The 54512-nt window shown below is 55.7% G+C and carries 61 protein-coding genes and 1 tRNA gene (1 of these 62 running past the window's edge); 36 read left to right on the plus strand and 26 right to left on the minus strand.

Annotation, left to right across the window (positions count from 1 at the left end; all coding sequences use genetic code 11):
- Window positions 1–207: 207 nt before the first annotated feature.
- From yghU to ACR6JA_RS07495, 6 genes are all read right to left on the minus strand, one after another.
- Window positions 208–1053 (minus strand): glutathione-dependent disulfide-bond oxidoreductase, encoded by an 846-nt coding sequence (gene yghU / locus ACR6JA_RS07470; RefSeq protein WP_494493818.1) that lies wholly within the window; start codon window positions 1051–1053, stop codon window positions 208–210.
- A 114-nt stretch (window positions 1054–1167) separates the two neighbouring features.
- The gene (locus ACR6JA_RS07475; protein WP_494493819.1) at window positions 1168–1791 is read right to left on the minus strand and encodes an SDR family oxidoreductase; all 624 of its coding nucleotides are present in this window, start codon (window positions 1789–1791) and stop codon (window positions 1168–1170) included.
- Window positions 1788–2285, minus strand: a complete 498-nt coding sequence (gene hutX, locus ACR6JA_RS07480) for a heme utilization cystosolic carrier protein HutX (protein WP_213714817.1) — start codon at window positions 2283–2285, stop codon at window positions 1788–1790. Before hutX ends, ACR6JA_RS07475 begins: the two co-directional genes overlap by 4 nt.
- Window positions 2282–3628, minus strand: a complete 1347-nt coding sequence (gene hutW / locus ACR6JA_RS07485) for a heme anaerobic degradation radical SAM methyltransferase ChuW/HutW (RefSeq protein WP_494493820.1) — start codon at window positions 3626–3628, stop codon at window positions 2282–2284. The genes hutX and hutW overlap by 4 nt, the downstream gene beginning before the upstream one ends.
- Before the next feature lie 29 nt (window positions 3629–3657).
- Window positions 3658–4500 (minus strand): heme/hemin ABC transporter substrate-binding protein, encoded by an 843-nt coding sequence (locus tag ACR6JA_RS07490; RefSeq protein ID WP_213714813.1) that lies wholly within the window; start codon window positions 4498–4500, stop codon window positions 3658–3660.
- Window positions 4500–6644 carry a TonB-dependent receptor plug domain-containing protein gene (locus tag ACR6JA_RS07495; protein ID WP_494493821.1) on the minus strand — a complete coding sequence of 715 codons (2145 nt, stop codon included), beginning with the start codon at window positions 6642–6644 and terminating at the stop codon, window positions 4500–4502. The genes ACR6JA_RS07490 and ACR6JA_RS07495 overlap by 1 nt, the downstream gene beginning before the upstream one ends.
- 389 nt (window positions 6645–7033) lie before the next feature.
- Here ACR6JA_RS07495 and ACR6JA_RS07500 point away from each other — a divergent pair, with 389 nt between their 5' ends.
- Window positions 7034–8713, plus strand: a complete 1680-nt coding sequence (locus ACR6JA_RS07500; protein WP_494493822.1) for an ArnT family glycosyltransferase — start codon at window positions 7034–7036, stop codon at window positions 8711–8713.
- 24 nt (window positions 8714–8737) lie between these two features.
- Here the strand turns inward: ACR6JA_RS07500 and ACR6JA_RS07505 are convergent, their stop codons facing one another.
- A complete protein-coding gene (locus tag ACR6JA_RS07505) occupies window positions 8738–9031 on the minus strand; it encodes a DUF1330 domain-containing protein (RefSeq protein ID WP_213714806.1) in 294 nt (97 codons plus the stop codon).
- Window positions 9032–9264: 233 nt separating this feature from the next.
- Between ACR6JA_RS07505 and asr the strand changes: the two genes are divergently transcribed.
- Window positions 9265–9744 (plus strand): acid resistance repetitive basic protein Asr, encoded by a 480-nt coding sequence (gene asr, locus ACR6JA_RS07510; protein ID WP_213714804.1) that lies wholly within the window; start codon window positions 9265–9267, stop codon window positions 9742–9744.
- Between the two features lie 81 nt (window positions 9745–9825).
- On the plus strand, window positions 9826–9909 hold the full coding sequence (gene ydgU / locus ACR6JA_RS07515) for a small membrane protein YdgU (RefSeq protein ID WP_456297838.1): 84 nt from the start codon (window positions 9826–9828) through the stop codon (window positions 9907–9909).
- Between the two features lie 473 nt (window positions 9910–10382).
- Here the strand turns inward: ydgU and ACR6JA_RS07520 are convergent.
- From ACR6JA_RS07520 to aspA, 6 genes are all read right to left on the minus strand, one after another.
- Window positions 10383–10458: transfer RNA gene (locus ACR6JA_RS07520), tRNA-Phe, on the minus strand.
- 114 nt (window positions 10459–10572) lie between these two features.
- Window positions 10573–11148 (minus strand): transcriptional regulator, encoded by a 576-nt coding sequence (locus ACR6JA_RS07525; RefSeq protein WP_494493823.1) that lies wholly within the window; start codon window positions 11146–11148, stop codon window positions 10573–10575.
- A gap of 38 nt (window positions 11149–11186) precedes the next feature.
- The gene (locus ACR6JA_RS07530; RefSeq protein WP_494493824.1) at window positions 11187–12917 is read right to left on the minus strand and encodes a protein-disulfide reductase DsbD; all 1731 of its coding nucleotides are present in this window, start codon (window positions 12915–12917) and stop codon (window positions 11187–11189) included.
- On the minus strand, window positions 12893–13216 hold the full coding sequence (cutA, locus tag ACR6JA_RS07535) for a divalent cation tolerance protein CutA (RefSeq protein WP_008453776.1): 324 nt from the start codon (window positions 13214–13216) through the stop codon (window positions 12893–12895). The genes ACR6JA_RS07530 and cutA overlap by 25 nt, the downstream gene beginning before the upstream one ends.
- A gap of 87 nt (window positions 13217–13303) precedes the next feature.
- Window positions 13304–14605, minus strand: a complete 1302-nt coding sequence (locus ACR6JA_RS07540) for an anaerobic C4-dicarboxylate transporter (protein WP_008453775.1) — start codon at window positions 14603–14605, stop codon at window positions 13304–13306.
- A gap of 115 nt (window positions 14606–14720) precedes the next feature.
- Window positions 14721–16157 (minus strand): aspartate ammonia-lyase, encoded by a 1437-nt coding sequence (aspA, locus tag ACR6JA_RS07545; protein WP_008453774.1) that lies wholly within the window; start codon window positions 16155–16157, stop codon window positions 14721–14723.
- Between the two features lie 344 nt (window positions 16158–16501).
- Between aspA and ACR6JA_RS07550 the strand changes: the two genes are divergently transcribed.
- From ACR6JA_RS07550 to ACR6JA_RS07565, 4 genes are all read left to right on the plus strand, one after another.
- Complete coding sequence (locus ACR6JA_RS07550) at window positions 16502–16978, plus strand: FxsA family protein (RefSeq protein WP_166993188.1); 477 nt, start codon at window positions 16502–16504, stop codon at window positions 16976–16978.
- A gap of 134 nt (window positions 16979–17112) precedes the next feature.
- Window positions 17113–17406: a co-chaperone GroES gene (locus tag ACR6JA_RS07555; RefSeq protein WP_008453772.1), complete on the plus strand. Its 294-nt coding sequence runs from the start codon at window positions 17113–17115 to the stop codon at window positions 17404–17406.
- A 40-nt stretch (window positions 17407–17446) separates the two neighbouring features.
- Entirely contained in the window at window positions 17447–19093 is a 1647-nt protein-coding gene (gene groL / locus ACR6JA_RS07560; protein ID WP_008453770.1) for a chaperonin GroEL, read from the plus strand.
- A 129-nt stretch (window positions 19094–19222) separates the two neighbouring features.
- Window positions 19223–19576, plus strand: coding sequence for a DUF4156 domain-containing protein (locus ACR6JA_RS07565; protein WP_166877417.1), 354 nt, complete (start codon window positions 19223–19225; stop codon window positions 19574–19576).
- 206 nt (window positions 19577–19782) lie between these two features.
- Here ACR6JA_RS07565 and epmB read toward each other — a convergent pair whose 3' ends face one another.
- Window positions 19783–20811 carry an EF-P beta-lysylation protein EpmB gene (gene epmB / locus ACR6JA_RS07570; protein ID WP_494493825.1) on the minus strand — a complete coding sequence of 343 codons (1029 nt, stop codon included), beginning with the start codon at window positions 20809–20811 and terminating at the stop codon, window positions 19783–19785.
- Window positions 20812–20852: 41 nt separating this feature from the next.
- Between epmB and efp the strand changes: the two genes are divergently transcribed.
- The 3 genes from efp (at window position 20853) to ecnB (ending at window position 21869) form a co-directional block, all read left to right on the plus strand.
- Window positions 20853–21419, plus strand: coding sequence for an elongation factor P (efp, locus tag ACR6JA_RS07575; RefSeq protein WP_008453764.1), 567 nt, complete (start codon window positions 20853–20855; stop codon window positions 21417–21419).
- Between the two features lie 64 nt (window positions 21420–21483).
- Entirely contained in the window at window positions 21484–21618 is a 135-nt protein-coding gene (locus ACR6JA_RS07580; protein WP_039289517.1) for an entericidin A/B family lipoprotein, read from the plus strand.
- 104 nt (window positions 21619–21722) lie between these two features.
- Window positions 21723–21869, plus strand: a complete 147-nt coding sequence (ecnB, locus tag ACR6JA_RS07585) for a lipoprotein toxin entericidin B (RefSeq protein WP_008453759.1) — start codon at window positions 21723–21725, stop codon at window positions 21867–21869.
- A 31-nt stretch (window positions 21870–21900) separates the two neighbouring features.
- Here the strand turns inward: ecnB and ACR6JA_RS07590 are convergent, their stop codons facing one another.
- The gene (locus ACR6JA_RS07590) at window positions 21901–22509 is read right to left on the minus strand and encodes a LuxR C-terminal-related transcriptional regulator (protein ID WP_008453758.1); all 609 of its coding nucleotides are present in this window, start codon (window positions 22507–22509) and stop codon (window positions 21901–21903) included.
- 288 nt (window positions 22510–22797) lie between these two features.
- Between ACR6JA_RS07590 and sugE the strand changes: the two genes are divergently transcribed.
- Window positions 22798–23115, plus strand: coding sequence for a quaternary ammonium compound efflux SMR transporter SugE (gene sugE, locus ACR6JA_RS07595; RefSeq protein ID WP_008453755.1), 318 nt, complete (start codon window positions 22798–22800; stop codon window positions 23113–23115).
- On the opposite strand, the gene blc is transcribed toward sugE, so the two are convergent.
- Window positions 23112–23645: an outer membrane lipoprotein Blc gene (blc, locus tag ACR6JA_RS07600; protein WP_494493826.1), complete on the minus strand. Its 534-nt coding sequence runs from the start codon at window positions 23643–23645 to the stop codon at window positions 23112–23114. The genes sugE and blc overlap by 4 nt on opposite strands.
- A 108-nt stretch (window positions 23646–23753) precedes the next feature.
- Window positions 23754–24905 carry a CMY2/MIR/ACT/EC family class C beta-lactamase gene (ampC, locus tag ACR6JA_RS07605; RefSeq protein ID WP_213714952.1) on the minus strand — a complete coding sequence of 384 codons (1152 nt, stop codon included), beginning with the start codon at window positions 24903–24905 and terminating at the stop codon, window positions 23754–23756.
- Window positions 24906–25033: 128 nt separating this feature from the next.
- Between ampC and ampR the strand changes: the two genes are divergently transcribed.
- Entirely contained in the window at window positions 25034–25912 is an 879-nt protein-coding gene (ampR, locus tag ACR6JA_RS07610; protein ID WP_213714796.1) for a LysR family transcriptional regulator AmpR, read from the plus strand.
- A 26-nt stretch (window positions 25913–25938) separates the two neighbouring features.
- Here the strand turns inward: ampR and rclA are convergent, their stop codons facing one another.
- The gene (gene rclA, locus ACR6JA_RS07615) at window positions 25939–27264 is read right to left on the minus strand and encodes a reactive chlorine resistance oxidoreductase RclA (RefSeq protein WP_213714794.1); all 1326 of its coding nucleotides are present in this window, start codon (window positions 27262–27264) and stop codon (window positions 25939–25941) included.
- A gap of 125 nt (window positions 27265–27389) precedes the next feature.
- Here rclA and rclR point away from each other — a divergent pair, with 125 nt between their 5' ends.
- Window positions 27390–28247: a reactive chlorine-specific transcriptional regulator RclR gene (gene rclR, locus ACR6JA_RS07620; RefSeq protein ID WP_213714792.1), complete on the plus strand. Its 858-nt coding sequence runs from the start codon at window positions 27390–27392 to the stop codon at window positions 28245–28247.
- 43 nt (window positions 28248–28290) lie between these two features.
- Here rclR and frdD read toward each other — a convergent pair whose 3' ends face one another.
- Genes frdD through frdA form a run of 4 tightly spaced genes read right to left on the minus strand, consistent with a single transcriptional unit; the run spans window position 28291 to window position 31587 of the window.
- On the minus strand, window positions 28291–28650 hold the full coding sequence (frdD, locus tag ACR6JA_RS07625; protein ID WP_008453743.1) for a fumarate reductase subunit FrdD: 360 nt from the start codon (window positions 28648–28650) through the stop codon (window positions 28291–28293).
- 10 nt (window positions 28651–28660) lie between these two features.
- Window positions 28661–29056: a fumarate reductase subunit FrdC gene (frdC, locus tag ACR6JA_RS07630; RefSeq protein WP_008453742.1), complete on the minus strand. Its 396-nt coding sequence runs from the start codon at window positions 29054–29056 to the stop codon at window positions 28661–28663.
- A 10-nt stretch (window positions 29057–29066) separates the two neighbouring features.
- A complete protein-coding gene (locus tag ACR6JA_RS07635; RefSeq protein WP_213714790.1) occupies window positions 29067–29801 on the minus strand; it encodes a succinate dehydrogenase/fumarate reductase iron-sulfur subunit in 735 nt (244 codons plus the stop codon).
- Window positions 29794–31587: a fumarate reductase (quinol) flavoprotein subunit gene (gene frdA / locus ACR6JA_RS07640; RefSeq protein ID WP_213714788.1), complete on the minus strand. Its 1794-nt coding sequence runs from the start codon at window positions 31585–31587 to the stop codon at window positions 29794–29796. The genes ACR6JA_RS07635 and frdA overlap by 8 nt, the downstream gene beginning before the upstream one ends.
- Window positions 31588–31919: 332 nt before the next feature.
- Between frdA and ACR6JA_RS07645 the strand changes: the two genes are divergently transcribed.
- The 3 genes from ACR6JA_RS07645 to epmA all read left to right on the plus strand — a co-directional run bounded on the left by ACR6JA_RS07645 (window position 31920) and on the right by epmA (window position 34808).
- Entirely contained in the window at window positions 31920–32693 is a 774-nt protein-coding gene (locus ACR6JA_RS07645; RefSeq protein WP_213714786.1) for an isocitrate lyase/PEP mutase family protein, read from the plus strand.
- Window positions 32680–33726 carry a bifunctional transcriptional activator/DNA repair enzyme AdaA gene (locus tag ACR6JA_RS07650; protein ID WP_213714784.1) on the plus strand — a complete coding sequence of 349 codons (1047 nt, stop codon included), beginning with the start codon at window positions 32680–32682 and terminating at the stop codon, window positions 33724–33726. The genes ACR6JA_RS07645 and ACR6JA_RS07650 overlap by 14 nt, the downstream gene beginning before the upstream one ends.
- 104 nt (window positions 33727–33830) lie before the next feature.
- The gene (gene epmA / locus ACR6JA_RS07655; protein WP_213714782.1) at window positions 33831–34808 is read left to right on the plus strand and encodes an elongation factor P--(R)-beta-lysine ligase; all 978 of its coding nucleotides are present in this window, start codon (window positions 33831–33833) and stop codon (window positions 34806–34808) included.
- Window positions 34809–34864: 56 nt separating this feature from the next.
- Here epmA and ACR6JA_RS07660 read toward each other — a convergent pair whose 3' ends face one another.
- Window positions 34865–35893: a threonine aldolase family protein gene (locus tag ACR6JA_RS07660; protein WP_494493827.1), complete on the minus strand. Its 1029-nt coding sequence runs from the start codon at window positions 35891–35893 to the stop codon at window positions 34865–34867.
- Window positions 35894–36086: 193 nt separating this feature from the next.
- Between ACR6JA_RS07660 and ACR6JA_RS07665 the strand changes: the two genes are divergently transcribed.
- Window positions 36087–36617: a GNAT family N-acetyltransferase gene (locus ACR6JA_RS07665; RefSeq protein ID WP_213714777.1), complete on the plus strand. Its 531-nt coding sequence runs from the start codon at window positions 36087–36089 to the stop codon at window positions 36615–36617.
- Window positions 36618–36691: 74 nt separating this feature from the next.
- On the plus strand, window positions 36692–37321 hold the full coding sequence (locus ACR6JA_RS07670) for a LysE family translocator (protein WP_008453726.1): 630 nt from the start codon (window positions 36692–36694) through the stop codon (window positions 37319–37321).
- A 57-nt stretch (window positions 37322–37378) separates the two neighbouring features.
- Here the strand turns inward: ACR6JA_RS07670 and yjgA are convergent, their stop codons facing one another.
- The gene (gene yjgA / locus ACR6JA_RS07675) at window positions 37379–37933 is read right to left on the minus strand and encodes a ribosome biogenesis factor YjgA (protein WP_008453724.1); all 555 of its coding nucleotides are present in this window, start codon (window positions 37931–37933) and stop codon (window positions 37379–37381) included.
- Window positions 37934–38032: 99 nt separating this feature from the next.
- Between yjgA and pmbA the strand changes: the two genes are divergently transcribed.
- Together pmbA and cybC are read left to right on the plus strand one after the other, a co-directional pair.
- The gene (gene pmbA, locus ACR6JA_RS07680; protein WP_494493961.1) at window positions 38033–39385 is read left to right on the plus strand and encodes a metalloprotease PmbA; all 1353 of its coding nucleotides are present in this window, start codon (window positions 38033–38035) and stop codon (window positions 39383–39385) included.
- Between the two features lie 64 nt (window positions 39386–39449).
- Entirely contained in the window at window positions 39450–39836 is a 387-nt protein-coding gene (gene cybC, locus ACR6JA_RS07685; protein WP_008453720.1) for a cytochrome b562, read from the plus strand.
- A gap of 37 nt (window positions 39837–39873) precedes the next feature.
- On the opposite strand, the gene ACR6JA_RS07690 is transcribed toward cybC, so the two are convergent.
- Entirely contained in the window at window positions 39874–40506 is a 633-nt protein-coding gene (locus ACR6JA_RS07690) for a CatB-related O-acetyltransferase (protein WP_213714775.1), read from the minus strand.
- A gap of 385 nt (window positions 40507–40891) precedes the next feature.
- On the opposite strand from ACR6JA_RS07690, the gene mdcA reads away from it, so the two are divergent.
- The 8 genes from mdcA to mdcH all read left to right on the plus strand — a co-directional run bounded on the left by mdcA (window position 40892) and on the right by mdcH (window position 47965).
- Entirely contained in the window at window positions 40892–42547 is a 1656-nt protein-coding gene (mdcA, locus tag ACR6JA_RS07695; RefSeq protein ID WP_494493828.1) for a malonate decarboxylase subunit alpha, read from the plus strand.
- Window positions 42547–43416 carry a triphosphoribosyl-dephospho-CoA synthase gene (locus tag ACR6JA_RS07700; RefSeq protein WP_166993218.1) on the plus strand — a complete coding sequence of 290 codons (870 nt, stop codon included), beginning with the start codon at window positions 42547–42549 and terminating at the stop codon, window positions 43414–43416. The genes mdcA and ACR6JA_RS07700 overlap by 1 nt, the downstream gene beginning before the upstream one ends.
- 10 nt (window positions 43417–43426) lie before the next feature.
- Entirely contained in the window at window positions 43427–43726 is a 300-nt protein-coding gene (gene mdcC, locus ACR6JA_RS07705) for a malonate decarboxylase acyl carrier protein (protein WP_494493829.1), read from the plus strand.
- On the plus strand, window positions 43719–44552 hold the full coding sequence (locus ACR6JA_RS07710; protein ID WP_213714769.1) for a biotin-independent malonate decarboxylase subunit beta: 834 nt from the start codon (window positions 43719–43721) through the stop codon (window positions 44550–44552). Before mdcC ends, ACR6JA_RS07710 begins: the two co-directional genes overlap by 8 nt.
- Window positions 44549–45349, plus strand: a complete 801-nt coding sequence (gene mdcE / locus ACR6JA_RS07715; RefSeq protein ID WP_008453709.1) for a biotin-independent malonate decarboxylase subunit gamma — start codon at window positions 44549–44551, stop codon at window positions 45347–45349. The genes ACR6JA_RS07710 and mdcE overlap by 4 nt, the downstream gene beginning before the upstream one ends.
- A 127-nt stretch (window positions 45350–45476) precedes the next feature.
- The gene (locus ACR6JA_RS07720; protein WP_166877368.1) at window positions 45477–46436 is read left to right on the plus strand and encodes an AEC family transporter; all 960 of its coding nucleotides are present in this window, start codon (window positions 45477–45479) and stop codon (window positions 46434–46436) included.
- Window positions 46437–46439: 3 nt separating this feature from the next.
- Window positions 46440–47060 (plus strand): malonate decarboxylase holo-ACP synthase, encoded by a 621-nt coding sequence (locus tag ACR6JA_RS07725; RefSeq protein ID WP_494493830.1) that lies wholly within the window; start codon window positions 46440–46442, stop codon window positions 47058–47060.
- Complete coding sequence (gene mdcH / locus ACR6JA_RS07730) at window positions 47057–47965, plus strand: malonate decarboxylase subunit epsilon (protein ID WP_494493831.1); 909 nt, start codon at window positions 47057–47059, stop codon at window positions 47963–47965. The genes ACR6JA_RS07725 and mdcH overlap by 4 nt, the downstream gene beginning before the upstream one ends.
- Here the strand turns inward: mdcH and ACR6JA_RS07735 are convergent.
- A complete protein-coding gene (locus ACR6JA_RS07735) occupies window positions 47949–48887 on the minus strand; it encodes a LysR family transcriptional regulator (protein WP_336818284.1) in 939 nt (312 codons plus the stop codon). The two genes, mdcH and ACR6JA_RS07735, sit on opposite strands and share 17 nt — an antisense overlap.
- Window positions 48888–49271: 384 nt before the next feature.
- Between ACR6JA_RS07735 and ACR6JA_RS07740 the strand changes: the two genes are divergently transcribed.
- The 8 genes in view from ACR6JA_RS07740 to dagF are tightly spaced (at most 55 nt apart) and all read left to right on the plus strand, a layout consistent with a single transcriptional unit that may run on beyond the window.
- Complete coding sequence (locus ACR6JA_RS07740) at window positions 49272–49592, plus strand: glycine dehydrogenase (RefSeq protein WP_419656866.1); 321 nt, start codon at window positions 49272–49274, stop codon at window positions 49590–49592.
- A 17-nt stretch (window positions 49593–49609) separates the two neighbouring features.
- Window positions 49610–49972: an SFCGS family glycine-rich protein gene (locus ACR6JA_RS07745; RefSeq protein WP_008453696.1), complete on the plus strand. Its 363-nt coding sequence runs from the start codon at window positions 49610–49612 to the stop codon at window positions 49970–49972.
- A 2-nt stretch (window positions 49973–49974) separates the two neighbouring features.
- Window positions 49975–50271 carry a DUF4312 family protein gene (locus ACR6JA_RS07750; RefSeq protein ID WP_008453694.1) on the plus strand — a complete coding sequence of 99 codons (297 nt, stop codon included), beginning with the start codon at window positions 49975–49977 and terminating at the stop codon, window positions 50269–50271.
- Between the two features lie 24 nt (window positions 50272–50295).
- Window positions 50296–51072: a DUF4311 domain-containing protein gene (locus ACR6JA_RS07755; RefSeq protein ID WP_008453692.1), complete on the plus strand. Its 777-nt coding sequence runs from the start codon at window positions 50296–50298 to the stop codon at window positions 51070–51072.
- 11 nt (window positions 51073–51083) lie between these two features.
- Window positions 51084–51725: a DUF4310 family protein gene (locus tag ACR6JA_RS07760; RefSeq protein ID WP_008453690.1), complete on the plus strand. Its 642-nt coding sequence runs from the start codon at window positions 51084–51086 to the stop codon at window positions 51723–51725.
- A gap of 55 nt (window positions 51726–51780) precedes the next feature.
- Window positions 51781–52914 carry an amidohydrolase/deacetylase family metallohydrolase gene (locus tag ACR6JA_RS07765; protein WP_494493832.1) on the plus strand — a complete coding sequence of 378 codons (1134 nt, stop codon included), beginning with the start codon at window positions 51781–51783 and terminating at the stop codon, window positions 52912–52914.
- Window positions 52898–54010, plus strand: a complete 1113-nt coding sequence (locus ACR6JA_RS07770; protein WP_494493833.1) for a DgaE family pyridoxal phosphate-dependent ammonia lyase — start codon at window positions 52898–52900, stop codon at window positions 54008–54010. The genes ACR6JA_RS07765 and ACR6JA_RS07770 overlap by 17 nt, the downstream gene beginning before the upstream one ends.
- Window positions 54011–54012: 2 nt before the next feature.
- A protein-coding gene (dagF, locus tag ACR6JA_RS07775; RefSeq protein ID WP_213714759.1) for a 2-dehydro-3-deoxy-phosphogluconate aldolase crosses the window boundary here: on the plus strand, window positions 54013–54512 show its 5' portion. 241 nt of this gene lie beyond the right edge of the window; the window shows 500 of its 741 coding nt (coding positions 1–500); it begins with the start codon at window positions 54013–54015; its stop codon lies beyond the right edge, outside the window.

Here is a 54512-nt window from a genome sequence, read left to right on the forward strand (position 1 = left end):
CTGGGAGATAAAACGGAGGTCTGCCGCTTCAGCGGTCGATTTATTTGGCCGGGAGTCCGGGTTCTTAGGGGAGTGACGGTGACTCCCCTAAGACGTTCACCTATGCCGGGTTACATATAAAACAGGGCTGGAAGTGAACGGAACCTTAGCCGACCCTCCATAATCGTGGGTATTTGTGGCTAAGGAACAGCTTTCAACTTGAAAGGCCTACAACCCTAATGCATCAAAATCTGAAGCATCATGGCGTTCGGCCAGCTGCACATCGCCCCAGGTGCGGTTCACGATGCGGCCACGCTTCACCGCCGGGCGGTTAGCCACTTCATCGGCCCAGCGGCCAAAGTGTTTGTAGGAGGCTATGTCGAGGAATTCGGCAGATTCGTACAGGCCACCTTTTGCCAGCGCGCCGTACCAGGTAAAGATAGCAATGTCGGCGATAGTGTAATCATCTCCGGCGATAAAGCGGTTTTTCTCCAGCTGTTTATCGAGCACGTCCAGCTGACGCTTGGTTTCCATCGCGAAGCGGTTGATGGCGTACTCGATTTTGACCGGGGCATAGTGGTAGAAGTGGCCGAAGCCGCCGCCCAGGTATGGGGCGGAACCCTGCAGCCAGAACAGCCAGTTCAGCGCTTCGGTGCGCCCGGCGATGTCTTTTGGCAGGAAGTGGCCGAATTTTTCCGCGAGATAAAGCAGGATGTTGCCGGACTCAAACACGCGCAGCGGCGGCGTGACGGAGTGGTCAAACAGCGCCGGAATTTTAGAGTTTGGGTTCACTTCCACAAACCCGCTGGAGAACTGGTCGCCTTCGCCGATGCGAATCAGGTGCGCATCGTATTCTGCCCCGCTGATGCCCAGCGCCAGCAGCTCTTCCAGCAGAATCGTGACTTTCTGCCCGTTCGGCGTACCGAGCGAGTAGAGCTGCAGCGGGTGTTTGCCGACAGGCAGCGTTTTTTCATGAGTCGGGCCGGAAATTGGGCGGTTGATGCTGGAGAACTGACCGGCTTCGGTCTTGTTCCAGGTCCAGACTTTTGGGGGCTGGTAGTTGTGTTCGGACATCGCGTGATCTGCCTTCTTCTCAGGTTAGTTATCTGATGAAACTATCTTGAAGTGTAGCAAGAGGGAAGAGCCTGCCGGGCTATACCGCCAGAAAAGCGAAAGCCCGGCGTGGTATCAGGCTGGTTTCAGCCCCGGTTGTACAAGGCCATAAATCTGGTGATTCAGGTGGGAGGATTTTGCCAGCTCTGCGACGTGCGCGGCGACATCGGCCCGCATGACCATACCGTGAATTTCGGGGGTCTGGCTCAGCACAGCTTTGCCGGTGGGTTCACCGTGAAGCAGGCCACCGGGGCGAACAATAGCAAAGTTCAGCGTGCTGGTTTGCAGCCAGCTTTCGGCGAGGGATTTTTCCCGTACCGCCTGACCAAAGGCCGCTTTTGCCCGGTCGGATAAATAAGCCCAGCTTTCTCCGCAGCCTAAAGAGGTGACCAGCACCATGCGTGAGATCCCGGCTTTTTCGGCGCAGTCGATAACTGTCCGGTGCGCCTGGTAATCCTGTGAACCGCCCATCGTCGAAATGACGGTGGCGTCCTTGCCCGCCAGGCGGCAGGCTTTTGCGACAGCGTCTGCGTCGCAGGCGTCGCCGGTAATAACCTGAGCACCTGCCTCACGCAGTTTTGCGGCGGCTTCTTTGTTACGCACCAGTGCAACAACGGGGCGATTTTCTGCCAAAGCCAGATTCGCGGTTAGCGCGCCTACGCCCTTGCCCCCGGCACCAAAAATTAACCATGGCGTCATGCAATATTTCCCTTAAGTTTCTCTGCCAGCGCACGAAAAGCTGCCAGTTGGTCTGCCAGTAATTGGCGGTGATCGTCGCGCCCGATGAAGATTTTCAGCATCGCGCTGCCCGCCTGATTGAAGAACAGAATCGAGGCGGTGTCCATCCCCATAAACTTGCGCTCCACCAACGCGATGTGGGTGCAGTTGGCCGCTTTGATATGCCCCGTCATGCCTTTTTTGCCGCGCAGGTTGAAATAGCCGTGGCGGTGGAAGCCGGAGGGCAGTTCCCCGGAAAATTCAATAATCACATCGGCGGTGTGTACCAGCGTGGTGACGCTGCCCCATTCGACAACGGTGTCCCAAACGGTGTCGAACTGCTCGCCGCTAACCAGCGCCTGAGCGGGGAGCTGGGAGACAACATCCAGCAGGGTGACATTATATTGTGTGGCAATAGATTCCAGCGTGCCGTCCGGCTGGGTTTTTAAGTAATCGGCGAGGGAAACGGAAGTCATAGCGTTGCTCCTTGTGGTTTTTTGTCCGTTGTTATTGGGGTATTGAGGGCGGCAATCAGCGTCTGCAGCGACTGGAAGATATTGCTGGCCCAGAAGCGGCCTTCGTCGGTCAGACGCAGGCAGGTTGAGTCATCCCGGGTCAGGCCGGAGTCGTGCCATTGGGCAAGCAGCGGCTGGAGCAGATGCGCATCGGCGGTTAACTCGTCGAGAGGCACGTGGGCGGTTTCAATGCCTGCCTGGAGGCGATGCCGCCAGCGGTAGCCTGGGTCAGTGGTGCGGGCCATCATCATCAGCGGTTTTTTTCCGGCGGCGACGGCGGCGTGCCAGGTCTCCAGGTTGCGTTCAACCATCCAGGAGTAGCCGTTAACCGAGCCGCCCGCGCCGGAGCCAAAGGCCAGGCAGTCTGCCCCCTGTTTAATCAGCAGGTTGTAAAGGTTGCGTTCCCGCGTGGTGCGCGCCCAGTGGCTGTTGCTGATGCAGCGCCAGCCTGCGCTGTCCATGAAGTCGCAGCCCTGCAGGTACAAATCCCTGCGTTCGGCTGGGGAAGGCAGCGTGACGCGTCCATTTTCTACAGCTTTACCCAGCGGCGTTTGCGGTAGCAAATTCAGGGCATAAAGATCGACCCCGTCGAGGCCGATGTCCCGCGCGATAGCCAGGTCTTCGGCCCACAGCTTTTGATCCTGCCCCGGGAGGCCAAACAGCAGGTCGCAGACCACGGCGGCACGATCGCGTTTGCAGAGGTTTTCCATAAAGAATCGGGCGGTGGGGCCGTCGGAGGTGCGCGCCATTTTTTTGCGGATTTTGCTGTTAAACGACTGGATGCCGATGGAGAAGCGGTTGGCTCCGGCGTCGAGGCAGGCGTCGATGCGCTCATCATTAAAATTCAGCACCCGGCCTTCAATGGTGATTTCGCAGTCCGGGGCCAGCGGCAGGCTACGGCGCAGGGCGGTAATGATCCGCGCTAAATCTTTGGCTGATAGCGCCGAAGGCGTGCCGCCGCCAAAGTAGATGGCGTGAATGGGGGCCGACTGGTGCAGCGGGCTGCTGGCCTCCAGCTCGATTTCCCTGAGCAGCGCGTCGGTGTAGCGTTCGCAGTGGTCTGCTTCATAACGATTCTGGTAAAAACCGCAGAAGGTACAGTGCGTTGCGCAGAAGGGAATATGGAGGTAAACCAGCCTTTTGCCGGGAGGCGTTGGGCTGGTAATCACCTGTTGCCAGGTGTGCTCCAGCTGTTCTTTGGCGATGGGCATTGCGCCGCGCCACGGCATGGTGGCGTGACGATCCTTAAAGGGTTGCCCGCCGGGGAGCGCAAAGTGCGCCTGGAGATCCAGTTCAGGTTTCATGTTCAACATAGCTCATTTCAAAGTAATCCTTAATCTTTCTGGCCGGACTCGGGCCAAAACTGGTGATGCAGCAGTTCCACGGCCTCTGCGACGCGCGGGCCCATGCCGAGAATCAAAGCCTGATCGATAATGACTATCCGCTTGTTTTTCCAGGCGGAGGTATGAGTGATCCCGGGAATGGCCTTCAGCGCTTCGGGGTTGCCCTGGGTCATTTGAGTCGTCGCGACGATGACCTCCGGGTTGGCGGCGATCATCGCCTCGGTGCTGTAGCTCTGGTACTGACGATGCCGGGCGATATTTTTTGCTCCGGCCATGCTAAGGATGGAGTCGGCCACGCTGCCCGCGCCGGCAACCTGCGGCACGCTGCCGCCTGCGGAGAGAATAAACATCGCTTTGACGGGGTGTGGCTTCAGCGCGTTACGTTTGCTAATCACCTCCAGCCGCTGTTTAAGGTTGGCAATCAGCGCCTCTCCCTGCGGCTGGCGCTGTAAGGTCATCGCCAGAGTTTGAATGTTGGTGTACATCTGCTCGACGGTGGCGGGCACTCGCGGGAGCTGCAGGACATTCACCTTTGCCTTTTCCAACTGCCCGATGACGATGTGCGGCCCGGCGTCCTGCCAGGTAATGAAGCGCCCGGGGCGCAGCGACAAGATGGATTCGCTGCTGAGCTGCATCCAGGAACCGATGTGCGGCAGCTTTGCCGTTTCCGGCGGCCAGGTGGTGGTTTCATCCACGCCAACCATCTGGCTACCCGCGTCGAGGGCATAAACAAGCTCGCTCAGGGAGCCGCCAGCGACGACCAGCCGCTCGCTAGCCTGGCTGGAAAAAGAAGTCGTCAGCGCCAGCAATGCGGCAAAAAAATGTCTCTTCATCAGAATTTCCACCCAAAGCCGATGGCCGTGTTGAAGCCCGCTTCCGGGATAGATTCGTGGGCGGTCTGGTAGCGTTTGTTGGTCAGGTTGTTCAGCGCCAGGTTGACCAGGTACTGGTCGTTGTCACCAAACTCGGCGTTGACGGCCAGGTTTAACGTGGCCCAGCCGGAGTAGCGCCTTTCACTGTCACCGGTGTTTTCTTTGGCACGGGAGGCCGCGCGAATAAAGGCGTCGGAGGTGATATTCATGGCGTTAAGCATCAGCGTATGTCTGACCCCGAAGCGGCCATTGACGACAGGCTCACCGGTATCCCAGGTTTTTAGCGAGTCGCTTTCATACTGACGACGCAGGAGATTGCCGCTCAGGTAAGGGGAGACGGCCCAGCCGTTGTACTCCGCGCTCAGCTCAATGCCGTAGGTTTTGGCCCGGTTGATGTTGTCATAAAAGCGGTAGTTGGCCCGGGAACTGCTGCTGTTCCCCAGACAGAGGGCTTGCCCTTCGCAGGCTCGTGATGCGACGTAATCTTTGGCTTCGGAATAGTAGACCGTGCTGTCAATCAGCCACAGGTTGCCTTTGTAGCGGGCGCCAATTTCGTAGTTGTTGGAGTGTTCCGGGCGCAGATCAGGGTTGCCGTAAGTCACGCCGCCGCCGGCGGAAGTCTGCATAAACTGCTGCACCAGCGTCGGGAAGACGTAGCCCTGGGCAAAGGCTGCACGCAGCTCGATATCTTTAAACCCGGAGTAGTTCAGGCTGGTCGCCGCCACGAACTGGCTATCGCTGGCGGATTTGTTGCCGGTTGCGGTGTGGGTTGTAACGCCGCCTTCGGTTTTTTGTGTGCTGCTATCAATGAGTTTGGAGGAGAGCCAGTACTGGCGGGCGCCCGCCGTCCATGTCCAGTCATCGGCCAGGTGCCAGGCGTTCTGCGCAAACAGTGAGGTATTGCTTTGTTCCGATTTGTCCTGCGACTGGCTGTGGGTTTCAATATCAAAGATCCCGGTTTTGGCCGTCTGCCGCGTGTAGCCGCTGCCGCTCTGGTCTACCTTGTCGTGCTGATACTGTGCCCCAAGCACCAAATCGTTCCCGGCGGGCAGGGAGAAGTTTGTTTGCAGCGTGACGCCCTGGGTGTACTGCTTGTCGTTGGTCTGGGTCTGATTTTTTACGCTTAGCGCCTGAATGGCCGGCGAAGGAATTACCTGTGTAGTCGCGACTTCATTGTTAAACCGGCGTTCGACGGTTTGGCTGTAGGCATCCAGATGGATTTTTTTCAGGTAATTTCCGTCGACATCAAGGTCGTAAAACAGCCCGATTTTTTCCCGCGTCATTTTCGGGATCCTGACGCTAAAGGCGTCGAACTGTTGGTCTGGATCGTTGTACCAGGTTTGCGTGGCGAGGCTGTAGCGGTCGAGAGACAGGCCAATTTTCTGACGATCGAAACGGTAACCCAGCCACAGTCCCTGGCCGTTATTGCGGAAGTGCGTGTTATCCAGCCGCCCATCCGGGGTTTTTCTGTTGCCCTGGTCCGAATAGCTGCCGTTGATGCGGTAGTCTAACTGGCCGATGCTGCCCCAGGCGGCGGCGGATTCCTCCCAGCCTGCGGTGGCGGAGTTCCAGGTTGCTTTGACCAGCCCGGCCAACGGCTTATCACCGCCTTTTTTGGTGATGAAATTCACCACGCCGCCGATGGCCTGTGAGCCGTAGAGCACGGAATAGGGGCCTTTAATGACTTCAATACGTTCCAGTGCCGATTCATCCACCAGCAGCCCCGCGCCGTAGTCCTGCCCGGCGCGTTGGTAGGTGACTTGCTGACCATCAATCAGAACCAACACGCGCGATGAGGCTTCGCCCCGGATGCGGATTTGCTTGCGACCCGCGAGCGCGTTATCGGTGACTTCTACCCCGGGAATATCTTTGAGGTCGTCTGCAATGGAGACGCTGGTAGAGTTTTCCAGCGTTTTGCTGTCAACCACCTGGACGGTAACCGGGCTGTTCCAGAGGTTGGTTTCCGTGCGGCTGGCACTGACGATAATCGTGTCATCAGGCGCTGTGTTTGGCTGGGCGAAAGCGCGATCCGGTGCGGCAAGTGCGCCGGCAATCAACAGGGGTACGGCTGAAAAGGTCGCGTAGGTTTCACATTTCCCTGGCATAAACTCATCCTTGCGAACGTTAATGATATTTATTATCGTTCGCCTTTATAGCCAGGAGTGGCGTACATATCCACCGTTTAACCTGCTAACCAGATGCAACTTTGATTTTGGTCAAAGGAGATGGACCCGTGCGCGGTGAGCCTGCAAAAGGAGGGTAACTTTCTGCGCCCGGCCGCAGGACGTATCACTTTTATGTTGCTAACCTGTTTATTTCCTCAACGAACCTACAAAAAAAAGCAGTGAGTCTGGAAAGAGGAATGCCGTTTATTTTTCATTGCATTGGCGCTTTGTAATGTCCTGTGGCGGGAAAATATTATTATCCCGAACGTGTTTCCGATGAGATACAGCCAGAAACAATAAGCCAATTTATGTAAAGGAGTGATGTTTATATGTTGCAGCACAGGGACGGGAAAATACTCCTTTTATTTATTAGTTTCCTTATTATTTATCTGCTACCGGGAATATACGGCCATACGCCGTGGAAGCAGGATGAAAACTATACCTTCGGCGTGATTCAAACCATGTATGAAACGGGCAATTGGTTAGTGCCTGTGAACGCCGGTGAGCCGTTTATGGAAAAGCCGCCACTTTATTACTGGACGGCGACGCTAATGGCGCATTTGTTTTCCGGTATGATGCCACTCCACGATGCTGCCCGAAGTGCGACGCTTTTGTTTTCAATTATTAATTTTTCCTTCTTTATTCTGCTGGCGAGAAGAGTGTTCCGCAGTGAAAGCCTGGTGGATTACCGTATCTGGCTGGCCTTCGCCGTTTATATCAGCGCCCCGGGCATCCTGCGCCACAGCCATGATATGTTCAGCGATACCGCGCTCACCGCAGGCGCAACCGTGGCGCTGTATGGCATTGTCGGGTTGATTCGCCAAGAGAAAGTGGCCGCCTCGGCGGTATGGTTTGGCCTGGGCACAATAGCAACGATGTTATCCAAAGGCGTATTTATTCCCGGCGTATTATGGATAACTTTATTTTTAAGTGCTTTCTTTTTCACACAATGCCGGACTAAAGCATTTTGGTATCCGGTTATTCTCTCAGGACTGGTAGCGCTTATTTTTATTCTTCCCTGGCCCGTGTTGCTTTACAGTAAACATCCCGACCTTTTTATGGCGTGGTTTTGGGAAAATAACATTGGCCGTTTTCTTGGCTTTTCCGTTGCTAAGCTGGGCGCCAAAGCAAACCTGATGCGTGTGCCTGAGGCCGTTGCGCTTTTTGCTCTGCCAGCCGGGATGTTGGCGACGGTTTACTTTCTTCGTCATCCACTTCAACGGTTGAGAAACCCGGATGAGTTTGTGATTACGCTTTTTCCGTTGCTCGGCATTATTATTCTGCAGATGTCGGCCACCAGTCGTGCTTTATATTTAATGCCCTTTGTGGCCCCGATGGCTATATTGGGATCCCAGCTTTTGCCCTCAATAAAAGAGAAAGCACTGCGTTATTTCTCCTGTTTTGCCGTCGCGCTATGGTCAGCTTCGCTTGCGGGGGTTTGGGGAATTTATCTGCTTAAGGTGGGTGGCGATCAAAAAGGCTGGCTGGATCCGCTTGAGCGCTGGCTGCCGGCGAGCTACGAGCTGCATTTATCCTGGCCGCCGTTTGTGTTTGCCTTGGTCGTTACCGCGCTGTGGATCTGTCGGGGGCGTTTATCTGCGGCACTCAACCCGGTGTTGCGGGCAGCATTCAGTTGGGGGTTAGGCGTGACTGTTGTCTGGAGCGTGGCGTTCACGTTAATGGTGGGCTGGTTCGACTACAGCAAAGGCTATGCAGGGGTATTTAAGGATCTCAAAAGCCATCTGGCGGGGCAGTACCTGGCGGATGATTGCATGGCTTCTTACCGGTTGGGAGAGTCAGAAGCGCCGATGCTTTATTACTTTGCCGGGATCCTGCATCAGCCACAAACAACCTTCCGCCAGCCTGAGCGCTGCCGCTGGCTGATTGTGCTGGGCGACAAGCTGCAGCCCGCGCCGAAGGGAATGGTTTTTTTCTGGGAAGATAATCGCCCCGGTGAGAAGCGTAACAACCTGATGGTGTACCGGGACGTTTCAGAAAATAACGACTAAAAACCTGGGCTGGGTTTACAAGGCTCAGCCAGGCAGGCCTTCCACAATAGTGATCATCGCTTCTGCGACGCTGGCCCTTTCCTGACGAGCGCGCTGGTATTCCGGTGAGTGGTAGCAGGCCAGCGCCGTTTCCATATCGGCAAACTCAATCACGACATGGCGGGTGAAAGCCGCATCGCCCTCTACTACTTCCGCTTTACCGCCCCGGGCCAGGAAGCGGGCGTTGTAGCGCGTAAAGGCCGCCGGGGATAAATCGATATAGTTTTGGTACTGCTTAGGGTTGTGAACGGTGACGTGGGCAATCCAGTATGCGGCCATGCTTTGCTCCTGTAGGGGAAAGTCTGTTTGTCAGCCAATCTAGCATAGCGGTGAACGGCCGTGTTGCCGGAAAGAGGCGGCATGATGTGGTGGCTAATCGCCTAATTTGGTTTTGTACATTTCATTACACGCCGATACCAATCACTCACTGAAGAGTTTGTTCCACACGCCTATAGTTCATTCCAACGGCCCCGCAGTGGGGTAAACACGAAAACAAATTCGAGGATGTCGAAATGAAAAAAGTATTAGCTCTGGTTGTTGCCGCTGCTATGGGTCTGTCTTCTGCCGCTTTCGCTGCTGACACTACCGCTACCGCACCAGCTGCTGCGCCGGCAACCACCGCCGCTGCTCCTGCTGCTAAAGCTCCAGCTGCAAAAGTAACGCACCATAAGAAACACAAAAAAGCTGCCGCTCAGAAAGCACAGGCCGCTAAAAAGAAACACAAAAAAGCCGCTAAGCCAGCCACCGAGCAGAAAGCGCAGGCTGCTAAAAAGCACCACAAAAAAGCAGTAAAACCAGCTGCGCAGAAAGCGCAGGCTGCTAAAAAACACCACAAAAAAGCAGTAAAACCAGCCGCGCAGAAAGCTCAGGCTGCTAAAAAGCACCACAAAAAAGCAGTAAAACCTGTTGCTCAGAAGGCTCAGGCTGCTAAGAAACATGTGAAAAAACATCACAAAGTTGCTGCAAAACCGGCTGTTAAGCCAGCTGCATAAGTTTGACGGGGCAACCCCGTTAGCTTGAAGCGTTAACACAAACACCCGGCTTGCCGGGTGTTTCTTTCTGGAGTTCAGATAATGTTGCGACGCTACAGTTTCGAATTAATCCTCACCGCGCTGCTGACCTGCGGCCTAATCACGCTGAATTTTTGGCTTCAGTAGATTCTGTTCTTCCTGGGTTCTAAAAAACCACCAGCCCCTGTTTTACTCAGAAATACAGTCCAGCGCCTGGTTGATATACTGGTGCAGATTAGCGCTGTAGTTTTTATTTGGCTCTGGAAAAGTGGTTGGAAGAGGGCGATGTTGATGCAGTCGAATAATCGTTCAGTTCGATGAAGAGTTCACTTCTCCAAAAGCAAAAAAACCGCCATAGGCGGGTTCTTCTAAATAGTGGTGCCCGGACTCGGACAAAAACGTCAGGAACGTTTTTGAACGGCGCTTGCGCTGGCCCCTTATGGGGTGAGTCTCAGGGATGAGACGAATACTAAAACGTCAGGAACGTTTTTGAACAGCGCTTGTGCTGGCCCCTTATGGGGTGAGTCTCAGGGATGAGACGAATAATCGACTTTCAGTTCGATGTAGAGTCCGTATCGCCAAAAGCAAAAAACCCGCCATAGGCGGGTTCTTCTAAATAGTGGTGCCCGGACTCGGAATCGAACCAAGGACACGGGGATTTTCAATCCCCTGCTCTACCGACTGAGCTATCCGGGCAACGGGCCGCATTAAACCGTAAAGGCCGCCAGGCGTCAACGGCTTTGTCATAAAAATTACCAAAAACTATGCTGATTGCCTGCTTTTCAGTCAAAGACAGCAAAAAGACGTGCTTCAGGTTAATGCCCCGCCGGTGCGGCACAGCGCAAAGCGCAGAATATCTTCCGCAAGGGTTCTGGCCGTGTCGATATCAGCCTGGCTACGCTTCACCAATAGCTTGCTCAGGCAGCCTTCCAGCACCAATTCCATTTGGTGCGCGACCATGGTTGGATCGTCCACTTCCATTTGTGTGAGCAGCTCGTGCGTGTATTCACAGGCCGCTTTTTTCTGCTGGTCCGCCAGTTGATGAATCGGGTGCGCGGCATCAGGGTAGAAGGTGCAGGCGGCAATAAACAGGCAGCCGGGGTAACGCTGGTTGCTCACGCATTCGGTCAGGGCGTGGTAGCGCTTAAGTAGCTTTTGCTCCGGCGTTAGCTCTTCGTCCAGCATCAGCTGACGCCGCCAGACATCCACCTGCGAACTTAAGTAGCGCAGGGCGTCGTACAGCAGGGCTTCGCTGTCGGGCCAGAACTGGCGAATCTCAGCGAGCGGATAATCGGCTTCTTTCGCCACCATCTCCAGCGTCGTGCTGGCAATGCCTTCACGTTCAAGGACATGCAGGGCGTGCTCTAAAACTTCTTCGCGTTGCACGGTTTTCTCCTTACGTTTCCCAACGGATTAAGTGTTGTTTACTGGCTGCGATTGCGCAAATGCTCGCTGAACGCGGAGGCGTCCATAAAGCCCGTTACGCGGTCTGCCGGCTGTTCAACGCCGTTAGCATCAAAGAATAAAATGGTTGGCAGGCCAAGCACCTGTAAATGCTTCAGCAGGGCTTTGTCGTCGGCGTTATTTGCCGTGACATCGGCCTGGAGTAAAACGGCGCCAGACAGCGCTTTTTGCACCTGCGGATCGCTAAAGGTGTATTTCTCAAACTCTTTACATGCCACGCACCAGTCGGCGTACAAATCTAACATCACCGGTTTGCCTTTCGCTCCGGCTAGCGCGGCGTCGAGCTGCTCAACGTTGACTACTTTGTTAAAGCTGAGGTGAGGGACGGACTGAACGGATGCCGGAGAGCCAAAAGCCCAGTCCTGCAGCGGACGAGCGGCCACCAGCGCGGCACCCAGAAGAAGAATTTGCAGCACGCGTAGCCAGGACTTCTTCGCTCCAAGGCTGGTGATAAATGCCCAGCCGAAGAAGGCGACGCCCAGCAGGCTCCACAGCCTCAGCCCCCAGATATCGCCCAGTACGCGTTCCAGCAGGAAGACCGGCAGCGCCAGAATCACAAAACCAAAGGCAGTTTTGACGCTTTCCATCCACGGCCCGCTTTTCGGCAGCAGGCGATTACCGAAGACGGTAATCAGGATTAGCGGCAGGCCCATGCCCAGCGCGTAAAGGTAAAGCGTGCCGCCGCCGAGCCACATATTTCCGCTTTGCGCGATGTACAGCAGGATGGCACTAAGCGGCGCGGTGGTGCATGGCGAGCAGATAAGCCCGGCCAGCGCGCCCATAGCAAAGACGCCGCCCGCCGAGCCGCCCTGCTGGCGGTTGCTCATCAGCGCCAGGCGCGTTTGCAGCGACGATGGCATCTGCAGCGTGAACAGACCGAACATCGAGGCGGCGAGCAAGATAAAGAGCGCCGACAGGCCAATCAGCACGTATGGGTGCTGTAGTGCCGCCTGGAACTGGAGTCCTGCGGCGGCAACGACAAGACCGAGTGCGGTGTAGGTCAGCGCCATGCCCTGGACGTAAACAAAGGCCAGCAGCAGCGCCCGGGCAGTGGACAGGCGTTGTTTACCACCTAGTACGATGCCGGAAATGAGCGGGTACATCGGCAGCACGCAGGGCGTGAAGGCGATGCCGATGCCGATCAGGAAGGCCCACAGCGCGGAGAAGGGGAGTGATGCGGGGGCGGCGCTGTCTGCTCCCCTCACCCCGGCCCTCTCCCCAGAAGGAGAGGGGGCGGAGGACACATTGGCATCATTAGCCGACGCAGCAATAGCACTCAACGGCACAACGCGCGTTTCCGGCGGATAGCAGAATCCGGCTTCGGCGCAGCCCTGGTAAGTGACGCTAACGGACGAACCTTTATTGGCGGCATTTACCGTAATGGGCAGAGTTAGCTGCTGGGTGAAGATCTCCGTTTTGCCGTAGAACTCATCTTCGTGCCAGGTGCCCTTAGGAATAGCCAGGGGCGTAATGTCCGCGCTGGTGGGCACCACTTTGATCTGCTGGCGATAGAGATAATAGCCGGGTTTTATCTGCCAGCTGAGCGTCAGCTTGTGATCCACCTGCTGAAAGTCAAAGGCAAAAGCCTGGTCGACCGGGACAAACTGCGTTTTATTCTGGGCGTCAAACAGCCCGGCGAAGGCCTGCGAACTGCATAACAGCAGGACTAGCGTAATGATGCGTAAAGCCATGAGAGATATTCACTGTTTCCGTGTGCAACTGGCAGAACCAGTAGTTCTGGCGTTTGATAAGGGTGATGGGTTTTCAGGCAGGCAAGCAGTGCCTCCTGGTGTTCCACGTCGCTCTTGAGCAGCATTTGGACTTCGTACTCCTGCTCCAGCTTTCCTTCCCAGTAATAGAGCGAAGTTGCGCCCGGCAGCAGCGTCACGCAGGCGGCAAGTTTCTCCGCCAGCACCTTCGCGGCAAGATCCTGCGCGGTGGCTTCATCCGGGGCGGTACAGAGTACAACGACAGCCTGGGTCATCGACATCGCAAACCTCATCTGAGAAGAAAGTGCGATGACTATAACATGAGCAGAAGAAAACGGGCTGCATTGCAGCCCGCGTCTGGCGGAGATTTACAGTACGATCCCACCGATGATAAAGCCGAGGATAACGCACAAAGTAATGGCAATGACGCCGGGGATCAGGAAGGCGTGGTTGAACACATATTTGCCGATACGCGTTGAGCCGGTGTCGTCCATTTCGACCGCTGCCAGCAGCGTCGGGTAGGTTGGCAGGACGAACAGCGCAGATACCGCTGCAAAAGAGGCCACGGCGGTTAATGGCGTAACGCCGAGCAGCAGGGCCGCAGGCATCAGCGCTTTCGTTGTGGCCGCCTGGGAATAAAGCAACGTGGCCGCGAAGAACAGCACCACAGCCAGCAGCCACGGGTAACCGTTCAGCAGGTCACCGGCAACCGCCTGAATGTCGCTGATATGGGACTTAACGAAGGTATCGCCCAGCCATGCAACGCCGAGTACGCAAATACAGGCGCTCATGCCGGACTTAAAGGTGCTGGCGTTCAGCACTTCGCCAGTGTCGATTTTACAGGTGATGCTAATCAGCGTGGCGATGGTGAGCATAAACACAACAATCGCTTCGTTACGCGGCAGAACCGGGTTCTGAATCAGGCCGACGGTGTCGCTGATCGCGGTGGCATAGAACATCACGGCGACAATACCGATCAGGAATAGCAGCACCGAACGCTTGGCGTGCGGCTTCAGTTCGAAGACCTGGCTACCGCGCAGTTTCACTTCGCCTTTGGCAAGGCGTTCCTGGTAAACCGGATCGTCTTTCAGCTCGCAGCCGAGGAAGTTACACACCACCGCGGTTAGCATCACGGCAATCAGCGTGACCGGGATACAGATACCTAGCAGCGTCAGGTAGCTCACGCCCATCGGCTCCAGAATGCCGGCAAAAAACACCACTGCAGCGGAAATCGGCGATGCCGTAATGGCGATTTGTGAGGCAACAACGGCGATAGAAAGCGGGCGAGAAGGGCGAATGCCCTGCTCTTTTGCCACTTCGGTAATTACCGGCAGCGTGGAAAAGGCCGTGTGGCCGGTCCCGGCCAGAATGGTCATAAACCAGGTGACCAGCGGCGCAAGGAAGGTGATGTATTTCGGATGGCGGCGCAGCATGCGTTCCGCAAGGCTGACCAGGTAGTCCATGCCGCCCGCGACCTGCATGGCCGCAATCGCGGCGATCACCGCCATGATAATTTCAATCACGTCGAAGGGGATTGCCCCCGGTTTGATCTGGAAGATAAGGGTAAGCACCAGCACGCCGAGACCACCGGCAAAACCAATACCGATTCCTCCCAGCCTTGCCCCGAGATAGATCGCCAGCAGGACGACCACGAGTTCAGCACCAAACATAATTGCATCCTTGAGATTTAAATGAGATGAAAATGAAATGTTATGTTTTCGTATACCGTTAAAATGAAAAAGGCACGTCCGACTGGACGTGCCTTTTGGCGTTTATGTGGATGAGTTATTGTTCGCTTTCATCGGTATAGCGCTTAGCTTTGTAGACCGGGTGCATCAGGTTGTGGACGGAGAAGATATCGTCCAGCTCGGCTTCGGTCAGCAGGCCGCGCTCTAGCACGACTTCGCGCACGCTCTTGCCGGTTTCTGCGCAGATCTTGCCGACGATGTCGCCGTTGTGGTGGCCAATGAACGGGTTCAGGTAGGTCACGATACCGATGGAGTTGTACACGTAGCTCTCACACACTTCTTTATTCGCGGTGATGCCGTTAATGCATTTTTCCAGCAGGTTGTAGCAGGCGTTGGTCAGGATATGAATGGATTCGAACATTGCCTGGCCAATCACCGGCTCCATCACGTTCAGCTGCAGCTGACCTGCTTCGGATGCCATGGTCACCGTGGTGTCGTTGCCGATGACTTTGAAGCAAACCTGATTCACCACTTCCGGGACAACCGGGTTCACTTTGGCCGGCATGATAGAAGAACCCGCCTGCAGTTCTGGCAGGTTGATTTCGTTCAGGCCAGCGCGCGGGCCGGAAGAGAGCAGGCGCAGGTCGTTACAGATTTTGGACATTTTCACGGCCAGGCGCTTCAGGGAGCTGTGCACCATCACGTATGCGCCGCAGTCGGAGGTCGCTTCAATCAGGTCTTCTGCCGGTACACAGGCCAGGCCGCTGACTTCTGCCAGTTTCTGTACGGCCAACTGCTGGTAGCCATCTGGCGTGTTGAGGCGGGTACCGATGGCGGTTGCGCCAAGGTTCACTTCCAGCAGCAGTTCAGCGGTGCGCAGCAGGTTTTTAGTCTCTTCAGTCAGCAGCACGTTGAACGCGTGGAACTCCTGACCGAGGGTCATCGGAACAGCGTCCTGAAGCTGGGTACGGCCCATTTTCAGGATCTCAGAAAACTCAACCGCTTTGCGCTGGAAGCCTTCTCCCAGCTGATTAATGGCATCGATCAGTTTCACGATGGAAGCGTAAACCGCGATGCGGAAGCCGGTTGGGTAGGCGTCGTTAGTGGACTGGCATTTGTTGACGTGGTCGTTCGGGTTCAGGAACTGGTATTCACCTTTCTGGTGGCCCATCAGTTCCAGACCGATGTTGGCGAGGACTTCATTGGTGTTCATGTTGACGGAAGTACCGGCGCCGCCCTGGTAGACGTCTACCGGGAACTGATCCATGCATTTGCCGTTGTTCAGGACTTCATCACAGGCCTGAATGATGGTGTTCGCGATGCTCTTAGGAATGGTTTGCAATTCCTTGTTCGCCATTGCCGCCGCTTTTTTTACCATCACCATACCGCGTACAAATTCCGGTATGTCACTGATTTTACTGTTGCTAATGTAGAAGTTTTCAATCGCTCTCAGAGTATGAACGCCGTAGTAGGCATCCGCTGGCACTTCCCTGGTACCCAACAAATCTTCTTCGATACGAATGTTATTTAACATGTGAACCTTCTTAGTAAAGCTGCAGATAAATGCACTGTTTTATTCACACACACGAAATGTGGTTGTGAGCTTAATAGGCCGACGATTATGTCCATATTCGACCGCGTTGACGTGATGATATGCTGATGATAGCGAAAAGCAGTAACCTGGATCACTTATTAAAAGCCGCCACGCATAACAATTATTAATATGTGATATAGGTCAACAGTTGAAAATTTCCAGAAAAAATTCACGCAATAAACATTGATCTTTGTCTACAGCGTCGCCATCTCCCTCCTACGCGTAATTGCTAATCTATTTTTCGCGAGACCATTAACGGGCTCGCCCGATGACAGGAGCGTATAGTGCGCTGGATCCCGTTTATTGCCGTTTTCCTTTATGTTTACATCGAAATTTCGCTGTTCATACAGGTGGCACACGTTTTGGGGGTCTTTATGACCCTGATTCTGGTCATTTTCACTTCGGTGATTGGCCTTTCTCTGGTGCGTAACCAGGGCTTTAAAAACCTGATGCTGATGCAGCAGAAGATGGCGGCAGGCGAAAGCCCTGCGGCGGAGATGATCAAAAGCGTCTCGCTGATCATGGCCGGTATTTTGCTGCTGTTGCCGGGCTTTTTTACCGACTTCCTCGGTCTGCTGCTGCTGTTGCCGCCGGTGCAAAAGCACCTCACGCTCAAGCTGATGCCGCATTTGCGCTTCTCCCGCATGCCTGGCGGCGGTTTTAGCGCCGGTAGTGAAGGGGGCAATACATTCGACGGTGAGTTCCAGCGTAAAGACGACGCGCCAAAGCGCCTCGACGACCAGCACCGGGACGATCGTTAAATTTTAGTTTTTTTTGTTTTCCCCCCTTGAAGGGGGGAAAGCGCATCCCCATTAATCAGGTCACCAGCCGATTACCCCTGTGGGACGGCGTTACCTAACTATCTGATACTGACTTTCTCAAAGGAGAGCTATCAATGAGCATTCGTCCATTACATGATCGTGTCATCGTCAAGCGTAAAGAAGTTGAGTCCAAATCTGCGGGCGGCATCGTTCTGACTGGCTCCGCAGCGGGCAAATCAACTCGTGGCGAGATCATCGCTGTCGGTAAAGGCCGCATCCTGGAAAACGGTAGCGTGCAGCCGCTGGACGTGAAAGTGGGTGACATCGTTATCTTTAACGATGGCTACGGCGTGAAGTCCGAGAAAATCGACAACGAAGAAGTGCTGATCATGTCCGAAAGCGACATCCTGGCAATTGTTGAAGCGTAATTTGACGCACGAACCTGAACGAATTTGAGGAATAGAAGAAATGGCAGCTAAAGACGTAAAATTCGGTAACGACGCTCGTGTAAAAATGCTGCGCGGCGTTAACGTACTGGCAGATGCAGTGAAAGTTACCCTCGGTCCTAAAGGCCGTAACGTGGTTCTGGATAAATCTTTCGGTGCACCGACCATCACCAAAGATGGCGTTTCCGTAGCGCGTGAAATCGAGCTGGAAGACAAGTTCGAAAACATGGGCGCACAGATGGTGAAAGAAGTTGCCTCTAAAGCGAACGACGCTGCAGGCGACGGTACCACCACCGCAACCGTACTGGCTCAGGCTATCATCACCGAAGGTCTGAAAGCCGTTGCTGCGGGCATGAACCCAATGGACCTGAAACGCGGTATCGATAAAGCCGTTGTTGCCGCTGTTGAAGAGCTGAAAGCGCTGTCCGTGCCGTGCTCTGACTCTAAAGCGATTGCTCAGGTTGGTACTATCTCCGCTAACTCCGACGAAACCGTAGGTAAACTGATCGCTGAAGCGATGGATAAAGTCGGTAAAGAAGGCGTGATCACCGTTGAAGACGGTACCGGTCTGGAAGACGAACTGGACGTGGTTGAAGGTATGCAGTTCGACCGCGGCTACCTGTCCCCATACTTCATCAACAAGCCAGAAACTGGCGCTGTTGAGCTGGAAAGCCCGTTCATCCTGCTGGCTGACAAAAAAATCTCCAACATCCGTGAAATGCTGCCAGTGCTGGAAGCCGTTGCGAAAGCAGGCAAACCGCTGGTTATCATCGCTGAAGATGTTGAAGGCGAAGCGCTGGCTACCCTGGTGGTTAACACCATGCGTGGCATCGTGAAAGTGGCTGCGGTTAAAGCACCAGGCTTCGGCGACCGCCGTAAAGCTATGCTGCAGGACATCGCTACCCTGACCGGCGGTACCGTTATCTCTGAAGAGATCGGTATGGAGCTGGAAAAAGCGACCCTGGAAGACCTCGGCCAGGCTAAACGCGTTGTGATCAACAAAGACACCACCACCATCATCGATGGCGTGGGTGAAGAAGCCGCTATTCAGGGCCGCGTTGGTCAGATCCGTAAGCAGATCGAAGAAGCAACTTCTGACTATGACCGCGAAAAACTGCAGGAGCGCGTAGCGAAACTGGCAGGCGGCGTAGCGGTAATCAAAGTTGGTGCTGCTACCGAAGTTGAAATGAAAGAGAAAAAAGCTCGCGTCGACGATGCCCTGCACGCTACCCGTGCTGCGGTTGAAGAAGGCGTGGTTGCTGGTGGTGGTGTAGCGCTGGTTCGCGTTGCCGCTAAACTGGCTGGCCTGACCGCTCAGAACGAAGACCAGAACGTGGGTATCAAAGTTGCGCTGCGCGCGATGGAAGCTCCTCTGCGTCAGATCGTTTCTAACGCCGGTGAAGAGCCATCCGTTGTCACCAACGCGGTGAAAGCGGGCGAAGGTAACTACGGTTACAACGCCGCGACCGAAGAATACGGCAACATGATCGATTTCGGTATCCTGGACCCAACCAAAGTTACCCGTTCTGCTCTGCAGTACGCGGCTTCCGTGGCGGGCCTGATGATCACTACCGAGTGCATGGTCACCGACCTGCCTAAAGGCGATGCTCCTGACTTAGGCGCTGCTGGTGGTATGGGCGGCATGGGTGGCATGGGCGGCATGATGTAATTCGCCTTAGCACCTTGTGTTAAAGAAACCCTCAGTCAGAAATGTCTGGGGGTTTTTTCTTTTGTTCACACTCTGGTATAAGTGCTTACCGGGCAATAACGGCTCAATACCTTGATTACGGGGAATAACATGCGCATGAAAGTCTCATCAGGAGTGGTTGTGGCAGCGCTGCTGCTGGCAGGATGTAGCACGGGCAATCAGCTTAGCTCCAGCGGCCAGAGCGTTCGTTTTGTTGAAGACAAACCAGGAAGCGAATGCCGTCTATTAGGCACCGCGACCGGGGAACAGAGCAACTGGCTGTCTGGCCAGCACGGCGATGAAGGCGGGTCTATGCGCGGCGCGGCAAACGCACTGCGTAACAATGCGGCCGAAATGGGCGGCAACGTGCTGTACGGCGTGAGCAGCCCAACCCAGACGCTGCTCTCGAGCTTTGCGCCAACGGCCAGCCAAATGACGGGTCAGGTTTATAAGTGCCCGAACTGATTCGGTAAATATTATCCTCACCCCGGCCCTCTCCTCCAGGGAGAGGGAGAAAAACGGACGTGCTTTTACTGATAGAGATCGAGGAAGGACTTGCGGTTCCCTGTCACTGGTAAGGGATAAAGTCGTGGGGCTTTTTCTGCAGTCGAAGGCAGCACTAAGCGGTTCCCTCTCCTGGGGGAGAGGGTTAGGGTGAGGGCGTTAAGCTCTCACTTTTGCCGTAGCTGCAAATCCAGCGGCGTCTTACTTGGCTCTCCGCCTATTTCTCTCGCCAGCTTCGGCACCATATAGCCAGAAACCAGCGTCAGCAGCTCACGCATAATCGCCCGGGCCTCTTCGTCTTCTACCATAAAGTGCGCCGCACCTTGCACTCTGTCGAGCACGTGCAGGTAATACGGCATCACGCCCGCATTAAACAACGCATTACTAAGGTCGGCCAGGGTTTGTGCGTTGTCGTTCACGCCGCGCAGCAACACGCTTTGATTCAGCAGCGTGACGCCCGCCAGGCGTAGCTTTGCCATCGCCGAGCGGAAATCGTCGCCAATTTCCTGGGCGTGGTTAATATGATTAACCAGCAGCACCTGAAGCGATGAGCGGGCGATTCTTGCCGCCAGCACTTCGGTAATACGCGCCGGGATGACAATCGGCAAGCGGCTGTGAATGCGCAGGCGTTTGATATGAGGAATGGCCTCCAGCTCGCTCATCAGCCAGTCCAGTTCATGATCTTTGGCCATCAGCGGGTCGCCGCCGGAGAAAATAATTTCATCCAGCTCAGGATGTTCGCTGATATACGCCAGCGCCGTTTGCCAGTTGCGTTTGTTGCCCTGGTTGTCGGCATACGGGAAGTGGCGGCGGAAACAGTAGCGGCAGTTTACGGCGCAGCCACCTTTCACCAGCAGCAAGGCGCGGTTGCGGTACTTATGCAGCAGCCCTGGGACAACGCTGTGTTGCTCTTCCAGCGGATCGGTGGTGAAACCGGGCGCGGCAACGAACTCCTGTTTTGCCGTCAAAACCTGACGCAGTAACGGGTCGTTGGGGTTACCTTTTTCCATGCGCGCGACGAAAGCGCGAGGGACGCGCAGGGCAAAAAGACGCCTTGCTTCACGCCCGGCAAGCAGTTCTTCATCGTCAGCTACATTTAAAATGTGCAGCAGTTCATCAGGATCGGTTATAACATCGGCAAGTTGCGTTAACCAATCTTCTCTGTGAGGGGGATTTAGGGTTACAATGTGTGCCATTTTTTTGGCTAAGCTACCAGTTAACAAATTCAGAGGGCCTTATGGCGACTTATTCTAGCAACGATTTCCGTGCCGGTCTTAAAATCATGATGGATGGCGAACCGTACGCGGTTGAAGCCAGCGAATTCGTAAAACCGGGCAAGGGCCAGGCATTCGCGCGCGTTAAGCTGCGTCGTCTGCTGACCGGTACCCGCGTTGAGAAAACCTTCAAGTCTACTGACTCTGCAGAAGGCGCTGACGTTGTCGATATGAACCTGACTTACCTGTACAACGACGGTGAGTTCTATCACTTCATGAACAACCAAACCTTCGAGCAGCTGGCTGCAGACGAAAAAGCCGTTGGCGAAAACGCTAAATGGCTGCTGGACCAGGCTGAGTGCATCGTGACCCTGTGGAACGGTCAGCCAATCTCCGTTACCCCACCGAACTTTGTTGAGCTGGAAATCGTTGAAACCGATCCAGGTCTGAAAGGTGACACTGCAGGGACCGGCGGCAAGCCAGCAACCCTGAGCACCGGCGCTGTGGTTAAAGTTCCGCTGTTCGTCCAGATCGGCGAAGTCATCAAAGTTGACACCCGTTCTGGTGAATACGTTTCTCGCGTGAAGTAATTCTCGTGAAGGTTCGCGGCGCGGTGCCTGAGGCTCGCGCCGCCGCTTTGTCAGGGCAGGGAAGATGAACCGTTTGTTGAAACAGATTCTTTTTATCTCGCTGCTGGCCGCTGCGCTGTCGGGTTGTAATACCACGCGTGGGTTTGGCGAAGACTTGCAACATCTCGGCGGCGCCATTGAGCGCGTAGCCAATAAATAGTCCCTGCCAGTTATCCGAAATCGCCTCGCTTTTCCTTCGTTGTTCATTTTTTTAGCTATGCTTAACAAGCTATACACAAACAACATAGTTATAAGGAAAAGCTCATGATTAAGAAAACCATTGCTGCGTTTTTCTCTCTCGTCGTTCTTTCATCCTTGTTGACCGCCTGTAACACCACCCGAGGCGTGGGCGAGGATATACAAAGCGGCGGTAAGGCTATTTCTGGTGCGGCAACAAAAGCGCAGGAATAATACTGTTCGGTACGGTGCTAGTGCCGTACCGTTATTCTAAAACAGCCTCCGGAATATTTAAAAAAAGCGATAATCTATTGTCGGCTCCCAGCTTTAATCGAATGTTTCGCTTATAGGTGTAAACCGTTTTTACGCTTATTTCCATCACTCTGGCAATATATTCGTTATTCGCCTCTTCCTTCCAGAGTTTTAATATTCTCTCTTCGCGTAAGGTCAGTAATGGCGTAATATGTCGTTTCACTTCACGGAATGGCGGGCGGGTCGCAATAGTCTGCTGAATCAATGCCGTTAATGCCGACAATGATACTGACTTATCCCAAATATCGTTAGTGCCTTGCGCCGCGCAGTACTCAGCAATGGTGGGGTGTTGCCCGCTTTGCAGCAGCAGCAGGCGCGTCGTATCGCCACAGGCAGAATAAATAGTCGAAAGCTGTTGGATATTATGCAATGCGGTTGAGAAACTGTTGAAGTCGGCGATCACCATATTCGGCTGCCATTTAATAATTTTTTCCCGGGCGAGAAGTAAACTGTCTGTCTCTGAAATACTCACTGCCGTAGCCAGATTATTTTTCTGATTGAGCAAGTGCGTCAGTCCCTGACGGCTGAAGTAACACCTATCAACCAATAATATTTTATACATTTTCACGCTTCACGTTAATCATTACTGCGGCGTTTGCAGGCTGGCAAACCACGTTTTATCATATGAATAAATTTGCCAAAATGAATCACGGAAATACGCGCGAATTCGCTGTCAATTCCAGGCTTAGCAAGGCCCGGCGAGTGAAACGATTATTTCATTGCGTAGCATTTGGATACGGATTTTCAGGCAGCCGTTTGGGTGCTAAAATCAACTTCTCACCTAAGCCTTACGGGACGACCCGCAAGCGCATCTCACACCGGGGACGGCCCCATTTCTACTGGAGCTGTTATGGCCTGGATCGTACTGTTAATTGCCGGATTACTGGAAGTTGTTTGGGCGGTAGGACTGAAATATACCCACGGCTTTAGCCGCCTGTGGCCTAGCGTTATCACCATCGTCGCGATGGTTGTCAGCATGGCTTTGCTCGCCTGGGCGATGAAAACCCTGCCCACCGGCACGGCCTACGCGGTGTGGACCGGGATCGGTGCCGTCGGCGCGGCGATTACCGGAATTCTGCTGCTGGGAGAGTCGGCTAACCCGATGCGTCTGGCTAGCCTGGCTCTGATTGTGGTCGGGATCATTGGCTTGAAACTTTCCACACATTAACTGCCTGGTTGTTTCACCCAAATCAATTTATCCACTGCAAAGCCCTGGCGAGCGGCGATAGCCAATAGCTGTTGCTTGAGGTCGTTGCTGATGGTTGGTGTGCGGGACAGGATCCACAGATAGCTGAGGTCCGGCCCGCATACCAGCGCATGGCGATAGTCTTTATCCAGCGCAATCACGTTATAGCCGCCGTAAAATGGGCCAAAAAAGGAGACTTTCAGCGCAGCGACGCTCGGGTCTCCGGTGAAATAAGCCTTCCCTTCTGCCTGCTGCCACATCTGCCTGTCCGGGTTGAATCCCCGGTTTATCACGCGCAGGCCGCCGTCATCCATAAAACTGTAGGTGGCCGTGACCTGATTCAGGCCGCTTTCAAAGCTGTGGTCCATTCGCGCAATTTCATACCAGGTGCCGATAAAACGTTTTGCCTCGAAGTTTTGCACGACCGTGACGCTGGGGGGAGGAGTTGGTGAGCTACAGGAGACAACGAATAATGCGACCGCAAGCGCGGTGACAGCGGGCCAAATGCGCATAGCAGATTCCTTCCGAGGTTTTTTAGCTAAGTGTAGATGGCGGCAGGAAATAAAGTGTGAGCGAAGCCGGAAATAATACGGCCTGTGTTCAACAGGCCGTGGTCATTTTTATTGCAGTGCTTCAAGAATGGCGTAAGCGGCTTTTACTCGCTCGGTGTTCGGGTAGCTTTTGTTGGCCAGCATCACGATACCCAGCTGTTTTTCTGGGATAAAGGCCACGTAGCTACCAAAGCCACCTGTCGACCCGGTTTTATGTACCCATGAGGCTTTCACCGCAGGTGCTGGAGGCTCAATCAGCGTTGCCGGGTGCGGCGCAAGGGCGACCTTGTTGTCACTGCCATCAATAATCGTTTTCCCCTTCACCGGCCAGTTCAGCATTTCCCAGCCAAGCCCCTGATACATGCTACCCACGCGCCAGTAACGTGACTGCGCGAGCTGCATACCCTGAGCTAACGTTTTGTCTCCCAGACGATCGGGGGCCATGTTCGCCTGCACCCAATGGGCCATATCTTCGATGCTGGATTTCACGCCGTAGGCTTCTGCATCCAGCATGCCCGGCGAGACGCGCACGGCTTTGCCGTCCCGGTAGCCCCAGGCGTAGTGGCTGTCTTCCGTTGCCGGCACGTTAATCCAGGTGTGTTGAAGATTCAGTGGCTCAAAGACGCGTTTTAACATCGCCTGTTCAAAGCTCATGCCTGACGGTTTCACCATCAAGGCTCCGAATAGTCCAATACTCGCGTTGGCGTAGAGGCGCTGCGTGCCAGGGGCCCACTTCGGCTGCCAGTTCTGGTAAAACTTCAGCAGGTCATCGCTGTTGGTCACCTCGTCCGGCACCTGCAGCGGCAGGCCACCGGCGGTATAGGTGGCAAGCTGCAGCAGGGTGATCCCTTTCCACTGCTTGCCGTTCAGCTCAGGCCAGTATTTCTGCGCCGGGTCGCTAAGGCTAACTTCGCCGCGAGCCAAAGCATCTCCGCCCAGCACGCCGGTAAAGGTTTTACTGACCGAGCCCAGTTCAAATAACGTTTGCTGCGTTACCGGTACGTTGCGCTGCACATCGGCTTTTCCCCAGGTGAAATACAGCGGGTAGCCTTTGTAGATAACGGCCACCGCCATGCCGGGGATCGCCTGCTCTTTCATTAGCGGGGCAACGGTGCGGTTCACCAGCTTTTCAATCTGCGGTGCAGTCAGTTCTTTTTGTGCGGCAAAGCTGGAGCATGAGGCGGCAAGCAGCAGCGTCAGGCAAAGGGTTTTTTTCATGATGGATAACCTTCCTTAGAGAGATGATAGCAGTCCGGGCCCGTTAGACGAGGCAAGTTTGTTGGATTTGACACCCGATGACAAACGATTAAATTTGGCATTAGGTTTAAGATTTTCTAACAGGTAATGTCATGACCCGCAGCTATATCCCGCTAAACTCCCTGCGCGCTTTTGAAGCCGCAGCCAGGCATCTTAGCTTTACCCATGCCGCCATAGAGCTGAATGTCACTCATTCTGCCATCAGCCAGCAGGTGAAAGCCCTGGAAGAACATCTGCGTTGCCAGCTGTTTGTGCGCGTTTCTCGTGGATTGATGTTGACCACGGAAGGTGAAAATCTGTTACCTGTGCTAAACGATTCCTTTGACCGCATTGCCGGGGTACTGGATCGGTTTTCCGGCACGCAGGCGAGAGAAAAACTTAAGCTAGGTGTGGTGGGCACTTTTGCAACAGGCTTTCTGCTGCCGCGCCTTGAGGCGTTTCGGCGTCGCTATCCGCATATCGATCTTCAGCTTTCGACGCACAACAACCGGGTGGATCCGGCGGCGGAGGGGTTGGACTATACGGTGCGATTTGGTAGCGGAGCCTGGCACGGAACAGACGCGATTTATCTGTGTGATGCCCCGCTGTCACCGCTTTGTTCTCCTGCGCTGGCTGCTGAACTCCAGCGCCCGGAGGACGTGCTGAATCATACACTCCTGCGTTCCTACCGGCGTGACGAATGGGCGGCATGGCTGCAGGCGGCGGGGGAGGCACCACCGTCGCCAACGCATCTGGTAATGGTTTTTGATTCTTCGGTAACTATGCTTGAAGCCGCACAGGCTGGCGCGGGTGTTGCCCTTGCTCCGGTGAATATGTTTACCCACTTGCTGAACAGCGAGCGGATTGTTCGCCCGTTTGAGGCTGAAATCAGTCTCGGCAGTTACTGGCTGACAAAGCTCCAGTCCAGGACGGAAACGCCCGCCATGCGTGACTTCTCCGGCTGGTTAGCCGGAGAGTGTGAGAAAGCGTAGGGCCAGATTACCAGAACCTGGACGGGTTATTTTACCAGCCCAAACAGGTCGTTAAGCGCTTCGCTCATGGTAGGGTGCGTGAAAATTTGGTCGCGTAGCGTGGTGTAGGGCAGCCCGGCATCCATGACGGTTTTAATCAGGTTAATGATCTCATGGGAGTCAGGGCAGAGCAGCGATGCGCCGAGGATCTCCTGCGTTGAGGTATCCACAATAGCTTTAAGCACGCCGCGTGTGTCGCCCATGACTCGAGCCCTTGGAATTGCCGCCACGGGAAGCGTAACGATCTGAATGGGTTTACCGCTGGCCTGGGCTTGTTCTTCAGTCATGCCAATGCGAGACAGCGGGGGGGTCATAAACACGGAATAAGGCACATTTTTTCTGTCCCCGGTATGGCGTTTACCTTCGCCCAACAGGTTGTCACGTACGATACGGAAGTCATCGAGCGAGATATAGGTAAACTGTAGCCCGCCGGTTACATCCCCCATTGCCCAGATGTTGTCTGCAGAGGTACGCAGGTATTTATTCACCACGATGGCCCCACGAGCATCGACATCAATCCCGGCGTTTTTCAGGTTCAGGGTATCCGTAGCGGGTTTTCGCCCTGAGGCAACAAGCAGCGCGTCAACCGTGTAGACACTATCGTTCGTCTGCAAATGCACCCTGTTGTCATGCGATTCAACGTGATGAACTTTAGCGTTTAGGATCAGCTCCACGCCCTGCTGCTGAAGTATGTTGGCGATGGCTGTGGCTACATCGCGGTCTTCACGCGGCAAGAAATCGGCTGCGGCTTCGAAAATGGTGACCTTGCTGCCGAAACCAGCAAACATTGAGGCAAACTCAACCCCGATGTAGCCGCCGCCCAAAATACCGAGGTGCGTTGGGAGCGCGGTCAGATTAAGCAGCCCGGTGCTGTCATATACCCCTGGCGTAGCCGTCAGCCCGTCAATCGGCGGCAGAACGGACTGCGCACCGGTGTTGATAAAGATTTTCTCCCCCTGCAGTTCAATAGTTTCACCGTTCTGCATCACGCGAACAGTATGCTGGTCGATAAACTCTGCGTGGCCGTTGATAACGTCCACATTATTCAGGTCGGCCAGCAAGTGGTAATTCTTGTCGCGCAGGAAGCTGACAATTGAAGACTTACGCGCGATGGCTGTCGTAAAGTCCTGATGCTGTTCTGCATCGTGGACCAGCGCTTTGGTGGGGATACAGCCAATGTTAATACAGGTGCCGCCGTACATTTCGGCGGATTGCTCGATAATGGCGACTTTCCAGTTTTGTTTTGCCAGGGTTGCCGCCAGGGTTTTACCTGCTTTACCAAAACCAATAATGATTGCCTGATAGGTCTGCATGGAGGTTCTCCGTCAGTGAGCCAGCCGTTAAGTTAATGGCAATCATTGTGTATGCATGGCGTCAATGTGATTTCTTCAGGTATCTTTAAATCCTGTCTTATCGTCTGATTTTTTTGGAGTGAGCGATGGATCCTCTCAGCCAGTTGATGGCGTTCAGCACCCCGCAGGGTTCGATTGATAAAAATTGCCTGCTCAGCTCGGGCTGGAGCCTGCCCCATGCGGCGGGATCGCTGGCGACCATTCGCTGGCACACCGTTACGCAAGGTGCCGCATGGCTGGAGCTGCCTACCGGCGAAAAGCTGACGCTACTGCCTGGGCAGGTGGTTGTGCTGACGCAAAACTCTGCGCACCGACTGCGGCAGAAGGGGCAGGAAGAGACCTGGATCGTTTGTGGGAGCCTGCATTTATCTTCGGCTTCCCGTCATTTTTTGACGGCGCTGCCGGAGGCCCTGCTGATGGCGCCCGAACAAGACAGCCCCGAACATACATGGCTGCTGGCGGCCGTTGCGCTGCTGCAGCAGGAAGCGGAAGTGCCACAGCCTGGTATGGCGGCGGTATGTAGCCAGCAATGTGCCACGATGATTGCCCTGGGCTTGCGGCAGTGGCTACGGGTGAATATTCAGGATAAAAGTCAGTTGAACCTGCTGCTGCATCCGCGACTGGGTGTGGCAATCCAAAGCATGCTGAATGCACCGCATACGCCGTGGACCGTCGCCTCGCTGGCTGAACAAGTGCATATGTCTCGCGCCAGTTTTGCATTGCTGTTCCGCGAGGTGAGCGGCACCACCCCGCTGGCAGTGCTGACCCGAATCAGGCTGCAAATTGCCGCACAGCAACTCTCGCGTGAAGCAAGTTCGATTATCACTATCGCTGATGCCGTGGGCTACGCCAGCGAATCGTCATTCCATAAGGCTTTTATGCGGGAGTTTGGCTGTTCGCCTGGGGAATACAGAAAGCGGGTGAGGGCGTTGGCCATGGAATAAAAAAAGGCCCGCGCGATGGCGAGCCTTGGTGTGTGCTGAGTGCTTAGAGCGTTAGCAGGCCAATAATGGTCACCACCGTCAGAATAGCGGCCAGGCCGTAGAACACCCATTTTCCGGCCGGAACGTGGATCTTCAGGTCATGCATCGCATGGTGGATACGGTGCAGGCCACACCACAGCGGCAGCACAATCATCAGCAGCAGGAACAGGCGGCCAATCCAGCTGTGGGCGAAGGCATAAACGCGGTCAAAACTCAGCGCATCGCCGGGGAACAGGCCGAGCGGCAGCATAATACCAACCAGCAGCACAATAACCGGCGCGAAAATCGCCCCCCACATGCCACCTGCGCCAAACAGGCCCCAGAATACCGGCTCGTCGGAACGTTTTGGATTTTGGTTAATCACCTCAGCCTCCTTACCAGAACAGTGCTACAAGCAGCACAACGACAGTCACCAGTGCAGTGACAACCCACAATCCCTTGATGACCGGCTCCGGCCCCATTTTCTCGCCCTTAACGATGACGTTAGCGGCCTTTGGTGCCAGCTCAAACCAGGTTTTGGTGTGCAGCACGGCGGCGGCAAGCGTAATGAGATTGAGGATGACAACCACCGGGTTTTGCAGGAAACCAACAAAGCCTGCCCAGCCTTCTACGCCGTGTTTCAGCGAGAAGAGGCCATAAATCAGCACGATGCTGAACCAGACTGTCGGAACCGAGGTGCCTTCACGCAGCATATAAAAACGGTAGAAGCCCAGCTGCCGCCACCAGGTTGGTGCCATGGGACGGACATAAGGCTTACGTTTCGTGGTCATGGTGCACTCCTTAGCGTGGTTTCAGGGTGGCAATCAAAAAGTCTTTCGAACTTTCGACTTTGCCCTGCTGGATGGCCGCGGCCGGATCGACGTGTTTTGGACAAACTTCGGAGCAGTAGCCAACAAAGGTGCAGCTCCACACGCCGTTTTGCCCGTTGAGCTGCGGCATACGCTGTTTCTTGCCGTGGTCACGGCTGTCCAGGTTGTAACGATGGGCGAGGGTAATCGCCGCCGGGCCGATAAACTCAGGGTTCAGGCCAAACTGCGGGCAGGCGGCATAGCACAGCCCACAGTTGATGCAGCCGGAGAACTGATGGTATTTCGCCATCTGCGCGGGCGTCTGCGTGTTAGGCCCCTGATCCGGCGTGCGCGGGTTGCCGATGATATAAGGCTTAATCGACTCCAGGCTTTCGATAAAGTGGGTCATGTCGACCACCAAATCGCGCTCAATCGGGAAGTTTGCCAGCGCTTCGACCTTGATGCCGCTGGTGTATTCGCGCAGGAACGTTTTACAGGCCAGTTTCGGCACTTTGTTGACCATCATGCCGCAGGAGCCGCAAATCGCCATGCGGCATGACCAGCGGTAGCTGAGGTCCGGTGCGAGGTTATCTTTGATATAACCCAGCCCGTCCAGCAGCGAGGTTTGCTCGTCAAACGGCACCTCGTAGATTGCGCTATGCGGCTGGCTGTCCGTTTCCGGGTTGTAGCGCACAATCTCAATCTTCAGGGTTTGCATCTCAGCCATTTGCCTTCTCCTTTTTCTTCTCAGCATCTTCCGCTTCAGCGCCGTATACGCGTTTTGCTGGCGGCAGCGTGGTGATCTTCACATCGCTGTAGTCGAGGCGAGTTGTGCCGTCGGCGTCGCGGAAGGCCAGAGTGTGCTTCAGGAAGTTGACGTCATCTCGCTCGGTGCAGCCTTCATCCAGACGCTGGTGGGCGCCGCGGGATTCTTTACGTGCGAGGGCGGAGTGCGCCATACATTCGGCAACGTTCAGGCCGTGGCCCAGCTCAATGGTGTACAGCAGGTCGGTATTAAAGACGCTGGAAGTATCGGTGATGCGCACGCGCTTGAAGCGCTCCTGTAGCTCTGCCAGCTTGTCGACGGTTTTCTGCATCAGCTCCGGGGTACGGTAAATCCCGCAGCCTTCCTCCATAGAAAGCCCCATTTCGTCGCGGATTTTTGACCAGTTTTCGTTGCCTTCCTGGTTGACTAGCTGCTTCAGGCGGCCTTCAACATCGGCGGCTTGGGCGTTCAGCGCGGCATCGTTAGCCGGTTGCGCCCGTGCGGCGCGTTCCACTGCCTGCTCGCCCGCCAGGCGGCCAAAGACTACCAGTTCTGCCAGCGAGTTAGAGCCCAGACGGTTGGCACCGTGCAGGCCAACGGAGGAGCATTCGCCCACTGCGAACAGCCCTTTGATGCGGGTTTCGCATTGGGTATCGGTCTCGATGCCGCCCATGGTGTAGTGCGCCGTTGGGCGAACCGGGATCGGCTCTTTGACCGGGTCAACGCCCACGTAGGCTTTGGCCAGTTCGCAGATGAACGGCAGGCGCTCGAGCAGTTTTTTCTCGCCGAGGTGGCGCAGGTCGAGGTACACCACGTCGCCGCGTGGGGTGGAGATCGTGTTGCCTTTGCGCCATTCGTGCCAGAAGGCCTGAGACACTTTGTCGCGCGGGCCGAGTTCCATGTATTTGTTCTTCGGCTCGCCGAGCGGGGTTTCCGGCCCCATGCCGTAATCCTGCAGGTAGCGATAGCCGTTTTTGTTCACCAGAATGCCGCCTTCACCGCGGCAACCTTCGGTCATCAGGATGCCGGAACCCGGCAGCCCGGTTGGATGGTATTGCACAAACTCCATGTCGCGCAGCGGCACGCCGTGGCTCAGCGCCATGCCCATGCCGTCCCCGGTGACGATGCCGCCGTTGGTATTGTAGCGATAGACGCGCCCTGCACCGCCGGTGGCCATCACCACCGCATTGGCGCGGATCTGCACCAGCTCGCCTTCCATCATATTCATAGCAACGACGCCGCGGGCCTGGCCGTCATCGACCAGAATATCGAGCACGAAATGTTCGTCGAAACGTTGAATTTGCGGAAACTGAAGGGAGGTCTGGAAGAGTGTGTGGAGCATATGGAAGCCGGTTTTGTCGGCGGCGAACCAGGTCCGTTCGATCTTCATCCCGCCAAAGCGCCTGACGTTGACGCTGCCGTCCGGGCGACGGCTCCACGGGCAGCCCCACTGCTCAAGCTGGGTCATTTCGGTAGGGCAATGGTGAACGAAGTAGTCAACCACATCCTGCTCACACAGCCAGTCGCCTCCGGCAACGGTGTCGTGAAAATGGTAGTCGAAGCTGTCGTGATCCTGTGCGACGGCTGCGGAACCCCCTTCGGCAGCAACCGTGTGGCTGCGCATCGGGTAGACTTTGGAAATCAGAGCGATTTTTGCCTGTGGATTAGCCTGGGCCGCCGCAATGGCTGCTCGTAGGCCTGCTCCGCCAGCGCCTATAATGGCGAGATCGGCTTGAAAGGTTTGCACGACATTCCTCCAGATTTTAGTAATTCGCAAAGCTATACGACCAAAGGGTATTCACTGCCTGAAAGGCGGTGGCTGCGAAAGGTGTATCCCTGCTCCTTTTTAGGTAGGGAAAGTATAACCGGAGGGATTTTAGGGAAATTTGATTTGTTCGATTTTTTTGCTGTTCTACAGGTCGATTAATTACCGCTGTTAATGAATTGCGTCACAAAAATGAATGTTTAAATGGTGTAATGCGAACAAAAAGCGGCGAAAAATAGTCGTCTGTTTTTCGGTTGTTGCCGCCCCGGCTGGAGCACAGAATCTTTTCCATTCTATAAAAGCAGGGGATAAAAATGAGCTTCAGTCAGATGCATTATCAGAGCACGCCATTGCTGCTGGCTAACGTTTGGGATGTCGGTAGCGCTCAGGCGGCACAGGACGCGGGTTATCAGGCACTGGGCACCTCAAGCGCGGCAATCGCCGATATGTTGGGCTACACGGATGGCGAAGATCTGCCATTTTCTGTACTTCTTGCCCTGGTGGCCCGCATACGTGAGCGTGTCAGCTTGCCGCTTTCCGTCGATATGGAAGCCGGGTATGGGGCAGACACCGAAACGGTTGTGAGTCAGGCCATTCAGCTGGCACAGCTGGGCGTTGTCGGCATTAACCTTGAAGACAGCAAAGTTGAACAGGGAACGCGTCGTTTACTGGATGCAACACACTTCGCTGCCCGCCTGAGCGCGATCAAAGCAGGGCTGGATGCCGCGAAAACGCCGCTCTTTATCAATGCCAGAACCGATGGCTTCTTGCTTGGTGAGCAGGATGTGCTGAATCAAACGATCGCCCGCGGCAGGCTATATCAACAGGCGGGGGCTGACGGCTTCTTTGTGCCCTGCGTGACCTTAGCTGAAGATATTCAGGCGATTGCCGGCGCAGTTGATCTGCCGCTGAATGTGATGTGCATGCCGGGTCTGCCCGATTTTGATCAACTTGCGGCGCTGGGGGTGAAACGCATTTCAATGGGGAATTTCGTGCACGCCGCGCTGAACCGTAAGTTACAGCATCTGTTGTTTAGCCTTCGCCAACAGGGCGCATTTGACGAGATCTTTGCCGATGAAAATCCTTGATATCGAGCAGTGCAATACTTGGTACGAGGCACTGGTGGCGCGCTCTTCCGAGCATGTCGGCGTTTTTTTCGTGGGCGTGAAAACCACCGGCGTGTTCTGCATTTCAAACTGCCGCGCCCGTAAGCCTAAGCGGGGTAACGTTGAGTTTTATGACGACTTTAAATCCGCGCTTCACGCGGGCTTTCGTCCCTGCAAGATCTGCCGCCCCACCGAAAACGCCTTCTCTGCGCCGCCTATAGTCGAGCAGGCCATAGCCCTTTTCAGGGCGAGCAGTGAGAACCGGGTCAGCGATGGTGAGCTGCGTGAGCACAACATCAGCCCTGAACGTCTCCGGCGCTGGTTTGTGCAACACCACGGGATGACTTTTCAGGCCTGGCAGAGAATGTTGCGTGTGAATGTGGCGTTGCAGGAGCTCAGGCGTGGGAAAAGTGCGACGGATGCGGCGTTTAGCAGCGGCTACGACTCGCTGAGTGGGTTTGGCTATACCTGCAAAAAGCTCACTGGCGATGCCCCCAGTCGGGCGGCAGATATCATCGTTATTCACCGTTTTACCACGCCCATCGGGCCGATGTTTGTGTGCGCCACCGAGCTGGGCGTCTGCCTGCTGGAGTTTGTTGACCGACGCGCGCTGGAGCGTGAATTTGACGATCTGCAGTCGCGGCTCAATGCCCGTATCATCGCCGGGGAAAATGATCATACGCGGCAGGCGGAAAAAGAGATCGGGGAATACTTTGCTGGAAAAAGGCAGCAGTTCACCCTTGCCCTGCATACGCCGGGCAGCGCGTTTCAGCAAAAAGTCTGGCAGCAGCTTGGTACCGTGCCTTATGGCGAAACGTCCCACTATCAGGCGCTGGCGATAAAAATGGAGAATCCAGATGCCGTGCGTGCGGTGGCCGGAGCCAACGGCGCGAACCGGGTTGCCATCGTCATTCCGTGCCACAGAATCATCGGTAAAAACGGGACTATGACGGGATACGGTGGTGGCATTGCACGAAAAAAATGGCTGCTTGAGCACGAGAAAAAGTTTGCGTAACGCGGGCCATAAAACGCTCAGAACAAAATTCTCTGCACAAAATTTGTCTCCTTTCTGTGATGCGGGTAGACTTCTCGGCCTTGCATAAATACGGAGACTTTCTCATGAGCGAAACGGCCACCTGGCAGCCGAGCGCATCCATCCCCAATTTGTTAAAACGCGCCGCCATTATGGCGGAGATTCGGCGCTTCTTCGCCGACCGAGGCGTTCTGGAGGTGGAAACACCCTGCATGAGCCAGGCGACGGTAACCGATATTCATCTGGTGCCGTTTGAAACCCGTTTCGTCGGCCCAGGCCACTCTCAGGGCATGAATTTGTACCTGATGACCAGCCCGGAATACCACATGAAACGCCTGCTGGCGGCGGGCTGTGGCCCGGTGTTCCAGCTGTGTCGCAGTTTCCGTAATGAAGAGATGGGGCGCCACCACAACCCGGAATTCACCATGCTGGAGTGGTATCGCCCGCATTACGACATGTACCGCCTGATGAATGAGGTGGACGATCTCCTGCAGCAGGTGTTGGAATGCGGTGCCGCAGAAAGTTTGTCTTACCAGCAGGCCTTCCAGCGCCATCTGGATATCGACCCACTGTCTGCAGACAAAGCGCAGCTGCGTGAAGCGGCGGCGAAGCTCGACCTGAGCAACATCGCCGACAAAGAAGAAGACCGGGACACGCTGTTGCAGCTGTTGTTCGCGATGGGCGTCGAGCCACAGATTGGTAAAGACAAGCCGACCTTCGTGTATCACTTCCCGGCAAGCCAGGCCTCTCTGGCGCAGATCAGCACCGAAGATCACCGCGTGGCGGAGCGCTTTGAGGTTTACTTCAAAGGTATCGAGCTGGCGAACGGTTTCCACGAACTGACCGACGCCCGCGAACAGCAGCAGCGTTTCGAGCAGGATAACCGCAAACGCGCGGCGCTTGGCCTGCCGCAGCAGCCGGTGGACATGAACCTGCTGGCGGCGCTGGAAGCGGGCATGCCGGACAGCTCCGGCGTAGCGTTGGGCGTTGACCGCCTGATTATGCTGGCGCTGGGGGCGGAAAGCCTCTCCGAGGTTTTAGCCTTTACCGTCGATCGGGCTTGATGCCCCAAAAAAAATGGCCCCTATGCGGGGCCATTTTTTTATCTGCTGGCGAACGGTTAGCGGCTCGCTTTAGCCATCAGTAGGTGGAACAAGTTTAAAACGGTCTCGTTGTCTATCGGCAGCATGTTGTCGCCTACATACCATTCCGTTTTACACCAGCCCGGTACTTCGGCCTCTTCCAGCGCATTGAACAGCCAGTATCCCTCCTGCCTGGCTATTTCATCCCTGGCGCTGAGTAATGTTGCTTTATCCGCATCGAAATAAACATGCAGCATGTTGACCTGAGGTCTGCGGGGCAGGATACGAATGCCCGGCACGGCCTCCAGGTTGGCGGCGAGGCTGAGGGTGCGCTGATAGCAGCTCTCAAGGATGGCCAGCCGTTTTTCTAAGCGCATTGCCGTGGAAACTACTGCGGGACTTTGCGTCACCACGTTACCGCCTAATCGTCTGAGCCAGACGCGAGCCTGGCGGATAAAGTCTTCATCGCCAGCGAGTAACGAACCTGAAATACCCCCGAGGCCCTTGTAGACGGAAACATAGACTGAAGAAAAACCCTCAGCAATCTCAGCCCAGGAGCGCTGGTAATACGCCCGGCTCTCCCAGAGGCGAGCCCCGTCCATATGCAGCGGCGTGCCAGCTTCTGCTGCTGCGGCTTTCAGGGCTTCCAGCTCGTCCCACTCTGGGAGTTGCCCGCCAATCTCACGCGCGGGAAGTTCAACCACAAGGCAGCTTAAAGGCTCCGCTATGGCGGTAAAATCACTGGCAAGGATAGGCCGTAGTTTATGACCTACTACGACGCCATGCATCTTCACCAAGGCCTGAAAAGTTTGCTGTTCATGAATCAGCAGGTGCGATGTCGCGTGCGCGCCAAAGCGAGGCAGGCGGTTACGTTCGCTCCAGATAATGACCGCTATCAACTGCGCCATCACTCCGGTAGGAATAAATATTGCCGCTGGTTTACCCAGTAGCTGAGCGATTTTGGCCTCAAAACCCGCGATAAAATCCCCCACGCCGTAGCTGTCATAGGCGACTTCATTTTCCCTGGCCCAGTCGGCCATCTCCTGGAATTGCTCCGCAGGTGTCATTTCTTTAAATCCTCTCAGCTCGGTTTTGCAGGCAAGCTTAAGAGCGCGTCGTTGGGCATCGATATCTGGTATCAAAGCAGAGAACCTCTATCTGGACAGGTTAAGTCAAAGGGGAACGCAGGGCATTAGCGCAATGTGAATAAGCTAGCCGAAATGGCGATCGTAAAGTGTATACATTTGGTAAACTGCGCTCATGCTAACGATAAAACGAATTACCGACCGCAGCTCCGCGTATTTTGAATGCGTGGACGAGCTGTATGAAAGCGCCTTTCCGCGGCATGAAAAACGCCAGCCTGCCGCAAAAGTCAGCGCGCTTGCTCACCCTAATTACAGTCTGCAGGCCTGGTTCGACGGCGAGCAGTTTGTCGGGATGATCGGCGCGTGGGATTTTGGCGACTATGCCTATATTGAGCACCTCGCCGTGAACGGCCAGCTGCGTGCGCAGGGCTACGGCAAGCGAATGCTGAGCCAGTTTTTGCAGATCTACCCGCAAACTATCCTCGAAATCGATCCGCTCACCACTGAGATCGCTCATAAGCGGCTGCGTTTTTACCAAAGCCTCGGCTTCTGCGAAAACGACCATGTACATCACCATCCGACTTACCATGCGGATATCCCCGATCATCAGCTGATTGTGCTGAGTTATCCGCAGCCCATCGGTGACGCTCAGTATGGCCGCTTTTTTGACGATCTCTGCCACATCGTGATGGAACGCCCGCTTTAATCTAAACGTTTTTAAAGTACCCGGCAGGCAGTAGCCGCCGGGCGCTAATCTATTTTTTTACCAGGACTTAATAGATGGATATCACCACGCTGTTTCTTTACGTCATCGCCGTTAGCGCGGTCATGGTGACGCCAGGCCCGTCGATGCTTTTAGCGCTCAATAACGGAGCCACCTACGGAATGCGCATTGCGGGCTATGGCTTTCTCGGTGCGGTGCTGGCGGACCTGCTGCTGATTGGCGCGGTGGGCTGCGGCCTGGGCGCGTTGTTGCAGGCTTCTGAACAGCTGTTTGCAGTGGTGAAGTGGGGCGGCGCGCTTTACCTGGTCTATCTGGCTTACGTGCTGTGGCGCGCACCGGCTAAGGCGCTAAGCGTGAGCGCTTCGGCGGCAGTGGCCACGGGCAAAACGGCGTTTCTGCGATCGCTGATGGTCGGCTTATCCAACCCCAAAGGGCTGCTGTTCTTTTCGGCATTTTTACCGCAGTTCATCCGCCCGCAGGAGCCGGTGGCGATGCAGTACATGATTCTGGCGCTGGTCAGCGCGATTATTGACTGCATCATGATGACGATTTACGCCTGGGGTGGCCGCCACGCGATGCGTAAATTCTCCGCCAACGTGATGCGCTGGGTGAACCGCAGCTGTGCGGGTATGCTCGCCGTGCTGGCGGTGGGCGTGGCGCTGTATCGACGCAGTAATTTGACCTGAGAAAGGTCAGAGGAAATTGAGCGCTGGCCGGGGAGAAAACAGGCCAGCGCTAACGTCTTAGCTTTCTTGCTCTTCGGCGAGTTCGCGAAGGTAAGAGAAGATCTGACGGTAGGACTTAGGCGGCTTATTGGCCGCTTTTTCTTTTTGCGCGTTACGGATCAACACGCGCAGCTGCTGGCGGTCCGCCTGCGGATAAAGTCTCAGAACTTCGCTCATCGCGTCATCGCCTTCTTCAACCAGGCGGTCGCGCAGGGCTTCCAGCTTGTGGAACAGTGAAACCTGCTGGTTATGGCGGTTCTTCAGCTTGTCGAGCGCCTGACGGATTGGATCCATGTCGCGGGAACGCATCATCTTGCCGATCAGCTGCACCTGGCGGCGGCGGCCTTCTTTCTTGATGCGCTGCGCCAGCTCAATAGCGGCACGTAAATCATCGTCGAGCGGGATTTTTTCCAGGGCATTTTTGCCCAGTTCCATCAGCTCAACGCCCAGGCGTTTTAGCTCTTCGGCGTCGCGCTTAATCTCACTTTTACTGACCCAGATAATTTCATCATCTTCGTCTTCATTTTCATCATCGGGCACGTCGTCGAGCCAGTCTTCGGGCTGCTTGGTCATATTAGGCTCCTTAAAAAGTTGACGCGGATATTACCAGCAATGGGCCTGCACTGCGAAATTGTTCTGATCCTGTTAGACTTGAACGACTCACCTTACATTATGGCAGTAGCGATGAAAGTAAACACGCAAGTAGCACAACAACGTCAGGTTCTGGAGCAGGCGGTTTCACAGGCGCTGGAGCTGGCAAAGGGCAAGTCAGACGGCGCGGAAGTGGCGGTCAGTAAAACCACCGGTATCAGCGTCAGCACCCGCTACGGTGAGGTGGAGAACGTCGAATTCAACAGCGATGGTGCGCTGGGCATCACCGTTTATCACCAAAACCGCAAAGGCAGCGCTTCGTCCACGGATCTGAGCCCGGACGCCATTGCCCGTACCGTACAGGCCGCGCTGGACATCGCTCGCTATACCTCGCCGGACCCTTATGCTGGCGTCGCGGATAAAGAACTGCTGGCCTTTGATGCACCCGACCTGGATCTCTTCCACCCAACGGAAATTGACCCGGAGCGCGCCATTGAGCTTGCCGCGCGAGCGGAAAACGCATCCCTGAACGTGGACAAACGCATTACCAATACCGAAGGCGGCAGCTTTAACAGCCATTACGGCATCAAAGTTTTCGGCAACAGCCACGGTATGCTGCAGAGCTACTGCTCCACCCGCCATTCTCTTTCGAGCTGCGTAATTGCCGAAGAAAACGGTGATATGGAGCGGGATTACGCATACACCATCGGTCGCGCGATGGAAGACCTGCAATCACCTGAATGGGTCGGGGCCGACTGCGCGCGCCGCACGCTGTCTCGCCTGTCTCCGCGTAAACTGTCCACCATGAAAGCCCCGGTGATTTTCGCTAATGAAGTGGCGACCGGGCTGTTTGGTCACCTGGTCGGTGCGATTGCGGGCGGTGCGGTGTACCGTAAATCAACTTTCCTGCTGGATTCCCTCGGCAAGCAAATTCTGCCGGACTGGCTGACCATTGAAGAGCATCCGCACCTGCTGAAAGGTCTGGCTTCCACGCCGTTTGACAGCGAAGGCGTGCGTACCGAACGTCGCGATATCATCAAGGACGGCGTGCTGCAGCAGTGGCTGCTGACCAACTATTCTGCACGTAAGCTGGGGCTGAAAAGCACCGGTCACGCGGGCGGGATCCACAACTGGCGCATTGCTGGGCAGGGCCTGGGCTTTGAGGAAATGCTGAAACAGATGGGCACCGGGCTGGTGGTGACTGAGCTGATGGGGCAGGGCGTAAGCGGCATTACCGGCGACTATTCTCGCGGTGCGGCAGGCTTCTGGGTTGAGAACGGTGAGATCCAGTATCCGGTGAGCGAAATCACCATCGCCGGTAACCTGAAGGACATGTGGCGCGAGATAGTTACTATTGGCAACGATATAGAAACACGTAGCAACATTCAGTGTGGTTCAGTCTTACTTCCGGAGATGAAGATAGCCGGTCAGTAAAGCAATGTGGCGCGTCCTGCCGCGCCCGTTTCTCATATAAAAAAGATAAAGGAAAGGTGAGTGAATGCGTAAGCAACTGATTGCAATGTTAGCCGTATCATCCGTGTTACTGTCCGGCGCTGCGTTTGCCAAAGATGTCGGTGACGACATGGACATTATCGCGAAAAACTATAAGACCGTGCTGAGCACGAAAGATGCCGCCGAGCTGAAAACCTCACTGGGCAATATGCGTGAAGCGGCTCTGGATGCGCAGAAAGGCACCCCGCCTAAGCTGGAAAATGAAGCTGCCGACAGCGCCAACATGAAAGAGTACCGCCACGGGTTTGATATTCTCGTGGGCCAGATTGACGGTGCGCTGAAGCTGGCCAACGAAGGCAAAGTGACAGAAGCTCAGGCTGCTGCCGCTGACTTCAAAACCACTCGCGATACCTACCACAAAAAGTTTCGCTAAGATTTAACAACGGGCGGGTTATTCCCGCCCGCTTTCTTTACCGCAGTGCTCCCACCGCCTGTTCCAACGCAGCAATATCGTTATTGCTCAACAGGGGCCGAATAGCCTGAAAATGCTCGTCGCTTAGCTGGTAAATGTGCAGCTTCAGCAGCCGCTCAATCACATCCTGTTCGAAACGCAGGGCGATTGGTTTGGCCGGGTTACCGCCGACGACGCTGTAAGGCGCGACGTCTTTCGTCACCACGCTGCCAGCGGCAATAATTGCGCCTTCACCGATGGTCAAGCCGGGCATTATGATTGCCCTCATGCCTATCCAGCTTCCATCTCCGAGCGTGGTATCGCCTTTGGCGCGGTAGGCGTCTTTGATGGTTTCGATAAAGGGGTAAAGAGAGAACCAGTCGCCTCGGTGCGTGTGGTTGCCGCCCATCAGGATCACCGCCTCGGCGGCGATACAGACGTAATCACCTATCCACAGCTGGTCAAGCTCGCCAATGGGTTCCCATTCCCGGCTCACCGCGTCACCCTGCAGGTAGCGCACCACGCTTCGCTCAAAACCGCCATCCCAGCAGTCGCTGTAATAACTGTGCTGGCCTTTGATATGAATATTGGGGTTGGTCACCGTTTCGTGCAGGTACTCGACCTGAGACCAGTGCTTTTCAGTCTTTGACATGTTTTTTCTCACAACAAAAGTGTGCCCACGGAACAAGGTTCCGTTTCAAATTGCAGACGGGAATGCGTGAGCGCGCTAAGCGATGCGCGGCTGTTTTAGCAGAGGATTGTTGAGTACGGCGACGAGCTGCATGACGTTTAAACCTGTATTTAAGACTCGACAACCTTAACATCGGGGGCAGCGGAGTACACCTTTTTCCTCCTTCATCCGCGTAGCGCACCCTGGCCATCTTCGCCTTCTACCTCGATCACAAAACGATAAACCCATTATTACTCTAAGGCTAATGATTAACGCCTGAGCTTAATTGATAGCCAACCCCGCGTGGCGCACACTTTTAACCAGACTAAAGCCAATCAAAATGATGCGCTGAATCAGGAGGTTAATAATGAGTGCTAGCCAAACGCCTGCCCGCGTCTGGAACACGCGTCGCACCGAGAAGCAGCGACGTATGGCGTCCAGTAACGTACAGGGCAAGGTGATCCCGACCGGGGACCTCGTCGAAGTGATGGAAAAGCTGATTGCACCGGGCGACCGGGTAGTGCTGGAAGGAAATAACCAAAAACAGGCTGATTTTCTCTCCCGCATGCTGGCAGAAGTCAGCCCGCAAAAAGTACACGATCTGCATATGATCATGCCGAGCGTCGGCCGGAGTGAACACCTTGATATTTTTGAAAAAGGTATCGCCCGCAAGCTTGACTTCTCTTTCTCCGGCACCCAAAGCCTGCGTATTTCTCAACTGCTTGAAGACGGGCTGTTAGAAATTGGCTCGATTCACACCTACATCGAGCTTTATGCACGCTTGTACGTCGATCTTGCGCCTAACGTCGCGCTCATCGCCGGTTATAAAGCCGACCGCAAAGGAAACCTGTACACCGGGCCGAGCACTGAAGATACGCCTGCATTGGTTGAAGCTGCCGCCTTCCATGACGGGATTGTTATCGCCCAGGTTAATGAACTGGTGGACGATGACTGCGATTTGCCGCGCGTGGACATTCCCGGATCCTGGATTGACTTCGTGGTGGTTGCCGACAAACCCTTCTTTATCGAACCGCTGTTTACCCGTGACCCGCGCCTGATCAAGCAGGAACACATCCTGATGGCGATGATGGCCATCAAAGGCATTTACGCCGAACACCAGGTTCAGTCGCTGAACCATGGGATCGGCTTTAACACCGCCGCCATTGAGCTGCTGCTGCCGACTTACGGCGAAAAGCTTGGTCTGAAAGGTAAAATCTGCAAACACTGGACCCTGAACCCGCACCCGACGCTGATCCCGGCGATTGAAAGCGGCTGGGTCGAGAGCGTGCACTGCTTCGGCGGCGAGCTGGGCATGGAAGAGTACATTCGCGCCCGCCCGGATATCTTCTTTACCGGTGCCGACGGCTCTATGCGCTCCAACCGAGCGATGTGCCAACTGGCCGGGCAATACGCTGTGGATATGTTTATTGGTTCCACCCTGCAGGTTGATGGCCTGGCTAACTCTTCAACCGTGACGCGTGGCCGCTTATCGGGCTTCGGCGGCGCGCCAAATATGGGGCACGATCCGCACGGTCGTCGCCACGCCACGCCGGCTTGGCTGAATATGATCACCGAGCCCGATCCGATGCAGCGCGGTAAAAAGCTGGTGGTGCAGATGGTCGAAACCTTCCAGGCGGGCGTGAAGCCTACCTTCGTGGAAACCCTGGATGCCGTAGAGGTGGCCAAAACCTCCGGCATGCCGCTGGCCCCGGTAATGATTTACGGCGACGACGTCACCCACGTGCTCACCGAGGAAGGCATTGCGTATCTCTACCGTGCGGAGAGTCTGGAAGAACGCCGTGCGATGGTAGCGGCGGTCGCCGGTATCACCGACATCGGCCTGGGCGTAGACGCTAAACGTGTCGCCGCACTTCGCCAGAGCGGCAAAGTGGCTTACCCGGAAGATATGGGGATCCGCCGCAGCGAGGCGACCCGTTCTCTCCTGGCGGCAAGCAGCGTGGCCGACCTCGTCGAATGGTCCGGCGGTCTTTACAACCCGCCAGCGAAATTCCGGAGCTGGTAATGAAATTACATCCACAGAAAGGCGTCGAGGCCGAAGCGGGCTGGCTGGCAAGGGCTGCGACCCAAAGCCTGATCGAAGAAGCCCGCCTGAGCCCGAAACCCGGTCTGGTGGACAGCCGGGGGAATGGCGCCCATCACGACCTCAGCCTGGCGCTGATGGAGCGATCGGCCCTCAGCCTGACCCCGACATTTCATGCTCTGGCATTACAAAGCTGGGAACGTCCGGCAGACATCGCGCTGCGCCAGCTGATAGGGCGCCTGGGTCGCGAAGGTGAGCAACAGATGATGGCGGCGACCGGGGGAGTGAATACCCACCGGGGAGCCATCTGGGCGCTCGGCCTGCTGATTTCCGCCGCCGCTATGCACGGTATGAATGGCAGCAGCGTGGAGATCGCCGCTACGGCAGCGCGACTTGCCGCACTTCCTGATGAAGCCGCGCCAAAAAGCTTCAGCAAAGGGTTGAGAGCCACAAGACGCTATCGCGTGCCGGGGGCACGAGAAGAGGCCCAGCAGGGTTTCCCTCACGTGATGCGCCTTGCGCTGCCCCAGCTTCGCCGTAGCCGCCAGTCCGGGGCAACGGAAGGCGAGGCCAGGATTGACGCTTTGATGGCGATTATGACTTCACTTTCAGATACCTGTGTGCTTTCTCGTGCCGGTTTACCTGGCCTGGAAACAATGCAGAACGGTGCCCGCAGCGTGCTGATGAACGGGGGGATTTCGCGCAAAGAAGGCCGTGATGCGCTGGATTTGCTCGACCGCAATATGCTGGCGCTGAATGCCTCTCCGGGCGGCGCGGCTGATTTGCTCGCCGCCACGCTCCTGCTGGACCGCATCGATAACGATGCCACTCCGCTTCACTCACTTAATTAACGAGGGCGTTATGGAACACATTACGTTGTCATTTCCGGCAACCCGCACGGCCACAGGCAAAGCTCTGGCTGGCGTGGTGGGCTCCGGCGATATGGAAGTCCTGTTTACTGCCGCACAGGGGCTGGTTCTGACCATCGACATTACCACCTCCGTCGATAACAGCGAAAAACGCTGGAAAGCGCTTTTCGAGCGCCTGGCCGCGCTGAGTCAACTGCCTGCCGGGCAAATGCACATTCATGATTTTGGCGCGACGCCGGGCGTAGCGCGTATCCGCATTGAACAGGTTTTTGAGGAGGTGGCTCATGCGTGACGACAGCAGTTTTATTGAATTAAGAGCACGCGAGCGTGCCCGTCTGCTGCTTGATGAAGGCAGCTACCGCGAACTGCTCGATCCTTTTGAGGGCATTATTTCGCCATGGCTGGGGCCTCAGGGCATTGTGCCTCAGTCCGACGACGGTATGGTCGTGGCCAAAGGTACGATCAACGGTGGTCCGGCGGTGGTGATTGCCATTGAAGGCGCATTCCAGGGCGGCAGTATGGGTGAAGTCTCCGGGGCGAAAATGGCTGCCGCGCTTGAGCTGGCGGCGGAAGACAACCGCAACGGTATTCCGACACAGGCGGTGCTTTGCCTGGAAACCGGCGGCGTGCGCCTGCAGGAGGCTAACCTCGGCCTGGCGGCGATTGCCGATATTCACGCGGCGATTGTCGATCTGCGTCGCTATACCCCGGTGATTGGCGTTGTCGCTGGAACCGTGGGTTGCTTTGGGGGGATGTCGATTGCCGCTGCACTTTGCAGCTATCTGATTGTAACTCGCGAAGCGCGCCTGGGCCTCAATGGTCCTCAGGTTATCGAGCAAGAAGCGGGCATTGAGGAATACGATTCCCGGGATCGGCCGTTTATCTGGAGCATGACCGGTGGCGAAGTTCGCTACCAGAGCAGGCTGGTGGACGCGCTGGTTGGGGACGGCGTTCACGCAGTCAAGCAGGCGGTCAACAAAGCCATCGCCAAAGGCGTTCCGGCACTGCATCGCACCGATAACTACGCGTGGTATCTGGATCGCCTGACCCATTTCGACACCAGTCAACAGGCTGATGCCGAACAAATCAAACAGCTTTTTGGGGAGAAACGCTCATGAGCCAGAAACTGAATCGTGCCGCTGTTTGGCTGGACACTCTGGTCCCGGATGCACCACGTATGGCGGGGCTGTGCGCCTCCGTGCAGGTCGCCGACGGTAACGTTGACGGAAAACCTGCACGCTTTATCGCTGTGGTGCCCGATGCCAATAACCATTACCCCCGGGCTGCTGGCGGCGAAGTCGGGCTGTTAGAAGGCTGGACGCTGGCAAAAGTGGTCAGCGAAACCATCGCTGAAGATGCCGACAAAGCTGAAAAGCGAGCCATCATCGCCGTTATTGATGTCCCTAGTCAGGCCTATGGTCGCCGCGAAGAGGCATTCGGTATTCACCAGGCGCTGGCAGGTGCCGCAGGCGCTTACGCCAACGCTCGTCTGGCCGGGCACCCTGTTGTGGGCCTGATTGTCGGCAAGGCGATGTCCGGGGCATTTCTCGCTCACGGCTACCAGGCTAACCGACTGATCGCTTTTAACGACCAGGGAGTAATGATTCACGCGATGGGGAAAGAGTCCGCCGCGCGGATCACCTTACGCACCGTCGAGGCGCTGGAAAAACTGGCCGCGACCATTCCTCCAATGGCCTATGACATCAGCAATTACGAAACCCTGGGTCTGCTCTCGATGCTGCTGGATATCCATAATCCGGATGAGCCGAAGAGTGACGATGTGACAAAAGTACAGGCTGCCCTGAGTACGGCAGTGAAAGAGGCTCGGAGCGATACTTCGCTGAAATGTCGTCTGTTGGCGAAAAATCGCCACAGTTCGGCGCTGGTTCGTGAACGCATGCGCGCCAGCTGGTAAGAAAAAAGACAGACCTGCCGGATGCTATAACCAGACACGGCGCGCCGTGTCTGAATAAAAAGACGTCCGAAAAAAATAATAAATATCGCGACCGTGCTAACTCTCTTTATTGACTCAAGGTGAAGTTATGACTTACGTGATCGTTCATGCTCTGGCCCCTATTTTTGTCATCATGCTGCTGGGATTTTTCGCCGGCAAAGCGAAAATGGTCGATAACAAAAATGTCTCGCTGCTTAATATTTTTGTCATGGACTTTGCTCTACCCGCCGCGCTGTTTAGCGCGACAGTACAAACGCCGTGGCTTGGCATTGTTCAGCAGTCACCGCTAATCGTGGTACTGGTGCTTTCGATGTGGATTACCTATGCGGCGATTTACTTCCTGGCGACCAGCGTATTTAAAAAGTCGCCGCAGGATGCCGCCGTGTTGACGCTTACCGTGGCGCTGCCTAACTATGCCGCGCTTGGCCTGCCGATTTTAGGCAGCGTGCTCGGGGAAGGCTCCTCGACTTCGCTTTCCGTCGCGGTGTCGATTGCCTGCGGCTCCGTCCTGATGACGCCGTTCTGCCTGCTGATTCTTGAACGTGAAAAAGCACGTGCGGCAGGGGAAAACACTGGCTCAACGCTGACAATGTTGCCTGTACTGATGTGGCGTTCGGTGAAAAAACCTATCGTGTGGGGACCGTTGCTGGGGGTTGTACTGTCGGCTGTCGGTGTCCGGATGCCTGACTTGCTGCTGGCTTCTATTAAACCGCTGGGCCTGGCCGCTACCGCAGCCGCATTGTTCCTGACCGGCGTGATCCTGTCTGCGCGTAAGCTGCAGATCAACACTATGGTTATCACCGCGACCGTTACCAAACTGCTTATCCAGCCGTTTATCGCCTGGGGCATCGTGCTGGCGCTCGGCCTGACTGGCCCGGTGGCCATTACCTCCATTCTGATGATTGCCCTGGCCGCCGGCTTCTTTGGCGTAGTTTTTGGCAACCGGTTTGGTGTGCAATCGCCGGATGCGGAAGCCGTGTTGTTGCTGAGCTCGGTACTCTCTATCCTGTCGCTACCGCTGTTTATTACGCTGACTTCAGGAATTTAACCTATGCCGACATTGCGCCCCCACGATCTCCTTTGGCTCACCGACCGCGAAGCACTGGAGAGGGTTCGCGAGGAGTGGATAGCCAGCCAGTGGCGTCCTGCGCTGCCGGTAGTGGTACGGCGTGATGTCGAACGTGACGGACGTGTGCCGGTAGGCGTGCGGGGGATGCGACGCGATCAGCGAGCAGCGGGCTGGGTAAGTACGGCGAGCGTTAAACGCGTTGTTAGCCCTGAAGCGTTATCCAGCCGTGAACTGCTGCTCAATTCCCCGTTTGTTTCCATGCCGCCGGTGCAGGGCGCTATTCAGCTGGCGAGCCGCCCGTGGGCATGGTGCTGGGGTATTACCGGGAGCGTAGGTTACGCGCTGGCAACAGAAATGCCGGTGATGCATGCCGAGAGCGATCTGGATGTGCTGATTCGCAGCCTACAGCCGATATCAAAAGAGGCGCTGACAGAGTGGCAGAGCCTGACCGGGCGACTGCTGTGCAGGGTTGATACGCAAATCGAAACGCCTTACGGCGCTTTTGCGCTGGCGGAATGGCTAAGAGAAAAACGCGTGTTGCTGAAAACGAATCAGGGGCCGCTGCTTGTGATCGACCCCTGGTTGCCGGAGAAAAACGGATGAAAATACTTTTTACTTTTCCCGGGCAGGGAACCCAGCGTGTGGGCATGCTACAGGATCTACCCGAGCGCGACGCCATCCTGACGCAGGTCAGGGCGGTCTTAGGGAACGAAGCAGGCCAGTTAGATAGTGCTGCTGCGCTGAGGCATACTCGTGCCGTACAGCTTTGTCTGCTAATCGCAGGTGTCGCCTGGGCGCAGGAGCTTGAGCGTAGCGGCGTAAAACCAGACATGGTCAGCGGACTGTCTATCGGCGCGTTTCCGGCAGCCGTAGTCGCCGGCGTTATTCCCTTTTCAGATGCGCTGCGGCTGGTGGCGCTTCGCGGCGATCTGATGGAGCAGGCTTATCCTGAAGGCTACGGCTTAACGGCTATCGTCGGGCTGCGTCTGGAACAGGTGGAACTCCTGGTGGCGGGCAGCGGCACTTACATCGCGAATATTAATGCTGAACAGCAAATCGTCATCGCCGGTAGCGAGGAGGCTATGGCGAAGGTTGCGGGTAGGGCGCTTGAGCAGGGGGCTCAAAAAGCCCGGCAGCTGGCGGTTAGCGTGCCCTCTCACTGTGCCTTGCTGAATGCGCCTGCGCAGAAGTTAAAACAAGCATTTGCTGATGTGGCGCTAAGTCGCCCCAACTGCGCTTATCTCAGCGGCAGCACGGGCCGGGTACTTTGGCAACCAGAGCTAATTGCGGAAGATCTGGCGCTGAATATGGCCCGCACGGTGCGGTGGCGAGAGGCGATGATTGCCGCCAACGAGCGCGACGTGCGGCTGGCGATTGAAATGCCGCCGGGTAGCGTGCTTTCAGGTCTGACGCGGCAGGCGTTTAGTGAGGGGATCACCGTTTGTCGCGAACAAAACAGCGTGGCGGCCATTGTCCACCTTGTGGAAAAAACTAGGGCGGCGCGTTAGGCGTATCGATGAACGTGCGGGCGTACATTCGCCCCTCGGCGGCCAGCGCCAGTAGGTTCGGGTCATGTTCACGGTTGCGGGCAAAGACGATAGCGATGGTTTGTTTCATCTGATATTGCTCGGCCAGCCTCAGCAGCTGCACTGAATTTTCATACACCTTCTTCATTCTTCCGGGCATCAAGGTTAGCCCTACACCCGCCTGTACCAGGCTGACCATTGAGAAAATGTCGTTTACCCGAGTAACGATTTCCGGCTCGAAACCGGCGACGTTAAAGGCTTCCTGAAATCCCGCATAGGTGGCAAATCCTTCCGCCAGAGAAACGAATTTCTCCGCGTGGAACTCACGCAGATCTGCCGGGTGCGAGGTGTCCAGCGGGAAGCTGGCCGGTGCTGCCAGGAAAATATCGTCTCTAAACATGGGCAGGACTTCCAGCCTCGAGCGATCCACTTCACCTTCAGAAATGGAAATCAAAATAGCGTCCAGTACGCCGTCTTCCAGCATATTTAGCAGCACCTGGTTTGAGCCCATGGTGAGATCCATTTCCAGCTCCGGCCGCCTGAGCTTCATGCCCATGATAAGTTTCGGAACGGTTTCGAGCGTCAGGGAATAGAGGGTGCCGATACGCAGTCGCCCCTGGCCTACGCCTGCCGTCTGGCGGGTTTCATCGATGCCGCGCGCCATCAGCGCAACCACTTCTTTGCTGTGCTCCAGCAGGGTAAATGCCGATTCGAGCGGTACCAGGTTGCGCCCTTTATGAATAAACAGCGGGCAGCGCACACCTTCCTCCAGGGTATGCAACGCGCGGTGCACGCTAACCCCGCTAATACCCAGCGCTTCGGCGGTGCGCGCAATGTTCCCTTTCTCCATAAACTCCATGAATATCTCAAGCTTGCGGAAAGTGATTTCAGCGTCGATTTTCATTACCCGGCGATAACCCCAGTCGGAAAAATTATGCCATAAAGGTATAGCAAACGAGACCAGACGGCACTGATGAGCCGCAATAAGCAGCAGGATTTACCGTTGCGCCACGAACGTATCCATCATAAGCAACGCCAATGATGGCACTAAAACGGTCCTTTCATCACACTTTCAAACAAAAAGCGCCGCTGGAAAAACGGCCTTTTATCACCCGGTTATGTGAGCCAATTCACGGTAAGCCAGCGGAAAAGCGCCATTCCGGCTCTTTATGTGGAACAGATCACTATTGCCGCCGCGATTTCCACTTCGAAGTGGAAAACAACTCGCTACAAACCTTTCCCCCCGCCAGGTAGCTTAAAAAACAGATTAGTTAACGAGGTACCCAGGGTGAATAACGGAGCGGTAATGGTTAATGAAGCCGAGGAGTTAACGGCGCGTATTCAGGATTTTATTGACGCGCTGTTCAAAAGTAAGCACATCACGCCTAACGCGGTACAGGAACAAATGCTGGCCTCTCACGTGAAGGCGATGATTCATCGCTCTCTGACCGGAGAGCCGTTACCAGAAGTGGAAGAGAGCTTGTTCGAGGAGATCTCCGCGGAGTCGATGGAAATGGCGCAGGCGGTGGTCGATCAGTTCGGAAATCTGCCGGTAGAAGAAGCGTGGTTGCTGTCAGTGCATTTCGAAGTGGCGAAAGACAATCTTTGAATAATCAGGAGAAAACAATGGAACAAATTACCGTAGTCATTGGTGACCGTCTGGGCAAAGGCCAGAAAGTTGCAGCAGGGATCGAAAAAGCGGGCGGTCGCGCCGTGGTTATTCCAGGCGTCGCCGCCGACATGAAGCTGGGCGACGTGATGAAAGCGGAGAATGCCACCTTTGGTATCTCCTTCTGCGGCAGCGGCGGCGCAGGTGCTATCACCGCACAAACCAAACACGGCTACAAAGCTAAGTATGGCATGCGCTCCGTTGATGAAGGCGTGACGGCGATTAACGAAGGCAACAACGTGCTTGGCTTTGGCTTTATGGACAAAGAAGAGCTGGGTGAGCGCCTGGTACAGGCGTGGAACAAGAAGTACGGCAGTTAAGTATGAAAGAAAAATTCGCTACCACGGTGCGAGTTAGCGGGCGCGGCGATACCAAAGCCAAAGCCTTTTCCGACGCCCTGAATCACGTTCAGGGCACGGTGCTTAAATCCACCAACCACATTCTTCTGCGCATTGAGCCACAGGACGTGCAGGTTGTTCAGGCGCAGGTCAGGGTGCGCAAAGAAGCTTTTCTGTTCTTCTTCCTGCGCCGGGAAAGGCGGAGCTACAGCGTGGAGCTGGATGTTTCCGTCAACGTGACGGCTCTTAACCTCGATGAGGTGGATTTCGTCGCACAATAAAATAACACTAACAAGGGCAGACTCATGTTCTTAATCATATTATTCAAATCACTCATTATCGGCGGACTCGTCGGTGTGGGCGTTGGTGCCGGGGCCGCGCGTATGTTCCATGCGCCAACCTCTCAGGGCATGGGCGCATTTCGTACACTCGGCGAGCTGAACTCCTGCGAAGGGGACCCGGCCTCTCACTTCTCCTTTGGGCTTGGCTTCTTCTTTAACGCCTGGGCATCTTCCGTCGCGGCGGGGGCATTCACCCAGGACGTTGACCACCGCATTATCCCTAACTGGGGCGCGGCTGCTCTGATGGTGAAGAACCGTAACGTGGCGGAAACCCTCCACGACCCGAAAAAAATGGCTATCGCCTGCGGCATCATCGGCATGATCGTGGTGGCGTTCCTGAACTCTACGGCCTCTGCGGTGCCGGCGGCACTTCAGGTCACGGCAGTCAAAGTGCTGGTGCCTGCGGCTAACCTGCTGGTGAACACCGTGATGCCGGTCATTTTCTGGCTGGCGGCTATCGACGCGGGCAAAAAATCTGGCTTCTGGGCAACCATTTTCGGCGGCGCAGCGCAGCTGATCATGGGCAACGCCGTGCCGGGACTGGTGCTAGGCATCCTGATCGGTAAAGGCGTTGAAGAAAGCGGCTGGCACCGCGTCACCAAAGTGATGATGACGGCTATCGTGGCCCTGTTTGTGCTGAGCGCCTTCTTCCGCGGGTTCGACATGAAGATGATTGAGTCTTTCCACATGACCGTGCCGAACTGGCTGGATCTGCTGCATAACTCGCTGAGCGGCAAATAAGGGGATAACGCATGGAACAGAATAAAGGCTTTTGGTACGCGGACTGGTCATTCCCGATCTTTGTCGGCCTGCTCTCCTCCGGCGTGTTTGCCGGGACACACATGTACTACCTGTACGGCATCGGCGCGTTTAACGAAGTCGCCTTCGTGGCGATGCTGAAGTCCGGGATTGATACCGGCGTTTACGGCGCGGTGGCGGCGTTTGGCGCCAGCTTCCTGTTTGCCCGCATCATCGAAGGCTCTCTGGTCGGGATCCTGGATATCGGTGGGGCGATTCAAACTGGCGTAGGCCTCGGCGTTCCGGCGCTGCTGCTGGGCGCGGGCTTTGTCTTCCCGGTGGCAAACTTTGCCGCATCGCTGGTGACTGGCCTGGTGATTGGTCTCGCCATTGGCTACATCATCATCCTGGCACGTAAGTTCACCATCAATCAGAGCGACTCGACCTACGGGGCGGACGTCATGATGGGCGCGGGTAACGCCTCCGGCCGCTTCCTTGGGCCGTTGATTATCCTCAGCGCCATGACGGCTTCGATTCCCATCGGCATCGGCTCGTTGATCGGCTCTCTGCTGTTTTACCTCTGGGGCAAACCGATTACCGGCGGGGCGATCCTGGGCGCAATGATTTTAGGTTCCATTTTCCCGGTAGCGTTGTAAGCAGTATTTCCAGGGCGGACGGGCTGTGGCTCGCCCGCCAGTTAAGGAGAAAGATATGTTTGACCTGATCCTGCGCCAGGCGCGGCTGGTGGACGATACCGTGATCGATATCGCCCTGAAGGACGGCAAAATTGCCGCCTTAGGCAAAATAACCTGCGAGGCAACTGAAGAGCGCCAGCTGAACGGCGAATACTACGTCAGCGCCGGCTGGATTGACTCCCACGTTCACTGTTACCCCAAGTCCCCTATTTACCATGACGAACCTGACAGCGTAGGGATTCATACCGGCGTGACAACCGTCGTTGATGCCGGAAGCACCGGGGCCGATGACGTCGACGATTTCTATCAAATCACCCGCAGCGCAGCGACCGAAGTTTATGCGCTACTGAACATCTCCCGCGTGGGCCTGATTGCCCAAAACGAACTGTCCAATATGGCGAATATTGATGCTGACGCCGTGCGCGGCGCGGTGAAGCGCCACCCGGACTTTATCGTGGGCTTAAAAGCACGCATGAGCAGCAGCGTGGTAGGTGACAACGGCATTACGCCGCTGGTGCGCGCCAAGGCTATCCAGAAAGAAAACGGTGATTTGCCGCTGATGGTCCATATCGGCAATAACCCGCCGGATCTCGATGAAGTGGCTGAGCTGCTGACCAGCGGCGATATCATCACCCACTGCTACAACGGCAAGCCGAACCGCATTCTCAATCCGGCCGGGCAACTGCGAGCCTCCGTGGCGCAGGCTATCCAGCGTGGGGTGCGCCTGGATGTCGGGCACGGCACCGCCAGCTTTAGTTTTGACGTGGCGCGTGTCGCTATCCAGCAGGGCATTCTGCCGCACAGCATCAGCTCGGATATCTACTGCCGCAACCGCATCAGCGGCCCGGTGCATTCACTCGGCGCAGTGATGTCGAAATTCCTCTCCATTGGCCTGTCATTGCCTCAGGTGATCGACTGTGTGACCGCGCACGCTGCGGATGGATTACGTCTGAAAAATAAAGGCCGCCTGGCCGTGGGGCTGGATGGCGATCTGACCGTCTTTGAACTGCGCCGCCAGCCAACGGTATTTACCGACGCAGAGCAGCAAACGCTGACGGGTGACCAGGCGCTGGTGGCGCTGGCCGCAGTGCGCGCCGGGAAATGGTTTACTACCGAACAAGGGAAAGCTGAACATGTCTTCGATCTATGAAAAATACAATTTAAAACAGGTGATTAACGCATCTGGCCGCATGACCGCTCTCGGTGTGTCTACGCCTCGCCCGGAAGTGGTGGATGCGGTCACCACCGGCATGAATCACTACTTCGAAATGAAGGATCTGGTCAACAAGACCGGCGCCTACATTGCCGGGCTGCTTGATGTTGAAGCGGCGACCGTGGTGTCCTGCGCTTCTGCCGGTATTGCCCAGTCCGTAGCTGCGGTGCTGGTAAAAGACAATCAATGGCTGATCGAGAACCTACACGCGGCCCCATTGGAGAATAACGAGATCGTGCTGCCGAAGGGCCACAACGTTAACTTCGGCGCGCCGGTCGGCACGATGGTGAACCTGGGCGGCGGCAAAATCGTTGAAGCGGGCTACGCCAACGAATGTTCGGCGGACCAGCTGGCCGCAGCTATTTCTCCGCGCACGGCGGCCATTTTGTACATCAAATCCCACCATTCGGTGCAAAAAAGCATGCTCAGCGTTGAGCAGGCCGTTGTCGTGGCGCGTAAGCACAATCTGCCGCTGATTGTTGACGCTGCGGCAGAAGAAGATTTGCGGTGCTACTACCGCGCCGGGGCAGACCTGGTGATTTACAGCGGGGCGAAAGCTATTGAAGGCCCAACCAGCGGGCTGGTGATCGGCAAAGAGCAGTACGTCGAGTGGGTTAAGCTGCAAACTGGCGGTATCGGACGTGCGATGAAAGTCGGCAAAGAAGGCATTCTCGGTCTGACCTGCGCGATTGAACATTACCTGAGCGCAGCCAAAGAGAGTGGGGCCGAAATGGTCGCCAAAATGACGCCGTTTATCGACAGCCTGAACACGCTGAATGGCGTTACCGCGCGCGTGGTGTGGGACGCCGCTGGCCGCGATATCGCCCGCAGCGAAATCAAGTTCGATGAAGCGACCGTCGGCATCAGCACCGGCGAGCTGGTCGGTAAGCTGAAGCAGGGCGAATACGCCATCTACTTCCGTGGCTACAAGGCCAACGAAGGCATTATTGAAGCGGATGTGCGCAGCGTAAGTGCGGCACAGCTGGAGATTATTTACCGCTGCATCAAAGCGCTGGTAAGCAAGGAGAAATAAGCATGAAACTGACCCCGAATTTTTACCGTGACCGCGTGTGCCTGAACGTCCTGGCTGGCTCCAAAGAAAACGCCAAAGAGATTTACCAGGCGGCGGAAGGCCACGTGCTGGTCGGCGTGTTATCCAAAAACTACCCGGATGTAGCAAGCGCGGTCGCCGACATGCGTGATTACGCGGCGCTGATCGACAACGCGCTGTCCGTTGGCCTTGGCGCAGGCGATCCCAATCAATCTGCCATGGTGAGTGAAATCTCCGGCCAGATTCAGCCCCAGCACGTCAATCAGGTGTTTACCGGCGTGGGGACCAGCCGCGCTCTGCTGGGCCAGACTGACAGCGTAGTTAACGGCCTGGTTTCGCCGACCGGCACCGTCGGGATGGTAAAAATCTCCACCGGCCCGTTAAGCTCTGGCGCGCCTGAGGGCATTGTACCTGTCGAAACAGCGATTGCGCTGCTGAAGGATATGGGCGGCAGCTCAATCAAATATTTCCCGATGGGCGGGCT

The organism is Cedecea sp. B1(4), assembly GCF_059414925.1.

Bases quoted from the DNA above. Each gene is read 5' to 3' on its own strand.
- yghU (WP_494493818.1), bottom strand. From the start codon at position 1,053: ATGTCCGAACACAACTACCAGCCCCCAAAAGTCTGGACCTGGAACAAG.
- ACR6JA_RS07475 (WP_494493819.1), bottom strand. From the start codon at position 1,791: ATGACGCCATGGTTAATTTTTGGTGCCGGGGGCAAGGGCGTAGGCGCG.
- hutX (WP_213714817.1), bottom strand. From the start codon at position 2,285: ATGACTTCCGTTTCCCTCGCCGATTACTTAAAAACCCAGCCGGACGGC.
- hutW (WP_494493820.1), bottom strand. From the start codon at position 3,628: ATGAAACCTGAACTGGATCTCCAGGCGCACTTTGCGCTCCCCGGCGGG.
- ACR6JA_RS07490 (WP_213714813.1), bottom strand. From the start codon at position 4,500: ATGAAGAGACATTTTTTTGCCGCATTGCTGGCGCTGACGACTTCTTTT.
- ACR6JA_RS07495 (WP_494493821.1), bottom strand. From the start codon at position 6,644: ATGCCAGGGAAATGTGAAACCTACGCGACCTTTTCAGCCGTACCCCTG.
- ACR6JA_RS07500 (WP_494493822.1), top strand. From the start codon at position 7,034: ATGTTGCAGCACAGGGACGGGAAAATACTCCTTTTATTTATTAGTTTC.
- ACR6JA_RS07505 (WP_213714806.1), bottom strand. From the start codon at position 9,031: ATGGCCGCATACTGGATTGCCCACGTCACCGTTCACAACCCTAAGCAG.
- asr (WP_213714804.1), top strand. From the start codon at position 9,265: ATGAAAAAAGTATTAGCTCTGGTTGTTGCCGCTGCTATGGGTCTGTCT.
- ydgU (WP_456297838.1), top strand. From the start codon at position 9,826: ATGTTGCGACGCTACAGTTTCGAATTAATCCTCACCGCGCTGCTGACC.
- ACR6JA_RS07530 (WP_494493824.1), bottom strand. From the start codon at position 12,917: ATGGCTTTACGCATCATTACGCTAGTCCTGCTGTTATGCAGTTCGCAG.
- cutA (WP_008453776.1), bottom strand. From the start codon at position 13,216: ATGTCGATGACCCAGGCTGTCGTTGTACTCTGTACCGCCCCGGATGAA.
- ACR6JA_RS07540 (WP_008453775.1), bottom strand. From the start codon at position 14,605: ATGTTTGGTGCTGAACTCGTGGTCGTCCTGCTGGCGATCTATCTCGGG.
- aspA (WP_008453774.1), bottom strand. From the start codon at position 16,157: ATGTTAAATAACATTCGTATCGAAGAAGATTTGTTGGGTACCAGGGAA.
- ACR6JA_RS07555 (WP_008453772.1), top strand. From the start codon at position 17,113: ATGAGCATTCGTCCATTACATGATCGTGTCATCGTCAAGCGTAAAGAA.
- groL (WP_008453770.1), top strand. From the start codon at position 17,447: ATGGCAGCTAAAGACGTAAAATTCGGTAACGACGCTCGTGTAAAAATG.
- ACR6JA_RS07565 (WP_166877417.1), top strand. From the start codon at position 19,223: ATGCGCATGAAAGTCTCATCAGGAGTGGTTGTGGCAGCGCTGCTGCTG.
- epmB (WP_494493825.1), bottom strand. From the start codon at position 20,811: ATGGCACACATTGTAACCCTAAATCCCCCTCACAGAGAAGATTGGTTA.
- efp (WP_008453764.1), top strand. From the start codon at position 20,853: ATGGCGACTTATTCTAGCAACGATTTCCGTGCCGGTCTTAAAATCATG.
- ACR6JA_RS07580 (WP_039289517.1), top strand. From the start codon at position 21,484: ATGAACCGTTTGTTGAAACAGATTCTTTTTATCTCGCTGCTGGCCGCT.
- ecnB (WP_008453759.1), top strand. From the start codon at position 21,723: ATGATTAAGAAAACCATTGCTGCGTTTTTCTCTCTCGTCGTTCTTTCA.
- ACR6JA_RS07590 (WP_008453758.1), bottom strand. From the start codon at position 22,509: ATGTATAAAATATTATTGGTTGATAGGTGTTACTTCAGCCGTCAGGGA.
- sugE (WP_008453755.1), top strand. From the start codon at position 22,798: ATGGCCTGGATCGTACTGTTAATTGCCGGATTACTGGAAGTTGTTTGG.
- blc (WP_494493826.1), bottom strand. From the start codon at position 23,645: ATGCGCATTTGGCCCGCTGTCACCGCGCTTGCGGTCGCATTATTCGTT.
- ampR (WP_213714796.1), top strand. From the start codon at position 25,034: ATGACCCGCAGCTATATCCCGCTAAACTCCCTGCGCGCTTTTGAAGCC.
- rclA (WP_213714794.1), bottom strand. From the start codon at position 27,264: ATGCAGACCTATCAGGCAATCATTATTGGTTTTGGTAAAGCAGGTAAA.
- rclR (WP_213714792.1), top strand. From the start codon at position 27,390: ATGGATCCTCTCAGCCAGTTGATGGCGTTCAGCACCCCGCAGGGTTCG.
- frdC (WP_008453742.1), bottom strand. From the start codon at position 29,056: ATGACCACGAAACGTAAGCCTTATGTCCGTCCCATGGCACCAACCTGG.
- ACR6JA_RS07635 (WP_213714790.1), bottom strand. From the start codon at position 29,801: ATGGCTGAGATGCAAACCCTGAAGATTGAGATTGTGCGCTACAACCCG.
- ACR6JA_RS07645 (WP_213714786.1), top strand. From the start codon at position 31,920: ATGAGCTTCAGTCAGATGCATTATCAGAGCACGCCATTGCTGCTGGCT.
- ACR6JA_RS07650 (WP_213714784.1), top strand. From the start codon at position 32,680: ATGAAAATCCTTGATATCGAGCAGTGCAATACTTGGTACGAGGCACTG.
- epmA (WP_213714782.1), top strand. From the start codon at position 33,831: ATGAGCGAAACGGCCACCTGGCAGCCGAGCGCATCCATCCCCAATTTG.
- ACR6JA_RS07660 (WP_494493827.1), bottom strand. From the start codon at position 35,893: ATGACACCTGCGGAGCAATTCCAGGAGATGGCCGACTGGGCCAGGGAA.
- ACR6JA_RS07665 (WP_213714777.1), top strand. From the start codon at position 36,087: ATGCTAACGATAAAACGAATTACCGACCGCAGCTCCGCGTATTTTGAA.
- ACR6JA_RS07670 (WP_008453726.1), top strand. From the start codon at position 36,692: ATGGATATCACCACGCTGTTTCTTTACGTCATCGCCGTTAGCGCGGTC.
- yjgA (WP_008453724.1), bottom strand. From the start codon at position 37,933: ATGACCAAGCAGCCCGAAGACTGGCTCGACGACGTGCCCGATGATGAA.
- pmbA (WP_494493961.1), top strand. From the start codon at position 38,033: ATGGCAGTAGCGATGAAAGTAAACACGCAAGTAGCACAACAACGTCAG.
- cybC (WP_008453720.1), top strand. From the start codon at position 39,450: ATGCGTAAGCAACTGATTGCAATGTTAGCCGTATCATCCGTGTTACTG.
- ACR6JA_RS07690 (WP_213714775.1), bottom strand. From the start codon at position 40,506: ATGTCAAAGACTGAAAAGCACTGGTCTCAGGTCGAGTACCTGCACGAA.
- mdcA (WP_494493828.1), top strand. From the start codon at position 40,892: ATGAGTGCTAGCCAAACGCCTGCCCGCGTCTGGAACACGCGTCGCACC.
- ACR6JA_RS07700 (WP_166993218.1), top strand. From the start codon at position 42,547: ATGAAATTACATCCACAGAAAGGCGTCGAGGCCGAAGCGGGCTGGCTG.
- mdcC (WP_494493829.1), top strand. From the start codon at position 43,427: ATGGAACACATTACGTTGTCATTTCCGGCAACCCGCACGGCCACAGGC.
- ACR6JA_RS07710 (WP_213714769.1), top strand. From the start codon at position 43,719: ATGCGTGACGACAGCAGTTTTATTGAATTAAGAGCACGCGAGCGTGCC.
- mdcE (WP_008453709.1), top strand. From the start codon at position 44,549: ATGAGCCAGAAACTGAATCGTGCCGCTGTTTGGCTGGACACTCTGGTC.
- ACR6JA_RS07720 (WP_166877368.1), top strand. From the start codon at position 45,477: ATGACTTACGTGATCGTTCATGCTCTGGCCCCTATTTTTGTCATCATG.
- ACR6JA_RS07725 (WP_494493830.1), top strand. From the start codon at position 46,440: ATGCCGACATTGCGCCCCCACGATCTCCTTTGGCTCACCGACCGCGAA.
- mdcH (WP_494493831.1), top strand. From the start codon at position 47,057: ATGAAAATACTTTTTACTTTTCCCGGGCAGGGAACCCAGCGTGTGGGC.
- ACR6JA_RS07735 (WP_336818284.1), bottom strand. From the start codon at position 48,887: ATGAAAATCGACGCTGAAATCACTTTCCGCAAGCTTGAGATATTCATG.
- ACR6JA_RS07745 (WP_008453696.1), top strand. From the start codon at position 49,610: ATGGAACAAATTACCGTAGTCATTGGTGACCGTCTGGGCAAAGGCCAG.
- ACR6JA_RS07750 (WP_008453694.1), top strand. From the start codon at position 49,975: ATGAAAGAAAAATTCGCTACCACGGTGCGAGTTAGCGGGCGCGGCGAT.
- ACR6JA_RS07755 (WP_008453692.1), top strand. From the start codon at position 50,296: ATGTTCTTAATCATATTATTCAAATCACTCATTATCGGCGGACTCGTC.
- ACR6JA_RS07760 (WP_008453690.1), top strand. From the start codon at position 51,084: ATGGAACAGAATAAAGGCTTTTGGTACGCGGACTGGTCATTCCCGATC.
- ACR6JA_RS07765 (WP_494493832.1), top strand. From the start codon at position 51,781: ATGTTTGACCTGATCCTGCGCCAGGCGCGGCTGGTGGACGATACCGTG.
- ACR6JA_RS07770 (WP_494493833.1), top strand. From the start codon at position 52,898: ATGTCTTCGATCTATGAAAAATACAATTTAAAACAGGTGATTAACGCA.